Annotated in this window: 58 protein-coding genes, 3 tRNA genes, 1 other RNA gene and 1 pseudogene (1 of these 63 only partly in view); 24 read left to right on the top strand and 39 right to left on the bottom strand. The window is 61.6% G+C overall.

The genetic code is table 11. From position 1 onward, the window contains the following. From KBY83_RS09265 to KBY83_RS09250, 4 genes are all read right to left on the bottom strand, one after another. Positions 1-1126, bottom strand: partial view of a type I restriction endonuclease subunit R gene (locus KBY83_RS09265; RefSeq protein ID WP_255019259.1) — the 5' end (the start) only. It extends 1844 nt beyond the left edge of the window; the window shows 1126 of its 2970 coding nt (coding positions 1-1126); the start codon lies at positions 1124-1126; its stop codon lies beyond the left edge, outside the window. Between the two features lie 2 nt (positions 1127-1128). Continuing rightward, a complete protein-coding gene (locus KBY83_RS09260) occupies positions 1129-2313 on the bottom strand; it encodes a restriction endonuclease subunit S (RefSeq protein ID WP_255019258.1) in 1185 nt (394 codons plus the stop codon). Further along, the gene (locus KBY83_RS09255; RefSeq protein ID WP_255019257.1) at positions 2313-4205 is read right to left on the bottom strand and encodes a type I restriction-modification system subunit M; all 1893 of its coding nucleotides are present in this window, start codon (positions 4203-4205) and stop codon (positions 2313-2315) included. The genes KBY83_RS09260 and KBY83_RS09255 overlap by 1 nt, the downstream gene beginning before the upstream one ends. Positions 4206-5067: 862 nt before the next feature. Beyond that, the gene (locus KBY83_RS09250) at positions 5068-5277 is read right to left on the bottom strand and encodes a hypothetical protein (RefSeq protein WP_255019255.1); all 210 of its coding nucleotides are present in this window, start codon (positions 5275-5277) and stop codon (positions 5068-5070) included. 515 nt (positions 5278-5792) lie between these two features. Between KBY83_RS09250 and KBY83_RS09245 the strand changes: the two genes are divergently transcribed. Next, positions 5793-6269: a hypothetical protein gene (locus KBY83_RS09245; protein ID WP_255019253.1), complete on the top strand. Its 477-nt coding sequence runs from the start codon at positions 5793-5795 to the stop codon at positions 6267-6269. Between the two features lie 896 nt (positions 6270-7165). Here the strand turns inward: KBY83_RS09245 and KBY83_RS09235 are convergent. Together KBY83_RS09235 and KBY83_RS09230 are read right to left on the bottom strand one after the other, a co-directional pair. Beyond that, a complete protein-coding gene (locus KBY83_RS09235) occupies positions 7166-9415 on the bottom strand; it encodes a SwmB domain-containing protein (protein WP_255019251.1) in 2250 nt (749 codons plus the stop codon). Between the two features lie 527 nt (positions 9416-9942). Next, complete coding sequence (locus KBY83_RS09230) at positions 9943-10404, bottom strand: hypothetical protein (RefSeq protein WP_255019249.1); 462 nt, start codon at positions 10402-10404, stop codon at positions 9943-9945. A 561-nt stretch (positions 10405-10965) separates the two neighbouring features. Between KBY83_RS09230 and KBY83_RS09225 the strand changes: the two genes are divergently transcribed. Beyond that, a complete protein-coding gene (locus KBY83_RS09225; protein WP_106501395.1) occupies positions 10966-11187 on the top strand; it encodes a hypothetical protein in 222 nt (73 codons plus the stop codon). A gap of 80 nt (positions 11188-11267) precedes the next feature. On the opposite strand, the gene KBY83_RS09220 is transcribed toward KBY83_RS09225, so the two are convergent. Both KBY83_RS09220 and KBY83_RS09215 read right to left on the bottom strand, forming a co-directional pair. Beyond that, entirely contained in the window at positions 11268-11423 is a 156-nt protein-coding gene (locus KBY83_RS09220) for a hypothetical protein (RefSeq protein WP_255019248.1), read from the bottom strand. A gap of 329 nt (positions 11424-11752) precedes the next feature. Beyond that, on the bottom strand, positions 11753-12052 hold the full coding sequence (locus KBY83_RS09215) for a hypothetical protein (protein ID WP_254935879.1): 300 nt from the start codon (positions 12050-12052) through the stop codon (positions 11753-11755). Positions 12053-12174: 122 nt separating this feature from the next. On the opposite strand from KBY83_RS09215, the gene KBY83_RS09210 reads away from it, so the two are divergent. Then, positions 12175-12321, top strand: coding sequence for a DUF2256 domain-containing protein (locus tag KBY83_RS09210; RefSeq protein WP_255019247.1), 147 nt, complete (start codon positions 12175-12177; stop codon positions 12319-12321). Positions 12322-12324: 3 nt separating this feature from the next. After that, positions 12325-12651, top strand: coding sequence for a YciI family protein (locus tag KBY83_RS09205; RefSeq protein ID WP_255019245.1), 327 nt, complete (start codon positions 12325-12327; stop codon positions 12649-12651). Here KBY83_RS09205 and KBY83_RS09200 read toward each other — a convergent pair. Genes KBY83_RS09200 through ilvC form a run of 3 tightly spaced genes read right to left on the bottom strand, consistent with a single transcriptional unit; the run spans position 12622 to position 15072 of the window. Then, complete coding sequence (locus KBY83_RS09200; protein WP_106501675.1) at positions 12622-12864, bottom strand: hypothetical protein; 243 nt, start codon at positions 12862-12864, stop codon at positions 12622-12624. The genes KBY83_RS09205 and KBY83_RS09200 overlap by 30 nt on opposite strands. Before the next feature lie 49 nt (positions 12865-12913). Continuing rightward, positions 12914-13966: a CobD/CbiB family cobalamin biosynthesis protein gene (locus KBY83_RS09195; protein ID WP_396093761.1), complete on the bottom strand. Its 1053-nt coding sequence runs from the start codon at positions 13964-13966 to the stop codon at positions 12914-12916. Positions 13967-13989: 23 nt separating this feature from the next. Continuing rightward, a complete protein-coding gene (ilvC, locus tag KBY83_RS09190; RefSeq protein ID WP_255019244.1) occupies positions 13990-15072 on the bottom strand; it encodes a ketol-acid reductoisomerase in 1083 nt (360 codons plus the stop codon). A 30-nt stretch (positions 15073-15102) separates the two neighbouring features. Here ilvC and KBY83_RS09185 point away from each other — a divergent pair, with 30 nt between their 5' ends. Beyond that, on the top strand, positions 15103-15618 hold the full coding sequence (locus tag KBY83_RS09185) for an ester cyclase (RefSeq protein WP_255019242.1): 516 nt from the start codon (positions 15103-15105) through the stop codon (positions 15616-15618). 17 nt (positions 15619-15635) lie between these two features. On the opposite strand, the gene KBY83_RS09180 is transcribed toward KBY83_RS09185, so the two are convergent. The 4 genes from KBY83_RS09180 to KBY83_RS09165 all read right to left on the bottom strand — a co-directional run bounded on the left by KBY83_RS09180 (position 15636) and on the right by KBY83_RS09165 (position 18564). Then, on the bottom strand, positions 15636-16022 hold the full coding sequence (locus KBY83_RS09180; RefSeq protein WP_255019240.1) for a nuclear transport factor 2 family protein: 387 nt from the start codon (positions 16020-16022) through the stop codon (positions 15636-15638). A 4-nt stretch (positions 16023-16026) separates the two neighbouring features. Beyond that, entirely contained in the window at positions 16027-16629 is a 603-nt protein-coding gene (locus KBY83_RS09175; RefSeq protein ID WP_255019239.1) for an ATP-dependent Clp protease proteolytic subunit, read from the bottom strand. 63 nt (positions 16630-16692) lie between these two features. Further along, on the bottom strand, positions 16693-17379 hold the full coding sequence (locus KBY83_RS09170; protein ID WP_106501401.1) for an ATP-dependent Clp protease proteolytic subunit: 687 nt from the start codon (positions 17377-17379) through the stop codon (positions 16693-16695). Positions 17380-17409: 30 nt separating this feature from the next. Next, positions 17410-18564 carry a PIN/TRAM domain-containing protein gene (locus KBY83_RS09165; protein WP_254960909.1) on the bottom strand — a complete coding sequence of 385 codons (1155 nt, stop codon included), beginning with the start codon at positions 18562-18564 and terminating at the stop codon, positions 17410-17412. Between the two features lie 153 nt (positions 18565-18717). Here KBY83_RS09165 and hemW point away from each other — a divergent pair. Further along, positions 18718-19962: pseudogene (gene hemW, locus KBY83_RS09160) on the top strand (radical SAM family heme chaperone HemW); the annotation flags it as partial. On the opposite strand, the gene panB reads toward hemW, so the two are convergent. Then, complete coding sequence (gene panB, locus KBY83_RS09155; RefSeq protein ID WP_254960922.1) at positions 19871-20710, bottom strand: 3-methyl-2-oxobutanoate hydroxymethyltransferase; 840 nt, start codon at positions 20708-20710, stop codon at positions 19871-19873. The pseudogene hemW and the gene panB sit on opposite strands and share 92 nt — an antisense overlap. 45 nt (positions 20711-20755) lie before the next feature. Here panB and ffs point away from each other — a divergent pair. After that, positions 20756-20852, top strand: an RNA gene (ffs, locus tag KBY83_RS09150) — signal recognition particle sRNA small type. 18 nt (positions 20853-20870) lie between these two features. On the opposite strand, the gene ftsZ is transcribed toward ffs, so the two are convergent. The 5 genes from ftsZ to miaB form a co-directional block, all read right to left on the bottom strand. Then, positions 20871-22010, bottom strand: coding sequence for a cell division protein FtsZ (gene ftsZ, locus KBY83_RS09145; protein ID WP_255019237.1), 1140 nt, complete (start codon positions 22008-22010; stop codon positions 20871-20873). Positions 22011-22129: 119 nt separating this feature from the next. Continuing rightward, positions 22130-22948, bottom strand: a complete 819-nt coding sequence (locus KBY83_RS09140) for an FtsQ-type POTRA domain-containing protein (protein WP_255019235.1) — start codon at positions 22946-22948, stop codon at positions 22130-22132. A 22-nt stretch (positions 22949-22970) separates the two neighbouring features. Continuing rightward, positions 22971-23381 carry a hypothetical protein gene (locus KBY83_RS09135; RefSeq protein WP_255019234.1) on the bottom strand — a complete coding sequence of 137 codons (411 nt, stop codon included), beginning with the start codon at positions 23379-23381 and terminating at the stop codon, positions 22971-22973. Then, positions 23378-24475: a D-alanine--D-alanine ligase family protein gene (locus KBY83_RS09130; RefSeq protein WP_255019233.1), complete on the bottom strand. Its 1098-nt coding sequence runs from the start codon at positions 24473-24475 to the stop codon at positions 23378-23380. Before KBY83_RS09130 ends, KBY83_RS09135 begins: the two co-directional genes overlap by 4 nt. A gap of 33 nt (positions 24476-24508) precedes the next feature. Continuing rightward, positions 24509-25900: a tRNA (N6-isopentenyl adenosine(37)-C2)-methylthiotransferase MiaB gene (miaB, locus tag KBY83_RS09125; protein WP_315858964.1), complete on the bottom strand. Its 1392-nt coding sequence runs from the start codon at positions 25898-25900 to the stop codon at positions 24509-24511. Positions 25901-26033: 133 nt separating this feature from the next. On the opposite strand from miaB, the gene KBY83_RS09120 reads away from it, so the two are divergent. Together KBY83_RS09120 and KBY83_RS09115 are read left to right on the top strand one after the other, a co-directional pair. Beyond that, positions 26034-27131: a dipeptide epimerase gene (locus KBY83_RS09120; protein WP_255019232.1), complete on the top strand. Its 1098-nt coding sequence runs from the start codon at positions 26034-26036 to the stop codon at positions 27129-27131. Further along, the gene (locus KBY83_RS09115; RefSeq protein WP_255019231.1) at positions 27125-28186 is read left to right on the top strand and encodes a DUF1611 domain-containing protein; all 1062 of its coding nucleotides are present in this window, start codon (positions 27125-27127) and stop codon (positions 28184-28186) included. Before KBY83_RS09120 ends, KBY83_RS09115 begins: the two co-directional genes overlap by 7 nt. A gap of 48 nt (positions 28187-28234) precedes the next feature. Here KBY83_RS09115 and KBY83_RS09110 read toward each other — a convergent pair. Continuing rightward, positions 28235-28307: transfer RNA gene (locus tag KBY83_RS09110), tRNA-His, on the bottom strand. Positions 28308-28650: 343 nt separating this feature from the next. On the opposite strand from KBY83_RS09110, the gene KBY83_RS09105 reads away from it, so the two are divergent. From KBY83_RS09105 to KBY83_RS09095, 3 genes are read left to right on the top strand one after another with little or no spacing between them, the layout of a single operon-like run. Continuing rightward, positions 28651-29022, top strand: coding sequence for a DUF4359 domain-containing protein (locus tag KBY83_RS09105; protein WP_255019230.1), 372 nt, complete (start codon positions 28651-28653; stop codon positions 29020-29022). After that, positions 29022-30302 (top strand): amidohydrolase family protein, encoded by a 1281-nt coding sequence (locus KBY83_RS09100; protein WP_255019229.1) that lies wholly within the window; start codon positions 29022-29024, stop codon positions 30300-30302. The genes KBY83_RS09105 and KBY83_RS09100 overlap by 1 nt, the downstream gene beginning before the upstream one ends. Then, entirely contained in the window at positions 30295-31674 is a 1380-nt protein-coding gene (locus KBY83_RS09095; RefSeq protein ID WP_255019228.1) for an FAD-binding oxidoreductase, read from the top strand. Before KBY83_RS09100 ends, KBY83_RS09095 begins: the two co-directional genes overlap by 8 nt. On the opposite strand, the gene KBY83_RS09090 is transcribed toward KBY83_RS09095, so the two are convergent. The 5 genes from KBY83_RS09090 to murA form a co-directional block, all read right to left on the bottom strand. Beyond that, positions 31658-32116 (bottom strand): pentapeptide repeat-containing protein, encoded by a 459-nt coding sequence (locus KBY83_RS09090; protein ID WP_255019266.1) that lies wholly within the window; start codon positions 32114-32116, stop codon positions 31658-31660. The genes KBY83_RS09095 and KBY83_RS09090 overlap by 17 nt on opposite strands. Positions 32117-32358: 242 nt before the next feature. After that, positions 32359-33645, bottom strand: a complete 1287-nt coding sequence (locus tag KBY83_RS09085) for a folylpolyglutamate synthase/dihydrofolate synthase family protein (protein ID WP_255019227.1) — start codon at positions 33643-33645, stop codon at positions 32359-32361. Then, complete coding sequence (locus KBY83_RS09080) at positions 33635-34849, bottom strand: aspartate aminotransferase family protein (protein ID WP_255019226.1); 1215 nt, start codon at positions 34847-34849, stop codon at positions 33635-33637. Before KBY83_RS09080 ends, KBY83_RS09085 begins: the two co-directional genes overlap by 11 nt. Positions 34850-34872: 23 nt before the next feature. After that, positions 34873-34954 (bottom strand) — tRNA-Leu (locus KBY83_RS09075). A 12-nt stretch (positions 34955-34966) separates the two neighbouring features. After that, positions 34967-36283 (bottom strand): UDP-N-acetylglucosamine 1-carboxyvinyltransferase, encoded by a 1317-nt coding sequence (gene murA / locus KBY83_RS09070; protein WP_106501414.1) that lies wholly within the window; start codon positions 36281-36283, stop codon positions 34967-34969. Between the two features lie 153 nt (positions 36284-36436). On the opposite strand from murA, the gene KBY83_RS09065 reads away from it, so the two are divergent. The 5 genes from KBY83_RS09065 to trpC all read left to right on the top strand — a co-directional run bounded on the left by KBY83_RS09065 (position 36437) and on the right by trpC (position 40040). Next, positions 36437-36520 (top strand) — tRNA-Leu (locus KBY83_RS09065). Positions 36521-36528: 8 nt separating this feature from the next. Beyond that, positions 36529-36777, top strand: coding sequence for a hypothetical protein (locus tag KBY83_RS09060; RefSeq protein ID WP_106501415.1), 249 nt, complete (start codon positions 36529-36531; stop codon positions 36775-36777). 1 nt (position 36778) lies between these two features. Next, positions 36779-37618, top strand: coding sequence for an RNA methyltransferase (locus tag KBY83_RS09055; RefSeq protein ID WP_255019225.1), 840 nt, complete (start codon positions 36779-36781; stop codon positions 37616-37618). A 38-nt stretch (positions 37619-37656) separates the two neighbouring features. After that, the gene (gene lpdA / locus KBY83_RS09050) at positions 37657-39147 is read left to right on the top strand and encodes a dihydrolipoyl dehydrogenase (protein WP_255019224.1); all 1491 of its coding nucleotides are present in this window, start codon (positions 37657-37659) and stop codon (positions 39145-39147) included. 5 nt (positions 39148-39152) lie between these two features. Then, positions 39153-40040 (top strand): indole-3-glycerol phosphate synthase TrpC, encoded by an 888-nt coding sequence (trpC, locus tag KBY83_RS09045; protein ID WP_255019223.1) that lies wholly within the window; start codon positions 39153-39155, stop codon positions 40038-40040. Between the two features lie 217 nt (positions 40041-40257). Here trpC and rpsD read toward each other — a convergent pair whose 3' ends face one another. Next, a complete protein-coding gene (gene rpsD, locus KBY83_RS09040; RefSeq protein WP_106501418.1) occupies positions 40258-40866 on the bottom strand; it encodes a 30S ribosomal protein S4 in 609 nt (202 codons plus the stop codon). Positions 40867-41063: 197 nt separating this feature from the next. On the opposite strand from rpsD, the gene yidD reads away from it, so the two are divergent. From yidD to aqpZ, 4 genes are all read left to right on the top strand, one after another. After that, on the top strand, positions 41064-41327 hold the full coding sequence (yidD, locus tag KBY83_RS09035; protein ID WP_254993471.1) for a membrane protein insertion efficiency factor YidD: 264 nt from the start codon (positions 41064-41066) through the stop codon (positions 41325-41327). Beyond that, positions 41327-41641: a glutaredoxin family protein gene (locus KBY83_RS09030; RefSeq protein WP_255019222.1), complete on the top strand. Its 315-nt coding sequence runs from the start codon at positions 41327-41329 to the stop codon at positions 41639-41641. Before yidD ends, KBY83_RS09030 begins: the two co-directional genes overlap by 1 nt. Positions 41642-41668: 27 nt before the next feature. Beyond that, a complete protein-coding gene (locus KBY83_RS09025) occupies positions 41669-43162 on the top strand; it encodes a UDP-N-acetylmuramoyl-L-alanyl-D-glutamate--2,6-diaminopimelate ligase (RefSeq protein WP_255019221.1) in 1494 nt (497 codons plus the stop codon). Positions 43163-43264: 102 nt separating this feature from the next. Next, positions 43265-44005 (top strand): aquaporin Z, encoded by a 741-nt coding sequence (aqpZ, locus tag KBY83_RS09020; protein WP_193486053.1) that lies wholly within the window; start codon positions 43265-43267, stop codon positions 44003-44005. A 74-nt stretch (positions 44006-44079) separates the two neighbouring features. Here the strand turns inward: aqpZ and KBY83_RS09015 are convergent, their stop codons facing one another. Next, a complete protein-coding gene (locus KBY83_RS09015; RefSeq protein WP_255019220.1) occupies positions 44080-45243 on the bottom strand; it encodes an aminotransferase class V-fold PLP-dependent enzyme in 1164 nt (387 codons plus the stop codon). Between KBY83_RS09015 and KBY83_RS09010 the strand changes: the two genes are divergently transcribed. Further along, entirely contained in the window at positions 45237-46145 is a 909-nt protein-coding gene (locus KBY83_RS09010; RefSeq protein ID WP_255019219.1) for a mechanosensitive ion channel family protein, read from the top strand. The genes KBY83_RS09015 and KBY83_RS09010 overlap by 7 nt on opposite strands. On the opposite strand, the gene KBY83_RS09005 is transcribed toward KBY83_RS09010, so the two are convergent. The 10 genes from KBY83_RS09005 to sppA form a co-directional block, all read right to left on the bottom strand. Beyond that, on the bottom strand, positions 46142-46315 hold the full coding sequence (locus KBY83_RS09005; protein ID WP_193486054.1) for a hypothetical protein: 174 nt from the start codon (positions 46313-46315) through the stop codon (positions 46142-46144). The genes KBY83_RS09010 and KBY83_RS09005 overlap by 4 nt on opposite strands. Positions 46316-46434: 119 nt before the next feature. Continuing rightward, positions 46435-47910, bottom strand: coding sequence for an AAA family ATPase (locus KBY83_RS09000; RefSeq protein WP_106501421.1), 1476 nt, complete (start codon positions 47908-47910; stop codon positions 46435-46437). 10 nt (positions 47911-47920) lie between these two features. Beyond that, positions 47921-48460, bottom strand: a complete 540-nt coding sequence (locus tag KBY83_RS08995; RefSeq protein WP_255019218.1) for a DUF177 domain-containing protein — start codon at positions 48458-48460, stop codon at positions 47921-47923. Between the two features lie 3 nt (positions 48461-48463). Continuing rightward, positions 48464-49591, bottom strand: a complete 1128-nt coding sequence (gene yidC / locus KBY83_RS08990) for a membrane protein insertase YidC (RefSeq protein WP_254960872.1) — start codon at positions 49589-49591, stop codon at positions 48464-48466. Positions 49592-49644: 53 nt separating this feature from the next. Continuing rightward, positions 49645-50052, bottom strand: coding sequence for a PH domain-containing protein (locus KBY83_RS08985; protein ID WP_106501423.1), 408 nt, complete (start codon positions 50050-50052; stop codon positions 49645-49647). After that, complete coding sequence (gene rnpA, locus KBY83_RS08980; protein ID WP_255019217.1) at positions 50049-50432, bottom strand: ribonuclease P protein component; 384 nt, start codon at positions 50430-50432, stop codon at positions 50049-50051. Before rnpA ends, KBY83_RS08985 begins: the two co-directional genes overlap by 4 nt. 5 nt (positions 50433-50437) lie before the next feature. After that, positions 50438-50575, bottom strand: a complete 138-nt coding sequence (gene rpmH, locus KBY83_RS08975; RefSeq protein WP_006170261.1) for a 50S ribosomal protein L34 — start codon at positions 50573-50575, stop codon at positions 50438-50440. A gap of 96 nt (positions 50576-50671) precedes the next feature. After that, complete coding sequence (locus KBY83_RS08970) at positions 50672-51265, bottom strand: DUF2808 domain-containing protein (RefSeq protein ID WP_255019216.1); 594 nt, start codon at positions 51263-51265, stop codon at positions 50672-50674. A gap of 88 nt (positions 51266-51353) precedes the next feature. Next, the gene (aroH, locus tag KBY83_RS08965) at positions 51354-51731 is read right to left on the bottom strand and encodes a chorismate mutase (protein WP_255019215.1); all 378 of its coding nucleotides are present in this window, start codon (positions 51729-51731) and stop codon (positions 51354-51356) included. Then, positions 51728-52540: a signal peptide peptidase SppA gene (gene sppA, locus KBY83_RS08960; RefSeq protein ID WP_106501686.1), complete on the bottom strand. Its 813-nt coding sequence runs from the start codon at positions 52538-52540 to the stop codon at positions 51728-51730. The genes aroH and sppA overlap by 4 nt, the downstream gene beginning before the upstream one ends. A gap of 58 nt (positions 52541-52598) precedes the next feature. Here sppA and KBY83_RS08955 point away from each other — a divergent pair, with 58 nt between their 5' ends. Together KBY83_RS08955 and KBY83_RS08950 are read left to right on the top strand one after the other, a co-directional pair. Next, positions 52599-53534: a DMT family transporter gene (locus tag KBY83_RS08955; RefSeq protein WP_255019214.1), complete on the top strand. Its 936-nt coding sequence runs from the start codon at positions 52599-52601 to the stop codon at positions 53532-53534. Further along, positions 53534-54607, top strand: a complete 1074-nt coding sequence (locus tag KBY83_RS08950; RefSeq protein WP_255019213.1) for a glycosyltransferase — start codon at positions 53534-53536, stop codon at positions 54605-54607. The genes KBY83_RS08955 and KBY83_RS08950 overlap by 1 nt, the downstream gene beginning before the upstream one ends. Positions 54608-54783 lie beyond the last annotated feature (176 nt).

Here is a 54783-nt window from a genome sequence, read left to right as displayed (position 1 = left end):
CAGAGGCATCCCTGGCAAGCAGTTCCTTGAGGTGATTGACCGAAGAGGCATTGAGAACGGACTCCCCTTGAGCGTTTCGGAAGGTGGCAGTCAGTTGCCCGTCCAGTTGGGTTCGGTCCGTGAGGAAGACGAGTTTGTAGTCCCGTAGCAGTGGGTCCCTACGGATCTTCTGGGTGAGGAAGACCATGGTGAGGGACTTGCCTGAACCCTGGGTGTGCCAGATGACCCCGCCTTTGCTCTTGCGATCTCCTGGTGCCCTGAGACGCTCAATGGTCTTCTGAACTGCCCTGAACTGCTGATAGCGGGCAATTTTCTTGATCGTGCGACCGCTGTCGGTTTCGTAGAGCGTGAAGTTCTGGATGATGTCCAGGAAGTTCTGCGGTTTCAGCAGACCCTGGATCAGTAGTTGCTGGGCGTTGGCAGGGGACCCCAGTTCCTTGGCATCGGTTGGGTAGGGGTCCTTCCATTCCAGGTAGTACTCAACAGGTGATGAGATGGTCCCAACCCGTGCTCCATCCCGATGGGTGGAGACCATCACCTGGTTGTAGTGGAAGAGTTTCTCGCACCCTTCTGTGTCGCTTGGATTTCTGAGGTTGGAGTAACGGCGTAGTTGGTTGATGCCCTCCGCCATCGGATCGGTCACGAATGGCGATTTGCACTCAATGACCCCTAACGGCAACCCATTCACGAAGAGCAGGATGTCGGGAATGATGTTCTGAGATGGTCCCTGGATCTTGAACTGATCAACGCAGAGGAATTCGTTGTTCTCTGGTTGGTCAAAGTCAATCAATTTCAGGGTCTGACCACGACGACCACTGCCAAGGTCCTGATCCACGCTGAAGTACTGAGTCAGTCGTTCCCAGAACCACTTGTTTGACTCCATCAGGGTGGAGGTCTGAATCAGGGTGACTTCTCGGACGACCTTGCGGAGGTTGTCTTCGCTGATCCAAGGGTTGATGCGTTGGATTGCCTGCTCAAGGTTGGATGTAAGAACCACATCCTTGAGGGATGAGCGGTGATTTGACTTCTCAGGGACGAGGGTCGTACCATCCATGTGAGACCACCCCAGACCCTTGAGTTGATCAAGGGCAGGTGCCTCTACCAGTTTCCGCTCGTCGCCTTCCATGGTTAGACGCTGACCCTCTTGCGTCCTGAGAGGAGATCCGAAGAAACAGCAGATTTGATATCTTTTAAAATTTTGGACTTTGCGAAAAGTTTTGCGATCAGTTTTCGTTGCGACTCCAGTTTTTCTACTATTGACGACTGCTCTTCCCGTGACGGAATTGCAATTGGAATCTCCAGCAACTTCTCTCTCGTCAAATGTGAGATGCTTGTTTTGCTAATAAAGTCGGACAGCAGATTTCTTGATTTGCAGTATGCCAAGTAATGCATCATGAAAGTGGGTGTGCATTCGCCACTCCTTGGTCTCATGCGGTGAATTGCTTTTTGATAATAGATCTCGGCATCTGTTTCTTCCCAAATACAGCACCTGCCAGCATCGCCACCTTCGCAAACTAATAGATCGCCAGATCTCAATGAAAACTTTCTTTTTTCGTCTTCGGAAAAATGCATTAACTCTAAATGGCGAATGTCTGGATTCCATTGTTGGATATTCTTGTTGCCAAGGTATTGGAACTGATGTCCGTGCTCCTTTGCTTCTTTGTTTAGCATCTTTCCCAGTTGGACCTCAAATAAATTGGCGATAGGTAGTGTCTTCAGTTGTGAATCGTGGCGATGCATGGGGGCGAATGCTGTTGATGCAATGCTTTCAAGTAGTTGATCCTGAAATGATGTGAAAAGTGCATCTTCTTTGGCAATCTGCTTGCTTAGGAGATTGCTTCTTCTGTCAATCCCAGAGAGTATCTCGGCGATCTTCTTCTGCTCGGGGAGGGGGGGGAGATCAATCTCAAGTTCAAGAAAATCCTCTGGGGAAATCCTTCTCGCCTTTCTTCCACCATTTCCTAAACCACCTTGGTAGGCGTAGAAATCTGTTCGGGACACATAATGCAGAAACCAATCTGGGGCAACTTTGTCTCCTATAAAGTCAAAGCATGGGAGATCAACGGTTGTTTCAAAACTGTTAAGGTTGTCGGGGATGATTCCAAATGCTCCATTCAGAAAATCAAGTTTGCTGTATATGAATTGACCCGCTCGCCTTGCGTAGTACATTGTATTCTCGCTCCCTGGTCTATTCTCCTGTTTTGCAAATACACCTTTCCCATAAAGTTTGACAGTTATTTTTCTGGCAATATTTCCAGGGGACCCAGGCACTCTGCTTTCTTTCAGGAATGCCCCTATCTTTATTGATTCCATTATTCGTAACCCAACTCCTTCAAGAACCCGTGCATCACTGCTTCTGCTTCCTTGACCTCGGCATCAATTTGAGCGAGTGAGACCCCGTACTTGTCCCACCAACGCTCAAATTGCTGTATCACCGCATCAGAAGCATCCCCCAGGTGCTGGCGGATCTGGGACTTCTCCTGAATGTCATCCCGAAACTTCAGATACTCCCCATCCTTTGGCACAAGGACCACGCTCACATCAAACCCTTCAAGGATCTCCTGGATGTAATCGCTCTGAGTTTCCTTGATCGGCACTCCACCATGAAGAATGCCCCGCACATCAAAAGGTTCAGGTGGCGGTGAGGTGTCTGCATAACGGCGGATATTTAGGTTGTGGTCGTTCTCCCGTATCTCCTCAATCGGTACAACCCGTGAGAATCGCTTGATTTCGTTGTAGGCGTCAAAGCATCTCACAATCTTTTCAATGTCCTGGTCTCTGAGGATATTTTGATTCTTGCCCTCCTGGTAGTCTAGTTCAGCATTGATGAAGAGCACCTTTCCTCTTCGTTCAGCACTCTTGTCCTTGTTGATAATTATCAGTGAGGCAGGAATTCCAGTGCCGTAGAACAATCCAGATGGAAGACCAATCACCGCTTCCACCAAGTCATCTTCAAGGATGCCCTTACGGATCTCACCTTCTTGACCACCACGGAACAGAACCCCATGAGGAACCACCACTCCCATCACTCCCTCTTGATTCAGTGAGGCGATCATGTGCTGAACGAATGCCAGATCACCAGCATCCTTAGGAGGAATTCCGTAGCGATACCTTCCATATCCATCATGCTCGGCAGTTTCCCTTCCCCAGTTTTTCAAGGAGAATGGAGGATTGGCGATCACCCGATCAAATCGCATCAGTTCGCCATTCTCCACATGCTGTGGTTCGCCCAGGGTGTCTCCCTTGCGAATGTCTGCATTGAAGAAACCATGCAGGAACATATTGAGTTTGCAGATCGCCCAGGTGCTCAGGTTCATCTCCTGACCGAACAACTGAATGTTCTGCTCGTTCTCACCGTGAGTTGCCAGGTAGTTCCTTGATTGGAGCAGCATTCCACCTGAACCACAGGTTGGATCCAGTACCTTCATTCCTGCATGAGGTTTGATCAGTGACACCAGCAGTTTCACCACCTCACCAGGCGTGTAGAACTCACCACCTTTCTTGCCCGCAGAATCAGCGAACATCTTGATCAGATACTCATAGGCACTGCCCAGAAGATCAGGACGATCAAAGTCCGCAGTTCTCAGGCGGAACTTTGAGTAGTGGGAGAGCAGATCCCTGAGTTTGTTGTCGTTGAGTTTGTTCTTGATGTTGAAGTCAATGGAGACCAGCACCCCTTCCAATGTTGGGTTGTGCTCCTCAATCGCTTCGGTTGCCTTGTTCAGTTCGGCACCGATGTCGTGCTTGAGGTCCTTGAGGTTCTCCCACCTTCCTTTCTCGGGCACATAGAAGGTCTTGTCGTACTCGTCCTTGTCATCGGCGAGTTCTTCTGCCTGCTCCTGGGTCTTGCCCTTATCCAGGTAGTACTGGATCACCCCCTCCCTTGCCTCATCAAAGGCATCGGACAGACGCTTGAGGAACAGCATCCCGAAGATGTAGTCCTTGAATTCCGAGGCATCCATGCTTCCTCGCAGGATGTCGGCACTCTTCCAAAGGAATGACTCCAGTTGGGAGAGGGTCAGTTTCTGCCCGATCTGGAAGGCGGGTTCTGGGGCAACGCCATTGCTCTTGGGTTTTCTGCCTCGCTTCGGTTTCGGTTCGTCGTCTGTCCGCAGTGATGCCAGCAGATCATCCAGTCCGCCCAGGTCTTCACCCGTCTCTTCGTCGTCCGCTTCGGGTGTGGCGAAGGTCGCTGAGTCGGTCACTCGGTCTTGTCACTTCCGCCCATTCTCGCCTGCTGGACTGGGTTTTGCCCGTTATGCAGGGGTTGCATAGTTCTGGGTTGGATGCCTGTGGGAACACTGTGCGCTGCCTCTACGACCTCTGGTGGCGCGTCACACAGAAAGCAGCGCCTATCCCCAAAGTGACTGATACCCGCTGCCCGAAACGATGCCTGCCAGTGAGATGGTGAAGACCAGAGACCTGCGCAAGGGTTTGTCAGCGACGAACTCATCCAGATCCACCCGCCGCTTTGGTCCCTCGCCTATGTCTCTGGGTATTGACTTTCTTGGTCACGAACACGCTTGTTTAGATCGTGACAAACTGAATATGCACTTTCTATCGTCGGTACTCTCCTTTCTTTACCTTGAAGACGGTCATCTTTTACGTACCACCCTTAAGTGCTCCGCCTGATATGGCAGTGCTCTGCTTCATTTGCGTGAGATGCAAGTGACACATTGCTTGTGTACCCTTGGTTATCCATGGTTTCTTATTCATATGCGTACACCATAAGATGCCCAGGCGCATGATCCATCACATATGAACCAGGGATGATGCTTAATACCTATTCGATTCCCTTATAGGCATTTCGACTTCTTAATTGATACTCGATTGGTTGACCAGACTGCTCTCTTCTGCAGATTGCCTCAAAAAACATAACAATAGATCACTCTGCTGGTGCAACCACTTTTAAAATTCCACTATTCCTTGGATTTTATTCCAGAACGATTCAAAGTGGAATTTTTTAGAAAGATGCGCGCTCAACTTTTGCTTCCCAGGGAATAGAACCGAGCAGCGAAGTGAGGACTGCTATTGCTATAGCAGTCACAATTCAAAAAGGTAAGTTCCTCATTTAATTATGTTCAAACCGATGACTTGAATATCTTCCGCGTCTGGTTCCAACCATTCTGCAAACTCCTGTGTAATAGCAAGGATGTCTCCCTCATCCAGCAACCCACTAACAATTCGCGAAATACTCCAGTCCACGATTTGAGAAACAATTTCTTCCGTTGTGGGCGGGGTTTGCCTCCAGCGTTTGATTGAGAGAGGAGATTCCATTGTTCAAGCAGCAGTTTTGCAGAATTTTGCGCCCTAAACATGATTCTGATGATTTGCACTGGGTCGAGTGGATCTGCTTAAGAGGTCTTAATGCCTGAATCGTGCGGCATCCAGCAAAACTTCTTAAAGGTTTTGCCTTTATTGAACCGTTCCCGCTACCTACACCGCATTTCCTTCTTCCAGATTTGCTCCAGTGACTTGCGGAACTCTCCACCACTTTGTGGTCGTGTCAGTTTCCGTTTCCAAAAGACACTGCTAATCCACCAGACCTGAAGACCGCCAAAAACAAGGGCGACCAGACCCAGTTGGATGTATCCCCATTTGAGGTGCTCCTGTCACGCCTCCCCCTTTGCCCTCAGACACCGCTTCGTTTGCTGGTGCTGCCTGAATGCCCACTGGTTGCCCTTCACGACCATTCCACAGTGCTCACAGACCGTTGTTGGCACTTCTTTGACCCAGTTGTCAGGTCGCTCCCCCACCAGTTCCCGCCTTGATGGGTCAATTCCTCTGCCGCGTTGGTAGCGACCAAGAGCAGGCGCAGTGGTCACGAACCCTGTTTCAAGGCAGCGGAACAGCAGGGTCTGCCCACGGAGGTTCTGGAGTTTGGTGGCGTTGATGGTCGTGGGGATGTCTGGCACCGTAAAGTTACTTCACTAAAACTTGCCAACATTAGGTTCTTTCGTCTGACGCTTTTTCAATTATTGTCCCCATATGGGGACTGGATATCCTCATCTCAACCAGCGAATTCCGCTTACTTTGGATTTGGTCGCAATTGCAACGGTATGCGGATCACGCACTCGGATGGTGAGCATCTACTCGTGCTGAGTGACGAAGAAGCGGCGGCGCTTGTTGAGGCGTCTGCTCTGCTTGTGCTTGCTTCTCAGTCCATTGCTGGCGCTGTACTACCGCCAAGGATGGCAACGGTGCTGGGGCAACTCTTTGATGGTCTCAATGTCCCTACTGCCGTCTCTGCACCTCAGCAGGACAACTGAGTTCACTGAACGCCAGGACTATGCGGGTTACATCAGTTGGAACCGATCACCTTTTGTGCCTCAGCGAGGAAGAGGTTGGTCTGCTGGTGGATCTGTGCCACGCAGGTGCCTTTTCAGAGCACATCGCATCTTCTGCTGAACGACGGGAGTGTGTGGATGCCTTTATGTGGCAGGTTCAGCAGTCGCTTTTGCCAGCAGTCCAGAAGCGTTACGGCAGAAAGGCGCTGAAGAGGTCTGGGGCGTAGGGGCAAGAGACCTACTTCTTGACGCCTTCCTGGGGTGTTGTGCCTGTTTGCCCATTCATCTGACCGCAGCAGCAGCACTGGGCATAAGCAGCAGTCCCCATCAGCAGGGTTCCAGTGGTCAGAGCAAGGAGCAGCAGGCGCTTCATTTGGGTCTTGAGCGGAGTCGTATAAGCACTCTATGAACGCTTTCTCCTGTTGGCGACTGCTTTGGCGATAAGGGACTCAATGGACTCCTTGACCCCACCACCCGACCGCGACTAGTACAGGTGTATCCGCCCGCCAGTGATGCCTGCTGTCCGCCCTGTGCCACCTGCTGCTCCCTCTGAGGAGTGGGAGTTTCTTGAGTGGAATGTCCTCAAACCATCCCGCTCCTCAAAGGTCTGCATGACCTGCCAGCACTTTCGCTACGAGGTCGGCAGGCACTGCGTCACCCTGCTCACCTGCCCGATTCATCAGGGTCTGATTCCTCAGGGCGACCATCTGACAAAAAGGTGCTCTCAGTGGGTCGCTCGGCAGGAGGTGCGGCAGGGGTGGTGTCCAGAAGGGGCGTGACAGATCGTCGGTGCCTCTGGCGACCTCCTGTGATTCCTTGGGGTTTCTGGCGCGCTCAGGTCGTCTTGGATTATCTTTTATCCAGTAGAAGGGGAGGAATCAAACCAGCACCAGATCTCCAGCACTCAAGGTTGCTTTGTTATCAAGGATGGCAAGAACACCACCAGTACCAGCACCTTTGATGATGCCGTTCTGGTTCCAGTGCAGTTCGCCGTTTGAGGTGTTGTAAACGAACAGAGATGCCGTTGACAGCGCCGTATTCAGTGCGGTTGCATTACTGACTACGCTCAGGGTTGCTGTGGATGCATTGATGCCAAAGGCACTCTTTGTGATCATGATTTTATCCCCCTGTACGCTGGAGAAATCGGTGATGTGATCAGCAGAGGAATTGCGGAAACTGGATGGACGCGATGAGAATTTGAAGGTATCTGCACCTCCAAGACCAGTCAGAAGGTCGGTTCCACCGTTGCCACCATCAAGGATGTTGTTGGCACTATTACCGATGATGGTGTTGTCTAGTTCGTTACCAGTTCCATTGATGGTAGTTGTTCCTGTGAGAGTCAGATTTTCAAGATTGGTTCCAAGTACCCATGAGACGGAGGACTCAACCGAGTCAACATCACTAGAAATTAGTGTTTCTTTGATGATGTCATCGGCGGAATCAACGATGTAGATATCGTCGCCACGCCCGCCGATCAAGGTATCAGTGCCACCATTGCCATTGAGCACATTGGCACTAGCGTTGCCCGTGAGAATGTTGTTAGCGGTGTTGCCAGTGGCATTGATCGCTCCAGATCCAAGCAATGTCAGATTCTCTAGGTTGTTTGTGAGTGTGTAGGCGATTGTGGATTGAACTGTATCCGTGCCTGCGGATGCTAATTCGGTGATCACATCGCCAACATTGTCAACGACATAGGTATCATCACCAAGACCACCGATCATAGTGTCGGCACCAGCAAGACCATCTAGCGTGTTGTTGGCGTCGTTGCCTGTGATGGTGTTGTTCTGGGCATTCCCGTATCCAGTGATGGGTGTGGATCCTGTGAGAATTAGGTTCTTATAGGCGCTGGCGATACCGCTCTTGATGATGCTGGTGCTGGTGGAGAAGGTATCGACAATCTGCGTTGCAATGGATGCCAGAGGATTGTCACTTAGGTCGGTGATAAAACCTGAAGAGGTGGTGTTGCTTGGCGGGTTGTAGGAGACGCTGATTGATTTCGCGCTATCCAGTGCACGCCCAGACAGTGTGAGAACTAACTGGGAGGCAGTATGAATCGTTGGATGATCTGGTCCCGTGATTTGGGATCTTGTGACCTTGCGGGTTTGACCATCAACGATGACGGTCATGTAGGCAGGATTCAGTGAACCACCACCTGCAATCTGAATGTCCTCGGAGAACTTGAGGATCAGTTGGTTGCTGGTGGCGGCGGTGGATTGGAGGGTTGGGGGTGATATGTCGTCACTGACATCGGTATTGTCCATGTTCAATTTCACTACAAATCCATCTTGCCCTCCATTGTTGGTTTGACCATCAAGGTCACCGCCGGTGGATCCAGCAACAAAGATGCCACCATTGCCATCGGCGATTGCTGTGTTAATGTTATCCGAAGATGACGAACCAATTAGTCGGGTCCAACTCTTATTGCCAGTGCTGTCATAGTGAGCAATAAATCCATCGCCATAACCATTGCTGGATTGACCATCAAGGTCACCGCTGGTGGATCCAGTAACAAAGATGCCACCATTGCCATCGGCGATTGCTGTGTAAATGTTATCCCAAGTGGACGAACCAATTAGTCGGGTCCAACTCTTATTGCCAGTGCTGTCATAGTGAGCAATAAATCCATCTTGCTCTCCATTGTTGGTTTGACCATCAAGGTCACCGCCGGTGGATCCAGCAACAAAGATGCCACCATTGCCATCGGCGATTGCTGTGTTAATGTTATCCCAAGATGACGAACCAATTAGTCGGGTCCAACTCTTATTGCCAGTGCTGTCATAGTGAGCAATAAATCCATCGCCATAACCATTGCTGGATTGACCATCAAGGTCACTGCCGGTGGATCCAGCAACAAAGATGCCACCATTGCCATCGGCGATTGCTGTGTTAATGTTATCCCAAGTGGACGAACCAATTAGTCGGGTCCAACTCTTATTGCCAGTGCTGTCATAGTGAGCAATAAATCCATCGCCATAACCATTGCTGGATTGACCATCAAGGTCACCGCTGGTGAATCCAGTAACAAAGATGCCACCATTGCCATCGGCGATTGCACTTTGAACGTGGTCCCAAATATACGAACCAATTAATCTAGTGAACGCAAGACTTGCTGTCACCACAGCTGTCATCTCAAAATCTCTGAAAACCTAGCGCACCTGACCCGAGAACCAACCTGTTTAAGAAATTTGTTACAAATCTTGCCTTTTCGCATTTGGATGTGCGGGATCTGCATAAGGTCACGGCAGGGGATGCATCTGACAAAAAGGTAGTTGGTGCCATGGCAGGAGGTGAGGCAGGGGTGGTGTCCTGAGGGTGGGTGACAGACCACATGCCATACCGACGGATCCGAAATCGTTCTCGACCTAACCTCCGTTGTTCTGGATCTGATGTCCCTGCTTATCCCCTGCGGTTTCATTGAATCTCGATGCGTTGTGTGAGATATCATGTGAGATCTCATTATGAGACTGAACTAAAACTGTCCTAAAACGTTCCGGCAAGTACCTACTTGTTTTCAAATCGAATCCCACCCTCTCCGCTTATGCAGAGACCAGTTTCATTGTTTCCTCACTGACACGGATGCCGAACTGCTTTGGAGCACCGGGATGGTCGTTTTAACAATCGTTGCTTGCCTATAGCCAAGCAGGCTATGGCTCTATCAGGCAAATCGTGACACCTGCCATTTGGCATTGCCTTTGCTTTGCGTAAGATGAATGATGTTTTCTAAATCTTTCTCATCCCGCCATTTGAGTTCAGCATTGACGCCAATATTGTCAGGCGTAATATTGTTATTTAGGCTTAAGTGTTCTGCTGCAAATTCCAGTATTTTTAATGCCTGGGGTAGCTGGGAGATCCATCGGTGGTGCTTGTTTTCGTATTTTATCTCAATTGCAATATGCTCAATCGCAGCATTTAGCGCAGTTGGGTCGTCAATTAATTCCTCTTTGCTTTGAGTGCCATCGCCGCAAATATTGATATAGAAGTATATGCTTCCTTTGATTGCAGGTGCTTTTAGGATGCTATCGCTACCAATTTTGGCAAGAAGTTCCCTATTCTCTTCAACCGTCTCCTCGCCAAGGCGACTGCCGAACTGCTTTGGAGAGCCGGGATGTTCGTTCATAACCGCTGGATCGTGTGGTTGTAGTGTGGCAGGGCATGGAGGGTTGCCAGCGCAAGGGAGGAGAAGCCTGCGGAATGTTCAACTGGTTTCCGCTGTATATATCGCTACGGCGCTCTTATGAATTTGCTTTAGAAAGGATGAATTCAGCGGAGTCGGTATGGATTTCTCTGGTTCGCCCTCCCTTCTTGTCTTTGTCGCCCTAGTGGGGCTTTTAGTTGTCGAAGTGGTTCTTAAGTTTGGCGCTTGACATATTATTTTTTGGCTTAAATCAACCACGGTGGTGTTAAGTCCAAGAGGCGCCGATATTCCATGCAGCGAGTGTAAACGCCTAAAAGCGTAAGTGAGTCGTGATGAGCGACGGGAAGCATGTCCCTGGCGGAGTCGAGAGCGCTAGGGATTTTGTGAGCGAACCCTGCTTCTTTGGCATTTTTGGCAGGTTTTCGAGTGCCAGTTGTGGAATTGAGTTGGTGATCGCAGCAGTAGCTGGTCTGTGGGTTTACAGGGGATTTCCTTTTCCTGCTTCCTGCGTCATCCTTGGGTTGAATTCCACCACTACTTAAGATGAGGGACGACGATTTCTCTTTGGTCGACGACGATGCCAATGATGTGGAGCTGCCTGTCTTTGATATGGGCGCCGAGCACTGGCAGGAGGAAATTGATTTTCTAGAACAACGTCTTCGTGGCGAGCAGGGCGATATTGATAAGGACGATAAGGAGACTTGTAAGGAGGCACTGGCAATCGCCAAGGAGAACCTTGCCAACTGCTTAAGGCGTCAAAAGTAATATCCTTGTAATTTTAGACGTTGCATGTTGCCCACCCACTTGTTCAGGGGCCAATAGCTAATCGGAATTGATTTTGCGAGTCAAGCACCGACGTTCACTTTGCTGTAAAGAGAACAGAACTCTTCTTTGCCTGAATCCATGGCATGGGCCATTGAGTTGAGCACATACTCAAGATCTTCGGTTGCTAGCTCGCCGAGCGAATTCCAGTTTAAGGCAAACAGAATTGAAGAGTCCATGGCAGGGTGTTGAGGCCACCCTGGTGCAAGGACGACTGATTTAATGTCTGCAAACCATAACCCCATAAGCCGTCAAAATGGGATTTCAGCACATCCCATGGTCTTAAGAAATTAAGTAGTGGGCTTGATTCTGCTGCGCTGCAGTGCTTTTGGGAGATTTGAATGCTCAGGATTCTGCGACTAATATCTTTTTCTGCTTTTTCTTAACGTTAATAGGCCGGGATAAGAGGGCTGATTTTTATCTTTTGCAAGATATAACCCGTTGGCGTGATGCCTCGTGCGATGAATTGAAGGGGTTGTGTGGTCTGAAAAAGCTTATATGATTGACTTTAGTAGTTGTCGCCGTACTTGACTTCGGTCGATGCATTCATAAGTTCTACAGTCGTTTGGAAGCCCTGGGCAACGGTTACCTCGTGTTGGATGCCGATGTCCCTTAATGCGGTTACGTCGTATTCAGGAGCGGTGATCCAGCTGAATCCTTTGCCAAATGTGTTGTCAGGGTTGACCACATACCAATGGCAAGCGGTGTCTGGAACTGCCACCGAGCATTTGGTCCAGTCGTTGTCCCATTGGGGGACTTGAACAAATGAAAGGGCCGCAAATAAGAAACCAAAAATACTTAATAACATGGTCGCCTTATGAAATCTTCACAATCCTACTACGGTTTGGTCGCTTTTTGTCGTTTCCCTGATCTGGATTTGGTTTCGGTTGCCTAAATTTCCCATCCCTGATCTGGGTCGAGCCCCTGGAGATGCCCCACCACGAGAACCGTCCCACCAAAATCTGCCCCGTTTGTGAGCGGCCCTTTCAGTGGCGGCGCAAGTGGAGGGAGGTTTGGGATGAGGTGCGCTACTGCTCAGAAAGGTGCCGCCGGCAACGCACCGCCAAAGAGGTTTAAAAGATGCGCCCCACCTTTGTGAAGTTGGAGCTGGGTCTGGTTTCTAAGCCCCAATTCGACGCCGTGATTCCAGCCCATATGGCCTGGCTGGCAGAACTAGAACGCAAGGGCCATGAGCCCCGCAGTGGTTATTGGGCCGATCGGGTCGGCCTCAATGGCGATGGGGCTGGCGGCATGTTGCTCTTTACGGCAGCCAGTTGGGAAGAAGCCGATGCCCTTGTTCGAACAGATCCGCTGATCGTTCAGGAATGCGTCAGTTGGACGCTGCATCAATGGGCGCTGGTGTTTCCGCCAGGAGGTTTAGCTGTGAAACAGCAATACCAGACCTGAATTGAGCTGGTGAAACTCCCGCTCTTCGCGACTTAGATCCAGCCCTACCTGCAGACCTTCCTTGAGGGCATCTTCATAGGGAGGAGCTGTTGGCGCTGCCCCGGCTTGCCACAGGGCTGCAATCCCTACAGGTGTGGCGTGCCAGCTAAAGCAAGGGGTTAGCCCGATGTTCGGCTCCTTGAGGGCATCTTCGAGCAGCTCGCGAATTGCCATGTTCTCCATGATCTGCTTGCAGCTTCGTCAGGGGCAGGGGCAGGGGCAATCAGCTGAGAGTTTTCGTGATGAACGCCACTGCAGCGGCAGCAGTGAGCCAAATCAGCTCAAGCCGCCGATTTAGTTGCAGCATTTGCAGTACCGCCGCCTGATCCGGCGCTGGCAGCCCAGCGGCAAGCAGGGGCTTGCGATGCATTTGGCCGCCATAGCTATTGCTGCCTCCCAGCTGCACCCCGGCGACGTGGGCATAGGCGGCTTGGGATAATCCCGCATTGGGTGAGGGGTCGGCGGCGCCATCGCGCCGGGCCGCTGCCAGTACCTCAAGGCTGCGGCCTGGCTGGCCCGCCGCCAGCGGCAGGCTCACCGCCACCAGCCGGCAGGGCAGCCAAACCAGTAGGTCATCGAGGCGGGCTCCCGCCGTGCCCAGCCAGCGCAGGCGCCCGCGGCGGTAGCCCAGCATTGAATCCAGGGTGCTCGCTGCTTTGAAGCCCCAGGCCAGGGCCAGGGGGCCGGGCCATGCGGGGTTGAGGCTCCACAGCCCAGCCCCCAGCAGCATCCAAAACAGTGGCGCAAACAGACCGTCCACGCCGTTCTCGCTGGCCGTTTCGGCCAGGGCCCGCAGAATTTCCGGGGCGTCGAGATCGGCCGTGTCGCGGCCCACTATCCAGGCAAGGGCCCGGCGGGCTGGCTGAAGGGCTGGCTGGGTTGGGTTGTCGCCAACGTGGTCTGTCTGGTTTTGTACGGTCTGTTTCTGTACGGCTTGTACGGAATTAGGGAGAGCTTTCAGCACCCCACCCACCGCCTGCTCGAGGCTGCGGCCGGCAAGGGCGCTGGCCAGGGCCACCACCAGCAGTGGCGTAGGAGCCAGCCGCTCCATTCCCCAGCCCGCCAGGACGCTGCAGCCCACTAGCACCAGCGTGATCAAGCCCCCCGCCAGCCGCAGCTTCCAGGCTCTGGTGCCCGCCCAGGCTTCAGCGCCGCGGCGCAGCACGGTGATCCACCAGCCCATGACCACCACCGGATGGGGACACCAGCGCGGGTCCCCCACTAGGCGATCGAGGCCGCAGGCGAGGACAACCAGCAGCAGCGGGTTGCTGAACAGTTGATTGCTGAGCAGGGGCTGGATCAGGCCGTTTTCAGCCAGCTGAACATTGAGCGCAGGCCCTTGCCCACCTGCTCAATCGGATGGGCCGCATCGCGCTCGCGGATTTTGGTCATCTCCGGCTTGCCGGCGTCACACTCGGCCACGAAGTTGCGGGCGAAGGTGCCGTCTTGGATGTCGGTGAGGATGCGCTTCATCTCGGCCTTTGTGTCTGCCGTGATCAGGCGCGGGCCGCTGACGTAGTCGCCGTATTCGGCGGTATTGGAGATCGAATCGCGCATGGCCGTCAGGCCGCCCTTAACCATCAGATCGACGATCAGCTTCACCTCGTGCAGGCACTCGAAGTAGGCCAGCTCGGGCTGATAGCCAGCCTCCACCAGGGTTTCGAAGCCAGCCTTGACCAGCTCGGAGAGGCCGCCGCACAGCACGGCCTGCTCACCGAAGAGATCGGTTTCAGTCTCTTCTTTGAAGTTGGTTTCGAGGATGCCGGCCCTGGTGCCGCCGATGCCCTTGGCGTAGGCCATGGCCAGCTCACGGGCGTGGCCGCTGGCGTCCTGCTCGATGGCGAATAGGGCCGGTACGCCCATGCCGTTCTGGTATTCCCAGCGCACGGTGTGGCCGGGGCCCTTGGGGGCGATCATCACCACGTCCACATCGGCGGGCGGCTTGATCAGCTCGAAGCGGATGTTGAAGCCGTGGGCGAAGCTCAGCACCTTGCCGGCGCTGAGGTGCGGTGCAATTTCCTTGTCGTAGACGGCCTTCTGGAATTCATCGGGCAGCAGCACCATGATCCAGTCGGCCTTGGCGCAGGCGTCGGCGACGCTCAGTACTTCCAAGCCATCGGCCTTGGCTTTTTCTGCCGAGCGGCTGCCTTCGTAGAGCCCAACGACCACGTTGACGCCGCTGTCCTTGAGGTTCAGCGCGTGGGCATGACCCTGGCTGCCGTAGCCAATGATGGCCACCGTCTTGCCAGCAAGCAGGGAGAGGTCGGCGTCGGTGTCGTAATAGAGCTTGGCCATCGAGGCGTCGGTTCTGGACAGGTCAGAGGCTGAGCTTACGCAGGCGCCTGCGGCGCGCCCCTTCCAACTGACAGGGCCCAAGGCCATCCCTAACATCTGGCCTTTGCCCCAAGCGCCATGGTTGTCGACCAAGCCACCACTTCGACAACGGCCGCCGCTCTCTTCGAGGCCCACATGCAGGCCGAGCTAAACGGCGATCTCGACGCCACCATGGCCACGATGGTGGAAAACCCCCATCTGATCAATCTGGCCTCTGGCACCGGGGGGCAGGGCGCCGAAGGGGTGCGTGAGTTCTACGCCACCCAGCTGATCGGCCAGTTCTTTCCACCCGATGTTGAGTTCATCCAGATTTCACGCACCGTGGATGGTGAGCGCCTGGTGGATGAGCTGGTGATTCGCTTCACCCACACAAAAGCCATCGGCCATCTGCTGCCCGGGGTGGCTCCCACCGGCCGTCGCGTGGAGATGGCCCTTGTTGTGATCGTGGGCGTGCGCGAAGGCAAGGTGGCCTACGAGCACATCTACTGGGATCAGGCCGGACTATTGGTCCAGCTGGGCTTGCTGGATCCATCCGGGCTGCCGATCGGGCTCGACACCGCCGCCCGGCTGCTGGCTGCGACCGGCAAGGGCTGAATTTACGAATTTGGGCCTTAGAAGGTATCGGTGTGGTGGTGCACCACACGCCAGTGGCCAGCCTCCTTGCGGAAGACCGTGGTGGCGCGGATGTCAGTCCGAATCTCCGCACCGGCTTGGGTCATGCCGCTGGTGCGCTCCATGCACACCATGTAGCCCATTTCAGGGCTTTCAACAAAGCGACGGTCGTCAGCCACCAAGGTGCCTTCGAAGCCCATGGCGGACTCCTTGGTGAACTGTTCAAACACCGCCTTGTGTCCTATGCAGAGATTGCCGGTGGGGCCGAGGTGGCTGATGTCATCGCCCTCAGACCAGATCTCCGCAAATGGGGCGCAATCCCCTGCAAGCAACTGGTTGCCAGCTGTGTAGAACAGATCGGCAGCTTCGGGGAGGGTGGTGGCCATCGGCTCAGGCCTCGCTTGGGTGGGCGATCACCCGATCGATCAGGCCGTACTCCTTCGCTTCGGCGGCGCTGAGGAAGTAATCGCGGTCGGTGTCCTTCTCGATCTTCTCGAAGGGTTGGCCAGTCATGTCGGCCATCGAGTGGTTGAGCATGTCCTTGATGCGCAGGATCTCCTTCGCCTCAATCTCGATGTCACTGGCTTGGCGCTGGCTGGTGCCGCCCAGGGGCTGGTGAATCATGATCCGGCTATGGGGCAGGGCCAGCCGCTTGCCCTTGGTGCCAGCGCCCAGCAGGAAGGCGCCCATCGAGGCGGCCAGACCCACGCAGATGGTCACCACTTCGCTCTTGACGTACTGCATGGTGTCGTAGATCGCCAGGCCCGCGGTCACCGAGCCGCCGGGCGAGTTGATGTACAGGTAAATCGGCTTGGAATTGTCTTCCGAATCCAGATAGAGCATCTGGGCCACTAGGGCATTGGCCACTGCGTCGGTGACCTCCGAGCCCAAGAAGAGAATTCGCTCCACGCCCAGCCGCGTGTAGATGTCAACCCAGCGCTCGTACTGGCTGCCGGGGAGGCGGTAGGGAACGCTGGGGGTGCCGATGGGCATGGGTTTGGTTGGGGTGGTCGGTGGAACGCGGGGTGCCTGGGGGGCTGGCAGCCAGATGGTGGCTCAGCCCAGGCCGGCTGCCGTGGCCGGCGGAGCGGTTGGAAGGTCTTTCAGGCTCGTGAGTACCCGATCGATCAGTCCGTACTCCTTGGCTTCCTCAGCGGTGAAGTAAGTCATCCGATCGGAATCGCGGGACAGCTGCTCCACCGACTTGCCGGTGTTGAGAGAAAGCATCTCCAGCAGGGTGCGCTTGTTGTGCAGCACTTCCTGGGCCCGGATCTGGATGTCGGTGGCCTGGCCGCGGGCGCCGCTGCGGGGTTGGTGCAGCACGATCGAGGCGTGGGGCAGGGCGGCCCGATGGCCCTTGGTGCCGGCGCTGAGGATCATGGCTGCGGTGCCCATCGCTTGGCCGATGCAGATGGTGTGCACCGGCGGCTTCACGTAGCGGAGCGTGTCGGCGATGGCGAAGGCTTCGGTTTCAAAGCCAACGGCGTCGCCGGTGTACCAGCTGGTGCCTGTGGAGTTGATGTAGAAGAAAATTGGTTTCTCCGGATTGTCAAACTCCAGGTAGAGCAGCTGGGCAATGATCAACTCGGTGACGTCAATGCCCATCTGGCGCTTGGCGTCGTCGTCGCTGAACAGGGGCAAGCCCAGATAAACGATTCGCTCCTTCAGCAGCAGGCTGGGCAGATCGGGCGGCGGCGTGCGCATGGCCGCGGAATCGCCGTAGTAGGGGGCTGAAACCGACATCCGCGGTTGATGGAAGCAGGTCTGCGGAGCCTAGCGGGGGCCGTCCGCCTGCGGATTGGCCTTGCTGCGCTCTTGCCGTGGTTTGCGCTTGGCGGTGGCCTCCCCATTGGCCTCGGCTGGGGCTCCGTCGCCCCGGGCGAAAACGATCCGGCCAGTGGGGTTTTGCAGGGCTCCGGTGACCACCACCGGTAGCCGCTCGCCAATGCGGCCCCGGGCGCCTTCCACCACCACCATGGTCCCGTCGTCGAGGTAGCCCACGCCCTGATCGGCCTCCTTGCCATCGCGGGCGATCTTGAGCTGCAGCTCGTCGCCAGGCTGCACCTCGGGCCGCAGGGCGATCACCAGCTCGCTGAGGTTGAGCACCTTGAGATCCTTCACCTCAGCCACCTTGGCCAGGTTGTAGTCGGCGGTGAGCAAGGTGCCGCCGGTGTCGGCGGTGAGCAGCAGCAGCTTGTCGTCGACCCCGTTGCCTTCGTAGCGGGTGCTGTTGACCACCAGCCGCCGGCCGTACTGCTCGCGCAGCTCGCTAAGCAGCTTGAGGCCGCGGCGGCCCCGGCCGCGCTTCTCGGCGTTGCCCGAGTCGGCCAGGGCCTGCAGCTCATCGATAACGCTCTGGGCCACGATCACCTGGCCCTCCAGCAGCCCTGAGGCGAGCAGGCCGCGGATGCGGCCATCAATGATCACGCTGGTGTCGAGGATTTTGGCGCTGGCCGGTTGCAGCACCCCATCGGCCACCAACATCGCCTCCGTGCTGCTGGGGTTGAACAGGCGCAGCAGGGTGCGGCCATGCACCTCGGCCAGGTTGTAGCCCGATACGCCGAAAAAGACGTTGCTGAGCACCGCCGCCAGCGGTTTGATGAAGATCACCTCCCAGGGCAGGGGCAGCAGAAGGATCGGCGCCAGCAGCAAGTTGGCCACCAGCAGGCCGAGGATCAGTCCCACGGCGCGACTTATCAGCAGGTCGGTGGGCATGGTGCGGACCTGCTGCATCAGCTTGCGCCGCAGCTGCTGGAAGAAAACTCCAGCGATCACCCCAAAGAAGGCACCGAAGCCGCCCAGCACGGTGCGCAGCTCTTCTGGTTTGTCCACCTGCAGCAGCAGCTGCTCGGGCAGCAGGTCTACCCCCAGCCAGCCGGCGGCGGCGCCAGAGATCACAAACAGGATCAGGATGAGGGAGTCCACCATTCCCGTCGTGCGTGGCTACCCAACTGATCTGGGGTGCAGCATGCCTGATTTCGGTGCATTTGGCCTGAAGGGGTTTCCGCACCTGTTGTTGTGACTGCTCAATTTCCCCATCCAGTTCCAGTCCCAGCCCCAGCTCCAGGCCAGGTAGCCGCCCTGCTCTGGCCGCCGCGCAGTGCCTATTTGCACATCCCCTTTTGTCACCGGCGTTGCTTTTATTGCGACTTTCCGGTGGTGCCGCTAGGCGACCTTGCCGGCGGCGAAGCGCCGGCGCCGGGGTCGGCCTCGATTGCGGCCTACCTCAGCTTGTTGCTGCAGGAGATTGCCGCCTCGCCCCCCGGCCCCCAGCTTGCCACGGTGTATTTCGGTGGCGGTACGCCCTCACTGCTGACGCCCCCACAGCTGGAGTCCCTGCTGGCGGCACTGAGCTGCCGGTTTGGCCTGGCTCCTGGAGCTGAGATCAGCCTGGAGCTTGATCCAGCCAGTTTTGACCAGGATCGCCTGGCTGGCTATCTGCAGGCCGGGGTAAACCGGGTGAGCTTGGGCGGCCAGAGCTTTGACGATGCCGTGCTCGCCGGGCTGGGTCGCCGCCACCGCGGCGCGGACCTGCTGGAGGCCGCCGGCTGGCTGGCCCAAGCCCTGGGCGGCGGGGCCCTCAGCAGCTGGAGCCTGGATCTGATCCAGGGTCTGCCGGGTCAGGACCTAGGCCACTGGCGCCGCCAACTGCGGCAAGCCATTGCCCTGGCACCGCCCCACCTTTCCGTCTACGACCTCACCCTGGAGCCCGGCACCGTGTTTGCCCAGCGCCACGATCGCGGCCAGCTGCAGCTCCCCGATGCCGACCTAGGCGCCGACTTGATGGAGCTCACCTGGGCCGAGCTCAGCGCCGCTGGCTACGGCCACTACGAGATCTCCAACTACGCCCTCCCCGGCCACGCCTCCCGCCACAACCGCGTCTACTGGAGCGGCGCCGGCTGGTGGGGCTTTGGGATGGGAGCCACCGCGGCGCCCTGGGGTGAGCGCCTGGCCCGGCCGCGCACCCGCGAGGCCTACGCCGACTGGTTGGCCCAGCCGGGCTCGCCGCCCGCTAGCGCTGGTGAGGCTTGCCCAGGAATGCCGCTAGATGAGCGCTTGCTGGTGGGGTTGCGCCGCCGCGAGGGGGTGTCCATGCCCGCGCTGCTGGCCCAGGCGGGGCTGGGGCCAGCGGCGCTTGTGGCCTTGCGCAGCCACTTGGAGTCTTGGATAGGTGAGGGGCTGCTGCGGATTGAGGGGCCCCGCTGGCGACTCAGCGATCCAGCTGGCCTGGCCCTCAGCAATGGGGTGCTGCGGGAGCTACTGGCTTGGTGGCAGGAGCAGGAGCAGTTGCCTGGGCAGGGTGACGCTGGCTGGCGATCCAACCCTGCAGCGCTGCCACCCCCAGGGCACGACCCTGCAACAGCGGCGGGCTGAAGGGGGGCTGGCGGCTGGTGAGCCCCAGCAGGTCTGCCGTGACCCGAACCTGGCCATCACAGCCCTCGCCGGCGCCGATGCCTATCACCGGTAGTTCCAATTCCTTTTGCAGCAAGGCGCCCAAATCGGCGGGCACGTGTTCAAGCACTAGGGCGAAGCAGCCCGCTGCCTGCAGGGCCAGGCCTTGGCGCCGCAGCCGCTCGCGGCTGACCTCATCGTTGCCCTGGCGGCGGTAGCCCAGCCGATGCACCGACTGGGGGATCAGGCCGATGTGGCCCATCACCGGTATGCCGCTGCGCACCAACCGGTCGATCAAGGTCAGGGTCTCAGGCTCGGCGCCTTCAAGTTTCACAGCTGCGGCGGGGGTCTCCTTGAGCACCCGGCCGGCGGCAGCTACTGCGTCATCTGGGTTGCACTGATAGCTGAGGAAGGGCAGATCGCAAATAAGCAGGGGCATCTGCCCAGGGCCGCAGCTGCTGGCTAGGCCGCGGGCCGTGGCCCGGGTGTGGTGCAGCATCTCCTCGAGGGTCACCGGCAGCGTGGTGGCGTGGCCCAGCACGGTCATTGCCAGGGAATCCCCCACCAGCACCGCATCAGCGCCCGCCTCGGCCACCAGAGCGCCAGAGAGGGCATCCCAGGCCGTAAGCATCGTGATCGGCAGGCCCGCCTGCTTGCGGCTCGCCAGATCAGCGGGGCGCAGGGGCACGGGCTTCGGTGCGAGTGATGCCATTGCTAACATCTAATCGACTCGGACCCATGCGGCTCTGACGCCCAAATCTGGTCAGGACCGGAAGGGAGCAGCCACACGGGATGCTCAGGGCAGGCGTGGAATCCGGGTCACCCCAATCACAAACCGCTGACTAGCTTTCCTGGCTCTGGCGGTTGAGGAGGAATGGCGGGATTTTCGCGCCCCGTTCCTCCTGGGCGCTGTTGAACAGGGGAGTTCCGGCAAAGCTGACCACGGTGCGCTCGGTGCGGTAAGGGGCGCCGCTCTCGAAGCCGGTAGCGATCACGGTCACGTGGATTTCGCCCTCGAGGCGTTCATCCACCACGGCACCCACAATGATGTTGGCGTCAGGATCGACAACCTCGTAGATCACTTCAGAGGCGGTAGTCATGTCCTCGAGGGTCATGTCTTTGCCGCCGCTGATATTGATTACACAACCCTTGGCACCGTCGATGCGGGCCGATTCCAGCAGGGGGCTGCTCATCGCCGCCTGAGCAGCCTCAAGAGCGCGGGAGCGGCCGGAGCCCACCCCGATGCCAAGCAGGGCTGTGCCGGCGCCAGCCATCACCGAGCGCACATCGGCGAAGTCGACGTTCACCAAGCCAGGCCGGGTGATGATGTCGCTGATGCCCTTAACGCCCATCCGCAACACGTCATCGGCGGCGCGGAAGGCCTCTTGCAGGGGGGCGCCGGCAATGGCATCGCGCAGGCGATCGTTGGGGATCACGATCAAGGTGTCCACGCTCTCGGCAAGCCGGGCAATGCCCTCTTCGGCCTGACGCAGCCGCTTGCGACCTTCAAAACCGAAGGGCTTGGTGACGATGCCTACGGTGAGGGCGCCAACTTCCTTGGCGACCTCGGCAAGGATTGGTGCTGCGCCGGTGCCGGTGCCGCCACCCATGCCAGCTGCGATGAAAACAAGGTCGGCACCCTGCAGTGATTCCTGCAGTTCGGCCCGGGACTCTTCCGCAGCCTTTTGGCCGATTACCGGATTACCGCCGGCACCTAGGCCGCGAGTCAGTTTTTGTCCGAGCTGGATGCGCTTCTCCGATGCCGACTGCAGCAGCGCCTGGGCGTCGGTGTTCAGCACCCGGTAGCCCACACCCTGGAGGTCGGAGGCAATCATGCGGTTCACCGCATTGCTGCCGCCACCGCCGACCCCGATCACTTCGATGCGTGCCGACTGGCTCGGCACAATCTCGCCTGAAACGCCGCCAAAGGACGGATCGTTTGAGGCTTGGACACCGTTTGACTGGGAAGAGCTTTGGGTCATAGCGGCATCGGGGGTGGCGGTGCGAACAATCGGCGACTGCATTATGTCGGCCTTTCCTTGCCTGGATTAGGAGAGTGTCTCACCTTTGCGGGTTTCCTGGCATGTCTCTGCTGGATTCCTTACGGCTCCCTGCTGGCGGCAGCCTGGCCAGGGGTGGCGGGTAAGCCCAGCTCGGGTTGTTCTGGATCGCTGAGATCGATGGATTGCAGCTGGCGGCCCTTCACCTTTGCCGGCAGTTCCTGTTGCAGGTGACGGAGCACTTCAAGGCGCCGCCCCAATTGGGCATCAGCCGGCCCGAGGCGCACCTTGCCGAGCCGCTTGCTCTGCAGCCACAGGCTGCTGTCTGGTTCAAAGCGGATCTGGCTGATATCGCCACCAAGCCGCCCCCGTTGTTCGAGCACTAGGGCGAGGGCCGGGCGGTAGCGGGCCTGCCAACCCAGCACCAGTAAGCCGGCACTGGCTTTGGCTGCGGCCCCCTGGCCCTGGCCAATGCTCATCCAGTGGCCGAATCGATCGACATAGCCCTGCTCGCTTCCCTTGGCGGTGCGTCGCTGGGCCCTGGCTACCGCCTGGCGGTCGACCAGTTCAACCCGCAGCCGCGGCGGTGCCATCAGCCGACTCACCCGCACCTGTTCCACCGGCAGGGCACCGGCCAGCACATCGGCGATGCGTTTGGGGTGCAAGCCCAGCAGGGGTTGGGGAAAAGTCAGGCGGACGGCTTGCACCACCTGGTCGGTTCCCACCTGCTGGCTGCCCACCACCTCCACCTGGTCGGGGCCGGTTAGTACCCAGCCCTGACGCAGCAGGCCGTAGCCCAGGCCGCCGGCGAGGGCTAGCAGCACAAGGAAACGCCAAAGATTGCGCAGGCGCTCTTGGCGTCGCTGCTGGCGCAGTTGGCGCCGCCGCTCCGATCCAGGTGGGAGAGGGGTGGCACTCACCGCAACAGGCTCCACTCCTGGCTCACAACTCGCAGCGCGAGCGCGACATCAGCTCATCGATCCAGCGCCGGGCCCGCTCTGAATCGGCGAAGGGCAGGTCTTTTTGTTCGCCACCACCCACTAAGCGCAGTCGGCAAGCCCCATGGCTCTCTTCGGTGAGGGGCGCCTCGCCCGAACCCAGCGAAAGCAGCTCAACCAATTCGAGCTGCTTAATCACAAAAAAGTCATCTTGTTTGAGTTGACCGGCTTCGAAGGTGCACCAACTCAGCAGGCCATCCACCAGCCGGGCGCCGCCGCAGCTGTCGAGTTTGGCCAGCTCGGAGCCCTCGGCCCATTGGCGAAACAAGCGCTGCCGCCGCCGCTCGAGCCAGCCCAGGGCGGTGAGCAGTACGAACACTAAAAGCAGTGGCAGCCAAAGCAGGCCGTGACTCATGTCGAAGGGCCTCCACTAGATACCTGCAGATGCCATTGTCGGGCCCCTTCGATCAATTCGCGCACCAAGGTGGGCAGGGCCACACCCGTGGCGGCCCAGAGCATCGGGTACATGCTCTGGCTGGTAAAGCCCGGCAGGGTGTTGATCTCGTTGAGCCACAGTTCGCCACTGGCTTCGCAGAAGAAGAAGTCAACCCGCGAAAGCCCCATGGCACCAACGGCCTCACAGGCCTCGATCGCCATGGCCCGGCAGCGTTCAGCCACCGCCTCTGGCACCAGCGCCGGGATCACGGTGTGGCTTTTGCCCTCGCTGTATTTAGTTTCGTAGTCGTACCAATCGGCTTCAAAGCAGATTTCGCCCAGCACCGAGGCCTGCAGGGGCTGGTGGCCGCCGCCCCGCACCGCGCATTCCAGCTCGCGGGCCGTCACCCCCTGCTCCACCACCAGCCGCGGATCAAGCGCGGCGGCAAGCTTCAGACCGGCCTGCAGGCTGGCCCGATCAGTGGCCTTGCTGATGCCCACCGAAGAGCCGAGGTTGGCTGGTTTCACGAAGCAGGGGTAGCCGAGCTGGCTCTCCAGCTGGTCGAGCAGGGCGTCGTCGTTTTGGGTTGCTGCGCTCGCTGACACGCAGGCATAGGGCACCTGGGGCAGGCCGGCGGCGGCGAAGGCGGCCTTCATCGCCTGCTTATCCATGCCCACCGCCGAGCCCAGCACACCCGAACCCACATAGGGAACCTGCATCAGGGTGAACAGGCCCTGGATCGTGCCGTCTTCGCCGTTGGGGCCGTGCAGCACCGGCAGCCACACATCGATCTCCAGGGCGCCGGCAGGTAAGCCCCGGAATCCAGGCGGCGGCAGCGGTTGGGGCAGTTGCTCGAGCCGGGCCTGGCTGCCCTGGCGCAACACAGCATCGGCCAATTCAGCTCCCCACCAGCGCCCTTCGGGGTCGATGTAGAAGCAATGCAGCGCGTAGCTCGACGCGTTTTCGGCATCCTGCAAGGCCGCCGCCACCGTGGCGGCGGAACGGATTGAGACGGCGTGTTCGCCGGAGGCTCCCCCAAAGATCAGACCAACGGCGATGGGGGTGGGTGTCATGCCAGCCGGTATGGGACCCAGGGGGACCAAAACTCAGGCCAGTTTGCCGCTCAAGGAGAAGGCGCGCACCTCTTTGATTTGCACCGTTACTAGGTCGCCCGGTTTGATCGGGCTGCCATGGGCGTTTTGGCCGGGGAAAAAGGTGAGCCGGTTGGTGCGGGTGCGGCCCATCACCTGATTGGAGTTTTTGGGATTGCTGCTTTCCACCAGGATCTCCTCACAGCGGCCGGCGTAGCGGTTGCTGCGCTGCTGGGCAGTGCGCTCCACCAGGGCGTTGAGCTCCTGCAGGCGTTCCACCTTCACCGCCTCGCTGAGCTGGTTTGGCCAGTCGGCTGCTGGGGTGTTAGGCCGCGGCGAGTAGGCGGCGGTATTCACCAGGTCGAAGCCGATCTCCTCAATCAGGGCCAGGGTGCGGCGGTATTGGGCGTCGCTTTCGCCGGGGAAAGCCACGATCGCATCGGCACTGATCGAGGCATCGGGCATGCGCTCACGGATGCGCTCAACGATGCGGCGGTAGCGATCCACCGTGTAGCCGCGGGCCATGGCTTTGAGCACGTCATCGTCGCCGCTCTGGAAGGGCACATGGAAGTGCTCGCACACCTTGGGTAGGTCGGCGCAGGCATCGATCAGCCGCTCGGTGAAGTAGCGCGGGTGGCTGGTGGCAAAGCGGATCCGCTCAATTCCGGCCACGTCGTGGACGTGATGGAGCAGGTCGGTGAGGGTGTGGGCGCGGCGGCCTTCGGGGGTGATGCCGGGCAGGTCGCGGCCGTAGGCATCGATGTTTTGGCCCAGCAGGGTGATCTCCTTGAAGCCGCGTGCCGCCAGGCCCTGCATTTCCAGTTTGATCGCTTCGGGCAGCCGCGACTGCTCCTGGCCGCGCACCGAGGGCACCACGCAGTAGGTGCAGCGCTCATTGCAGCCGTAGATCACATTCACCCAGCCGCATATCTGGCTGTCGCGGCGAGCGGTGGTTATGTCTTCAAGGATGTGCTGCTCACCGGTGGCCAGCACCTGCTGACCCTGCTCCACCTGGGCCAGCAAGGTGTCCAGCCGGTTGGCGTGCTGGGGGCCCATCACCAGATCCAGCTCGGGCACTCGCCGCAGCAAAGATTCGCCCTCCTGCTGGGCTACGCAGCCCGCTACCACCAGGGTGAGGTTGGGGTTGATTCGCTTGCGTTGGGCCTGGCGGCCTAAGTAGCTGTAAACCTTCTGCTCGGCGCTATCGCGGATTGTGCAGGTGTTGTAAAGCACCAAATCGGCGCTGTGCTCGTCCGTGCCGGCCCGGTAGCCCATGGCTTCCAGGATCCCGGCCATGCGCTCGGAATCCGCCTTGTTCATCTGGCAGCCAAAGGTGGTGATCCAGTAGCTGCCGCGGGGGACGTTGGTGCTGAGGTTGGTGGCCGTCATGCAACTAGTTTCGGCCATCGGGTTCGGCTATCAGAGTTGGCGGCTGGCGGGAAAAGGGACCTGGTCTGGTGTCCTGGAATCTGTACACGCTGTACGGATTCCAGGACGTGTGCCAGACCCGTGTCAGCTTGAGAGCAGCGCCTCAGCCCTAATGCAGCTTCGCCTGCAACGCTTTCAGCTCACCAAGGCCGTGCCCCTGGCCATCAGCCGCGGCACGACGGCTACGGCGGAGCACCTGCTGGTGAGCCTTGAGCACGACGGGCTCACGGGCATAGGCGAGACCGGCGGCTTCGATACCGGCCACCGCCATTACGACACCGATGCCGTTGCTGCGGAGCTGGAGGCGGTTGCCCCCCAGCTGGCCGCCCTGGCGCCGGAGCCCCTGCAGGCCCTGGAGCCCCTGCTGGCCGCCCTGAGCCCCCCGGCCCGTTGCGGCTTGGATCTGGCCCTGCACGACTGGTGGGGCAAAAGGTTGAACCAGCCCCTGCACCGGCTCTGGGGCCTGGATCCAGGCGCCTGTGTCGCCACCAGCGTCACCCTTGGCTTAGGTACGCCCGAGGCTGTCCTGGCGCGGCTTGAGCGCTGGTGGCTGCAGTTGCCTGCCACCCGCATCAAGCTCAAGCTCGGCAGCCCTGCTGGCATCGCCTACGACTTGCCCCTGCTGGAGGGGGTGGCTACCGCCCTTGAGCAGCGGCGCCAGCAGACCGGCAGCGCCTGCGAGCTGCAGGTGGATGCCAACGGCGGCTGGGATCTGGCCACAGCCCGGGCCATGCTCGAGCCCCTGGAGCGGGCCGGCGTGGTGCTGCTCGAGCAGCCCCTGGCGCCCCTGCTGGATCCGGAGGCTGACAGCGCTGGTTTTGCGGCCTTGCATGGCGAATCTCCCCTGCCCCTGGTGGCCGATGAGAGCTGCTGGCAGCTGGCCGATCTGCTGCGGCTGGCCCCCCACGTGGATGGCATCAACATCAAGTTGCTCAAGAGCGGTGGCCTCAGCGAAGCCCTGCTGCTGGCCCAGACGGCTCGCCGCCTGGGTTTAGGGGTGATGGTGGGCTGCTACTCGGATGGCGCCCTGCTCAATGGCGCGGCAGCCCAGCTGCTGCCCCTAGTGACCTGGCCCGATCTCGATAGCCATCTCAACCTGGTGGACGACCCCTTCACCGGATTGACCCTGGAGGGAGACGTGCTGATTCCGCCAGCGGGCCCCGGCCTTGGCATCAATCTGGGTATCTCCATGGGGCAGGCGTCATGTTGAGCCCAATCGCTCCGGTCGTGCTGCTGCTCCACGGCGGCCTCGACGACCTCAGCGGCAAGACCGGTTTGGCGATGTTGCGCTATCGCAGTGGACCGATCGTGGCGGTGATCGATCCAGCTTTCGCTGGCTCCGACCTGCAGCAGGTGAGCGGCATTGAGCGGGCTGTGCCGGTGGTGGCTGATATGGCGGCGGCCCTGGCCTACGGGCCCGAGGTGGCGGTGGTGGGGCTGGCCCCCTCCGGTGGCCGCCTGCCACAAGCGATGCGGGCCGATCTGCTGGCGGCGCTGGAGGCGGGGCTGAACCTGGCCAGTGGCCTGCACAGCCGCCTTGGCGATGATCCCGAGCTGGCTGCCGCCTGCAGCCGAGCCGGCCAGTGGATCTGGGATCTGCGCCAGGAGCCGGCTGGCTTGGAGGTGGCCGCCGCGCGAGCCGCTGCACTGCCCTGCCGCCGGGTGCTGGCCGTGGGTTCGGATATGGCCGTGGGCAAGATGAGCGCCTGCTTGGAGTTGCAGGCTGAGGCCAGGCGCTGCGGCCTTGACGCCCGCTTTGTGGGCACGGGCCAGGCGGGCATCTTGATCAGCGGCCAGGGCGTGGCCCTCGATGCCGTGCGGATTGATTACGCCGCCGGTGCCGTGGAGGCGGCCGTGCTGGCCGCCGCCGTTGGGGCCGGGCCGGAGGCGTTGCTGCTGGTGGAGGGCCAGGGGTCGCTTTGCCATCCGGGCTCCAGCGCCACCTTGCCCCTGCTGCGCGGCAGCCAGCCCACCGAACTGCTGCTTGTGCACCGCGCTGGCCAGAGCCATGTGCGCACCCGGCCAGGGGAGGTGCCGGTGGCGATCCCGCCCCTGGCCGAGTTGATCGCGGCGCTGGAGGCCCTGGCGGCCTTGGGGCGTCCCGATGGCCTGCGGCCGCGGGTGCGGGCCGTGGCGCTCAACACCGCCCGATTGGACGCCGCCGCAGCTCAGCTTGCTGTTGCCGCCACCGCGGCCGAGCTCGGCTTGCCTTGCGCCGATCCGGTGCGGCATGGGGCTGGGGTTTTGCTGCAGGCGCTGCAGTAGTCACAAAAAAGCCGCCCCAAAAGTGGTGGGGACGGCTAGGGAATCAAGGGCGAGCGAGGGGATTCGAACCCCCGGATGGCGGCACCACAAGCCGCTGCCTTAACCGCTTGGCGACGCCCGCCGCGCTCTTGGAATGTAGCAAGTCGTGGCCTGTCAAGGCTTCTCACCCGTTGCGGCGACCTGCTTCAGCCCAGCTACCGCGGCCTCAGCCACAGGATCGGAATTCCTACCAGGCAGAGAATCCCGGCGCCTGTTTGCAGTTCGGGCAGCCAGAAAGGCCATGCCAATGAGCTTCTGGTCCATGCCCTTGCCCCTGGGCTCGCATTAGACAGGACGTTGAGGGTTGGGGCAAGGCGCCTGCCGTGGCGAGCAAAGGGTGCCAACCTTGATTGCCTGCAACTTTGCACCGTTTGGTCTGCCGTTCGGACACCCCGGCCCGCTTTGCATGGGCGCCTGGCTTGATCATGCTCGGCCTAGCCGCTGGCGGGCTTGCCCTCACCAATCCATCGCCTGCAGACTTTCGTGCCTTCGCCAGTGATCGCCTAGTGGAAGAGATCAGCCAGGAGCTCTGCGGCGATGGCGGCGTGCCGGTGCTGTTGCGGATGGCGATCAACAACTGTGTTGGGCTTGTTCAGGCCCAGCGAGCGGCCTTGGCGGCCGTGGTGCTCAGCCACACCCGCCGCCGCAACTACGGCCTGTTGAGTGTTTTCGAAAGTGAGCTGGGCGGCCAATCGCTGCTGCGCTGGCAGGTGCCGCGCTTTCGCTCCACCGTGATGGGTGTAGCCGGTCAATTTGTGTTGATCAGCGCTGCCAGCGACCGTTCCGAGAGCCCCTAGTGAAGCTGCGCCTGCCCCGGGGGCTGCTGGATCCGCGCCTGGGCGGAGCCGGGTTTCGCGCCGATGCGGATGGGCTGGTGTCCCTGAGCATCGCTTTCGAGGCGGGACGGATCACGGCCATTTCGCCCCTGCCCGCCCAGGCGGCGGCGGCCAGCCTGCCCCTGGCCCTAACTCCCCTGATTGAGCCCCATACTCACTTGGATAAGGCTTTCAGCGCCGCCGCCTTTCCCAACCGGGAGGGCACGATGGCGGCGGCCTTAGCTGCTAACCAACGCGAATACGCTCAGCGCAGCGTTGAGCAGGTGGCTGAGCGGGCTGAGCGGGCCTTGGAGCGGGCCTGGCGCAACGGCGTGCGGGCGATCCGCAGCCATGTCGATAGCGTGGGAGCTGGGGCCGAGCCCAGCTGGGAAGCCCTGTTGGCGGCCCGTGAGCGCTGGCGCGAGCGGCTGGAGCTGCAGCTGGTGGCCCTGGCACCGATGGCCCATTGGCTCACGGCGGAGGGGCAGTCCCTGGCCCGGCGGGTGGCCGCTGGCCAGGGGCTGCTGGGTGGGGTGATCGGGCCGCCCTATGGCCAGGGTGCCGCTCGCCGCCGCGCCGACCGCGAGGCCCTGCTGGCCCTGCTTGACCTGGCCGAGCGCCATGGTTGCGGCGTGGATCTGCACGTTGATGAGGCCGATTCCTGCCCTGGCGAGGGGGTGGCGATGGTGGCCCAGTTGGTGTTGGAGCAGCGCCGCGCCGTGGCGATCACCTGCAGCCACGCCAGCAGCATGGCCCTGTTGCCGCAACGCAAATGCGACCGGCTGGCGGATCGGCTGGCCGCCGCCAACATCGCCGTGGTAGCCCTGCCTGCCACCAATTTTTGGCTGCTGGGGCGCCGGCCCGGGCGCACCCCCTGGCGGCGGCCCCTGGCGCCGATCCGCAGCCTGCAGCAGGCGGGCGTGAGGCTGGCTATCGGCGGCGACAACGTGCAAGACCCCTGGTATCCAGGTGGTGATTTCGATCCCATTGAGCTGCTGCGCTGGTCGGCGCCGCTCTGCCAATTGATGCCCTGGCAGCGGCTGGGCCTGGCCCCCTTCAGCACCGCCGCCGCAGCGGTGCTGGAGCTGGCCTGGGATGGGGTGGTTCGGCTTGGGGCCCCAGCCGATTTAGTGCTGCTTGGGGCTGGTAGCTGGGGGGAGCTGCTGGCCCGGCCGCCCCAGCGGCGGGTATTGCGTCAAGGCGTCTGGCTGCCGCCGCCCGAAGCTGAGAAGCCTTCACCCCTTTTGCCACCCCATGGCTGAGCGTTGCCCTGAGGCCCAGATCACTGCCCTGGCAGCTGAGCTGCGCCGGTTGGATTCGGCCCTGCTGCTGCTCGGGGCCGAGTCGCCGCTGGAGCTGGAGCGGCTCTCCCGCGACTACTACGACTACTCGCCGGTGCTGGTGCCCCTGCTGCAGGGCTGCTGCGCCCAGCTGGTGGCCAGAGCCACCACGGTGGAGCAGGTGCTGCTGGTGGCAGGAGCCTGTGCTCGCCAGGGCGTGCCCTTGACGGTGCGGGGTGCCGGCACGGGCAACTATGGCCAGTGCGTGCCGCTGCAAGGCGGGCTGGTGCTGGATCTCAGCGGCCTCAATCAGCTGCGCCAGCTGGATGAAGCCACCGGGGTGCTCGAGGTGGAGGCAGGCGCCTTGATGGGGGCGATCGAGAAGCAGTTGGCCCCCCGGGGCCGGGCCCTGCGGCTGGTGCCCAGCACGGTGCGCAGCGCCAGCATCGGTGGTTTTATCGCCGGGGGCTCCGGCGGCATCGGCTCCCTGCGCTGGGGTTTTCTGCGCGATCCCGGCAACCTGCTGGGCCTGGAGGTGGTAACCCTCGAGCCCGAGCCCCGACTGCTGCAGCTCGATGCTGCGGCCAGCGCCCCGCTCAACCACGCCTACGGCACCAATGGCATCATCACGGCCCTGCGGCTGCCCACCAGCGAGGCTGTGCATTGGCAGCAGCTGGTGGTGGGTTTCGAGCAGTGGGGGCAGGCCCTGGCGGCGGCCCAGGCCATTACAAGCACGGCCTTTGAGCTCAATGCCATCACCGTGCTGGAGGCGCCGCTGGTTAGCCAGCTCCCCTGGCCGGCGGGCTGTCCGGCGCCCGAGCCTGGTGAGCAGCGCCTGTTGTTGCTGGCCGCCCCCGCAGCCCTGGAGGTGTTGCCGAGCTGGCTGGCGGCCCGGGGCGGAGCGCTGCGCTGGCAGGCCCCCCAGGGCCAGAGCCGTGGGCTGCCGCTGCGGGAGCTCAGCTGGAACCACACCACCCTGCATTGGCGCGCCCAGCATTCGGATTGGACCTACCTGCAGATGCTGCTGCCCCAGCCGGAGGCCCCCTGTCTGGAGCGCCTGCGGGAGCAATGGGGCGACGACCTGCTTTGGCACCTGGAGGCCGTGAGGCAGCAGGGTGCGGCCCGGCTGGCGGCCCTGCCGCTGCTGCGCTGGCGCGGCGAGGAGTCCCTGCAGCAGCTGCTAGACGATTGCCGACGCTGCGGTGCCGTGTTGTTTAACCCCCACGTGATCAGCGTCGAAGATGGCGGCTTGGGTGTGATCGATGCCGACCAGGTGGCAGCAAAGGCCGCCTACGACCCGGCCGGCCTGCTCAACCCAGGCAAATTGCGCGGCTGGCTTAACAGCCCAGGCTGAGGCGGGTGTCGGCGCCTGTGATCGGGTTGGTGCCTTCGGCATCGCGGCAGAGGGAGCGCTGGTCTACCCGGTCGATCAGGGCGTCGCTGAAGTCGGCATCGGTGACGTTGGCGCCGCGGAAGCTGCTGCCTGAAGCGATGGCCCCGGTGAGAATGGCTCCGCTGAGATCGGCTCCGGAGAGGTCCACCTTGTCCATCAGGGTGCCGCTGAGATCGGCGCCGGCGAAATTGGCATTGGGGAAGGCCGCCTGGGTGAGGATCGCCCCGTGGAGATCGGCGCCGCTGAAGTTGGCGTGCCGTCCGGTGGCCCCAGCGAAGGAGGTATTGGCTAGGTTCTGTGCGCTGAAATCCTGCTCGTTCTGGTTGGTGAGCGTGTAGTCCACGCCGGAGAAGTCGGCCGCTGCCGGCAGTGGAGAAAGCAGTGGAGACAGCACCAGCAGCAGCCCCAGAGCTAGGGAAAGGACTACTGATTTCCCTATTGATCTCGCGCTTGATTTTGCTCCTGATTTCGCTACTGATTTCGCTACTGACTGGGCCACTGAGAGGAGTTCGAAGAAGGGAGCCATGGGGATGGGCCGCGGGACCTCACTTTGGCCTGGATGGTGTGGAGTGGCAGAAGGGGAGGAGGAGGCGCGTGTTTTATGACTTGACTTAGCCTTAGCTAAGCTAACAAGCAAAAACCTGATTAAGCAAAGTCAGAAGTCCCTTCAGAAGTCCCTGGGCTTGCAACTGGGGTCTGCTCTGATGTGGCTGCCTGGCCGAGTAGGTAGAGAGAGCCAGCAGCTACCACGCGCTGCAAACCACTTCCCGCTTGGGCCAGGCCGGCCTCGAGGCTGGGGGCGCTGTGCAGCTGGCTAGCGAGTCTGGGACAGGCGGCTGTAAGGGCTTCAAGGCTCCAGCAGGCGTGCCCCGGCACCGGCACGATCCAGGCCCGGTCGCCCGGGCCCAGCAGGGCCGCGGCTATCTCCGGCCCCTGCTTGTTGGCCAGCATGCCAAGCAGCCAGTGGCGCGGGCCGGAGACCAGGCCGTGGCGCTCGGGATGGGCGTCGAGTTCGGCGCGTAGGGCGAGGGCGGCGGGCAGGTTGTGGGCGCCATCGAGCAGTAGGGGTAGGCCGTGCCAGCTCAGTTGTTGCAGTCGGCCTGGCCAGCGGGCTGCTGCGAAACCGCGGCGTATGGCTGGGTCGTTGACCGGCCAGCCCCGCTCCTTTAATGCCCGCAGCAGGCCCAGGGCGACGGCGCCATTGGCGGCCTGCACTGCTCCTGAAAGCCCCAGGGTCCACTGGTTGAGATCCAGTGGCTCCACCCAGCGCAGTTCGGCTCCCACTGCGGCGGCGCTATCGCTCAGCACCGCCGCCACCTCCGGGCTCTGGGGAGCGCTAATTGCCACGGCCCCCGGCTGGAGCACGCCGGCTTTTTCGGCGGCAATCGTGGCTGGATCCGGCCCGAGGAACTCAGCGTGGTCGAGCCCCACCGAGGCAAAGCCGATCACGGGCCGGTGGGGATGGCAGGTGGTGGCGTCGAGCCGGCCCCCCAGTCCCACCTCCAGCACCACCAGCTCCAGTTCAGCTTCCGCGAAGGCCAGGAAGGCCGCGGCGGTGACCAGCTCAAACGGTGTTAGCTGGTGGCGTTGGGCGATCGGCGTGGCGGTTTCCAGGTGGCGGCGCAGGCATGGCGCGGCGATCGGGTCATGGCAAAGCCGGATGCGCTCGGTCCAGCTCACCAGGTGCGGCGAGGTGTAGAGGCCGGCGCGGATGCCGGCGGCCAGCAGGGCCTGGTGCACCAGGGTGCAGATCGAGCCCTTGCCGTTGGTGCCCGCCACCTGCACGGCGGCAAAGCGGCGCTCGGGGTTGCCAAGCTCGGCGAGGGCGGCCTGGAGGCGATCGAGTCCCAGGTCGACGCCGCGGCGGCTGAAGGGCTCGATCAGGTCGGCGAAATTGTCGAGCTCAGTGCCCACGGCTGTTTCATCGGCCACGGCTGAGTAGGGCGCGCTCGAGGCGGTCGACGGCCAGGCGCAGGTGGCGGGGCTGGATCACCAGCGGGGGCACGAAGCGCACCACCCGTGGGCCGGCGGGCACCAGCAGCAGCCCCTGCTCCATGGCCGCCTTGACGATGTCCGGAGCGCTTGGGGCCTCTTCGCGCAGCACCAGGCCTTGCAGCAGACCCCAGCCCCGCACCCCCTCCAGCAGGGTGGGATGACGGCTCACCAGCTGGGCCAGTAGCTCTTGCAGCAGTGCGCCCATCCGCTGCACGTGGCTGAGCAGGTCGCGCCGCTCCAGTTCGGCTAGCACGGTGAGGCCGGCGCGGCAGGCGAAGGGGTTGCCGCCGAAGGTGCTGGCGTGTTCGCCGGGGCGGAAGTGATCCACTGAGGCTTTCACCGCCAGGGCACCGATGGGGATGCCGCCGCCGAGGCCCTTGGCCAGGGTGATCGCATCGGGCTCGACGCCCAGCTGCTCGTAGCCCCAGAGCTGGCCGCTGCGGCCAACGCCGATCTGCACTTCATCGAAGATCAGCAGAATGTTGTGGGCGTCGCAGAGCTCCCGCACCCGCCTAAAAAAGGCCCTGTTGCCGGGATGCACGCCGCCTTCGCCCTGAATTGGTTCGAGCAGCACGGCGGCCACCCGCGGACCCTCCACTTCGCAGGTGGCGAGCAGAGCTTCAAAGGCGGCAGTGTCGTTGTAAGGGAAGTAGCGGAAGCCCTGCACCATCGGCTCAAAGCCCTGGTGGTACTTGGGCTGACCCGTGGCCGTAACCGCAGCCAGGGTGCGGCCGTGGAAGCTGGCTTGGGCGGTGAGGATTAGGGGCGCCTTGCCGTCGCCAGTGGCGATTCCCCTCACCGTGTGGCCGTGCTTACGGGCCAGCTTGATGGCGGCCTCATTGGCCTCAGCGCCGGAGTTGCAGAAGAAAACCCGATCCAGGCAGCTGCTGGCGGTGATCGCAGCGGCGAGTTCCTCCTGCTCGGGGATTCGATACAGATTGGATACGTGCTGCAGCTTGCCCAGCTGGCGGCTTAGGGCCCGCTTCAGCCGCCCGTCACTATGACCGAGGGTGCAGACGGCAATGCCGGCTACACAGTCGAGATAGCGCTTGCCATTGCTATCCCAAACCCAGACTCCCCGGCCTCGGGTGAGGCTGATCGGGAAGCGGGCGTAGGTGTCCATCACGGCTGAGGCAGACATGCCTGAGTGGGTGATGGGCGAGATGGGAGCGGTGGGACTCGAACCCACAAACCCGAAGGCGCTCGATTTTGAGTCGAGTCCGTCTACCAATTCCGGCACGCTCCCGCAGTTGAGAGCTTAAGCCGCCGAGCTGACACGCTCAATGCTGGCACCGGCGGCATTGAGCTTGCCCTCAAGATTGGCGTAGCCACGGTCTAGGTATTCGAGGCCGCGCACGCTGGTGATGCCGTCGGCGGCTAGGCCAGCCAGCACCATGGCCGCGGAGGCGCGCAGGTCGCTGCCTTGCACTGGAGCACCGCTGAGGCGTGCCACCCCTTCCACAAAGGCGGTGTTGGCCTGCATGCGGATGTCGGCACCCATGCGTTGCAGTTCGCCCACGTGCTGCAAGCGATTTTCAAAGATGTTTTCGGTGATCACGCTGGTGCCCCGGGCCGTGGCCAGCAGGCTCATGAAGGGGGCTTGCAGGTCGGTGGGGAAGCCGGGGAATGGCTGGGTGCGCAGGTCAACTGCATTGATTTGATCGGCCTTGATGGTGAGCCCGACGCCGTCGTGCTCCAAGGTGCAACCCGCCTCCTCGAGCTTGGTTAGTACGGCGCCAAGGTGATCTGGGATCACTGGGGTTACCCGCAAATGGGAGCGGGTGATGGCGGCTGCCAGTAGAAACGTGCCCGCTTCGATGCGATCTGGGATCACGGCGTAGTCGGCGCCATGCAGGCGATCCACACCCACGATCGTGATCGTGGAGGTGCCGGCGCCGCGCACCTTGGCGCCCATGGCGATCAGCAGGCCTGCCAGATCAACCACCTCTGGCTCAAGGGCGGCGTTGTCGATCACCGTATCGCCATCGGCGAGCGCGGCCGCCATCATTAGTGTCTCGGTGGCGCCAACGCTGGGGCAGTCCATGTGGATGCGGCCGCCCGTGAGGCGATGGCCGCTGCCTGGCACCACGGCGGTGACGACCCCATGCTCAATGGTGACCTGGGCACCCAGGGCCTTGAGACCTTTGACATGCTCGACAACTGGCCGGGTACCGATCTGGCAGCCGCCTGGAAGGGGCACCTTGGCCATGCCAGTGCGGGCAAGCAGGGGGCCAATGCAGAAGAAGCTGGCCCTCAGGCTATTCACCAGCTCGTAGGGCGCTGTAGAGCTATTGATTGAATCTCCTTTTAATTCCAGCGCGTCACCATCACGGTGGACCTGGCCGCCAAGGCTGCTGAGCATTTCGCCCATGGCGGCGATGTCGGTGAGAGGAGGGACGTTTCTCAGTCGGATGGTGTCCCTGGTCAACAGACAGGCAGCCATCAGCACCAAGGCTGAGTTCTTGGCACCACTCACGTGCAGCTCACCGGAGAGGCACCGGCCGCCTCGGATTTCAAGCCGAGGATTTTGAAGAGAACGGGTCTTGCTAGGTGATTGGACAGCGATCAGACCCATGGAACGACTGCCCAGCTCATGTCGCAGCATATTGACAATAAAAGGTGAGACCGTCTAGACCACCGCCGCCGGAACTGGCTCCGACTCCTGGTGCGGGTTGCCGATGGCTTATGTTTTGCTCGTTGCACCGAGCTCAGCTCTAGCGACAGCCACGCGGATGTGGCGGAATTGGTAGACGCGCTAGTTTCAGGTACTAGTGGCAGCAATGTCGTGGGAGTTCAAGTCTCCCCATCCGCACTTTTCCCATGATCGTTCTCAAGATCTCAAACGCTTCCGAGGTGATGGCTTCGAAGCTAGGCAAATTCCTTGAGAGCCTTACCCCCGACAGCCTTGATCAATCCACGATCGAGGACATTGTCATCAAGAAATTGGTCGAAAACCTCCATGCTGAAGGCTTGAAGGGTGAGGTCGCCTCGGTGCGTGGTCTCGATTTAGACGGCAAGGAGCTCGTAGTGCACGACGGTTTGAGTGTGCGCCGTCACCAGGCTTTCTGAAGTGATCCCAAGCGATGGCTTGGGTGCTGCCGAGCCGCTCACTAGCCGCCGCAACCCGCTGGTTAAGCAGCTGCGTCTTCTGCAGGAGTCTCGCGGTCGCCGCGAGCAGGGGTTGCTGCTTCTGGAAGGCACCCACCTACTGCAGGAGGCGGTGCGCCTAGGGCTTCAGCCCAGGGACGTTTTGGCTACCGCCGCTTGGCTGGCGGACCATGGCGAGCTGGTGGCAGCCCTGCCTCCAGGCTGCAGTTGGCGACTGGTGGGTGGTGAGGTGCTGGAGGCCATAGCCACTACCCAGCATCCCGATGGTGTGGTGGCCAGCCTGCTGCCTCCGACGGCAGCGGCTCCAGGCACAGCCAGCTTTGTGCTGGCCCTTGATGGGATCCAGGATCCCGGCAACCTCGGCACCTTGATGCGCACTGCCTTGGCGGCGGGGGTTGGGGCCCTGTGGCTGGCCGATGGGGCTGACCCATTTCAACCAAAGGTGTTGCGCGCCTCGGCGGGGGCTGCCTTGGCCCTGCCCCTGGTGCGAGAGAGCAGGCAGGAGTTGGCGGAGCGGTTGCAGGCGGCAACGGCCGCCGCCCTGCAGCTGGTGGTTGCGGTGCGCCCCGAGACCGGATCTGTGCCTGTTATTTCGGCACCTCTTCCCTATTGGCAGCTCGATTGGACCCGGCCCACGGTGTTGCTGCTTGGCAATGAGGGAGCTGGGGTGTCAGCGGAGCTCCAGGCCCTTGCCAGCCAGCGCGTCACCATTCCCCACAGCCCAGCGGTGGAATCCCTCAATGTGGCCGTGGCGGCAGCTCCGCTACTGCTCGAGCGTCTGCGCCAGCAGGCTGGAGCTTGACGGGGGAGAATGCCCGTCAACAACCGCAGTTCTGCCCGGTGAGCGAAGCCCCCCTCCACGGATCGCGTTTTGACGGATCGCGTTTTGACGGATCGAGCTTCGATTACGACGTGATCGTGGTCGGTGCCGGCTATGGCGGCTTCGATGCGGCGAAGCACGCTGCCGACCATGGCCTGCGGGTCGCCATCGTCGAGTCGCGCGATATGGGCGGCACCTGTGTGAACAGGGGATGTGTGCCCTCCAAGGCCCTGCTGGCGGCCAGCGGCCGGGTGCGGGAGCTGGCCGACGCCGAGCATCTGGCGGGCTTTGGCATCCACGCCGCCCCAGTGCGCTTTGAGCGCCAAAAGATCGCCGACCATGCCAACCAGCTGGTGGCAACTATCCGCAACAATCTCACCAAGTCCCTGGAGCGCGCCGGTGCCACGATCCTGCGGGGTCAGGGCCGTCTGGCCGGCCATCAGCAGGTCACGGTGCGCGAGAGCGGCAGTGGCATCGAGCGCACCATTAGCGCCCGCGATGTGATTCTGGCTACAGGTTCTGAGCCTTTCGTGCCCCGCGGCATCGAGACAGATGGGCACACCGTGTTCACCAGCGATGAGGCGGTGAACCTCGAGTGGCTGCCCCGCTGGCTGGCGATCATCGGCAGCGGCTACATCGGCCTGGAATTTGCCGATGTGTACACGGCCCTGGGCTGCGAGGTCACGATGATCGAGGCCCTCGATCGGGTGATGCCCACCTTCGATCCCGACATCGCCAAGCTTGCTGCCCGCACCTTGATCAATGGCCGCGATATCGATGCCCGCGCCGGTGTGCTGGCCCGCAAGGTGACCCCCGGCTGCCCGGTGAAGATCGAGCTGGCAGACATGGCCACCAAGGAGCTTGTGGAAACCCTGGAGGTGGATGCGGTGCTGGTGGCCACTGGGCGCGTGCCCACTAGCGCCGAGCTCAACCTGGCTGCCGTTGGTGTGGAAACCGAGCGGGGCTTCGTGCCAGTCGACGAGCACATGCGGGTGCTGGTGGGAGGTGAGCCGGTGCCGCACCTTTGGGCCGTAGGCGATGTGACCGGCAAGATGATGCTGGCCCACACCGCTGCCGCCCAAGGCACCGTGGCCGTAGACAACATTCTTGGCCACAGTCGCCAGATCGACTACCGCTCAATCCCAGCGGCCACCTTCACCCACCCGGAGATCAGCTCGGTGGGCCTGAGCGAGGCCGATGCCAAAGCCCTGGCTGAGCAAGAGGGCTTTGAGCTGGGCCTGGTGCGCAGCTACTTCAAGGCCAATTCCAAGGCCCTGGCTGAACTCGAGGGCGAAGGTCTGATGAAATTGCTGTTCAACAAAGCCAGCGGTGAGGTGCTGGGCGCCCACATCTTTGGTTTGCATGCGGCCGACCTAATCCAGGAGATCGCTAACGCCGTGGCTCGCCGCCAGAGCGTGTTGCAACTGGCCACCGAGGTGCACACCCATCCAACCTTGAGCGAGGTGGTGGAAGTGGCCTACAAGCAAGCAGCCATGGCGGTGGCAGGCTGAGCACCATGGAGATCCGTCGCCGGCCGCCCAACCCCAAGGTGAAGGTGGCCTTTCTCGAATACGCCATCCGCCACGAGGACAGCGAGCCACGCCACATTCTTGAGCAGATCCTCTGGGAGAAGGATCGGGAAATAGCGGCCGCCCGGGAGAGGGTGCCCTTGGAGAAGCTCAAACAGCAGGTGGCTGAGCTGCCGGCGACCAGGGATTTTTTGGCGGCCCTGCGGGCCTCCTGCCGCAAGCCGGCGGTGATCGCCGAGGTGAAAAAGGCCAGCCCCAGCAAGGGCGTGATCCGCGAGGACTTCGATCCCGAAGCGATTGCCAAGGGCTACGCCGCCGGTGGCGCTAGCTGCCTCTCGGTGCTTACCGATAAGCAGTTTTTCCAGGGTGGCTTTGAGGTGCTGGTGCAGGTGCGCCAAGCGGTGGATCTGCCCCTGCTCTGCAAGGACTTCATCCTGAGCCCATATCAGCTATTTCAAGCCCGCGCCGCCGGGGCCGATGCGGCCCTGCTGATCGCCGCGATTCTCAGCGATCAGGATATGGCTTACCTGCTCAAGGTGGCCAGGGCTCTGGGCCTGGCCGTGCTGGTGGAGGTGCACGACGGCGAGGAACTAGAGCGGGTGCTGGGCCTTGATGGCGTGCAACTTATCGGTATCAACAACCGCGATTTGGCCAGCTTCCATACCGATCTGGCCACCACCGAGCAGCTCACTGCCGTTTATGGCGAACGCATCCGCGCCAAGGGCTGCCTGCTGGTGAGCGAGTCGGGCCTGTTCACCCGCGACGACCTCGACCGGGTACAGGGTGCTGGCGCCGATGCGGTGCTGGTGGGCGAAGCGCTGATGCGTGAGGCCGATGTGACCGCCGCACTGGAGACCTTGATCGGCAGCGTCTGATGATCGGCAGCAGCTGATCTTTGTGTTTGCAATGCTTAGCTAAACCAAGGCTTAGCCAAGCATTGGTTTAGCTAAGAAGCGCGCAGGTTGGGTGCTGCCGCTACGCCAGCCGCCACCCCAGCCGCTACGCCGGTCGCTACAAAAATGAATGCAACAAAAAGCCCCCGCCACTGGGCGAGGGCTTGGGGAGTTCGGGGCCGCAGCAGCAGCCAGTCGCTCACACCTTGCGGGAGTAAAACTCAACAACCAGCAGTTCGTTGATCTCAAGGGCGACCCATTCGCGCTCGCACTTGCTGATCACCTTGGCGACGAGCTTGTTCTTATCGAGCTCCAGGTGGGGCGGGATGTTGGCCAGACCCGGGAAGGCCAAGTTGCCTTCAGCCAATTGCTTGCTCTGCTTGCGCTCGCGCACGGCGACCACATCGCCGGCCTTGCACTGGTAACTGGGGATGTCCACGACGCGGCCGTTCACGGTCAGGTGGCCATGGTTCACCAGCTGACGGGCGCCGGGGACGGTGGGGCCAAAACCCAGACGGAAGCAAACATTGTCGAGTCGGTTCTCGAGCAGTTTCAGCAGGTTGGTACCCGTGGAACCCTCTTGGGCCCGGGCTTTCTTGACGTAGCGAACCAGCTGACGTTCGGAGATGCCGTAATTGAAGCGAAGCTTTTGCTTCTCTTCGAGGCGGATGGCGTATTCGGAGCGCTTGCGACGGGCTTGGCCGTGCTGACCGGGGGGATAAGACCGCTTAGCGGACTTACGGGTGAGACCGGGAAGGTCTCCCAAGCGCCGCGTGATCCTCAAGCGAGGGCCGCGGTAGCGAGACATGAAAACAAATTCAAAGGACGAAGTACCTCCCTTGGGAGGCAAGGCGCTGCGGTATCGAGCATGCTGGGATGATCCCGCTAACTCGAGCTGTGCCGCGCCAACGATCGATCCTATCGGTTAGGCCGCGCAGCCTCGATCTCCAGCCAGAGCCGGGCCTCGCCTCCCTGCAAGAGGCCGAGCTTGGGGCTTCACCCCAACTGCCGAGCAAACAGTCAACCCAGCTGCTGACCCAATTGCTTACTACTGGCCTGGCGGCCCTATTGCTCGCCTTGATCAGCTTTTATCGCCAGTGGATTTCGCCCTTGCTGGGGCCCCGCTGCCGTTTCATTCCCAGTTGCAGCGCCTACGGCCTCGAGGCGATCAGCCGCCATGGGCCCTGGCGGGGCAGCTGGCTCACCCTGCGCCGGCTGCTGCGTTGTCATCCCTTCAGCGCCTGCGGTTGCGATCCGGTGCCCGATTGATGCTCTCCTCCGCTCCCTCTTGGCCCTCTTCCTCCCCCGGGCTCCCGGTTTTACTGCTGCTAACCCGCAAGGGGTGCTGTCTCTGCGAGGGACTGGAGCAGAAGTTGCGCGCCCTCGATCCTCCGCTGGCGCTGGAGTTGATCGATGTGGATGGTGATCCCGCCCTGCAGGCCCGCTTTGGGCTGGAGGTGCCGGTGCTGCAGGTGCGCTCCGGCCAGGGAGATCGGCCGCTGCCCAGGGTGCCGCCCCGGCTGGCTGGCGCCAGCTTGCAGGTTTGGTTGCAGAAGCACGGTTTTTCCAGCCAGGACGCTTAGAAAGGCGCCAACTGTCCCGCCAGTGCCATGACCCAGCTGCTCCACCCAGTCCTGCGGCAGGTGGGTTTGGAGGTGCCGTTGGGCGTGCCCAACGGGGAGTTGAGCGGCATCAGCTGTGACTCGCGCCGCATCGGGCGGGGCACTTTGTTTGTGGGGCTGCCTGGCACCCAGGTGGATGGGGGCTGCTTCTGGCCCCAGGCCTTGCAGGCCGGTGCGGTAGCTGCGGTGATCAGCGAGGCCGCGGCGGCCCTTCAGCAGCCTGGGCCAGGCGATGCTGTGCTGGTAGCGCCTGAACCGCTGACCCGCTGGGCCGGAGAACTGGCGGCTGCCTTCTGGTCCCAGCCCAGTCGCCGGCTGGCCCTGATTGGGGTCACCGGCACTAATGGCAAAACCACCACCACCTATTTGATTGAGCATCTGGCGGTTTCGTCAGGCAGGCCTTCGGCTCTGTTTGGCACCTTGGTGAACCGCTGGCCGGGCCACAGCGTGACGGCCCAGCACACCACGGCCTTCGCCGATCTGCTCCAGGCCCAGCTGGCCCAGGCCGTTGAGGCCGGTGCCCAGATCGGTGCCATGGAGGTGAGCTCCCATGCCCTTGATCAGCAGCGGGTAGCTGGCTGCCACTTCTCTGGCGCCGTGTTTACCAACCTCACCCAAGACCACCTCGACTATCACCCTTCGATGCAGGCCTATTTCGAGGCCAAAGCGCGGTTGTTTGCGGAGCCGCTGCTGGCTGGGGGGGCGGTGGTGAATGGCGACGACCCCTGGGGCGCCCAGCTGGTGAGCCGTCTGGGTAAAGCCTGTTGGCGCAGCTCCCTGGAAGACCCCAGCGCCGAGCTGTTCATCCGCGATTTGCAGCTGGGGGCAGGCGGCGTGCGCGGGGTGCTGCAGACACCGGCGGGGGAGGGGGCATTCCACTCGCCCCTGGTGGGTCGCTTCAACCTGATGAACCTGCTGCAGGCGGTTGGTGCCCTGGTACAGCAGGGCGTCCCCCTGGCCCAGTTGCTCGAGGGGCTGGCCAATTTCCGCGGCGTACCTGGTCGCATGGAGCGGGTGGTGGTGGGTGACGGCTGCGGCGACCCGGCCGTGCTGGTGGATTACGCCCACACTCCCGATGGCCTGGCCAACGCCCTGGCTGCCTGCCGCCCTTTCACAAAGGGGCGTCTTATCTGCGTGTTTGGCTGCGGCGGCGACCGCGACCGCAGCAAGCGGCCCCAGATGGGAGCTATTGCAGCCCAGCTGGCTGACCAGCTCTATGTGACTTCCGACAATCCCCGCACGGAAGATGCCCAGCAAATCCTGGCCGATGTGACTGCTGACATTCCTCCTGGAGGATCCATGCAGGTGCAGGCCGACCGGGCGGTAGCTATCGCCGCCGCCATCGCCGAGGCCGAACCTGGGGATTTGGTGCTGATCGCCGGTAAGGGACATGAGGACTACCAGATCCTCGGCACCACCAAGGTTCATTTCGACGACCGGGAAGAGGCTGACAAAGCCCTGCGCCGCCGCCGGGGCACTTAGAGGCTGAATGCTTCTCAATGCTCCCAGTATCTTGTTTCCGTAAGGTGCTCCCGATAAATTTAGATAGTCCTATCAATCATTTTTGTGACAGCCTCTATTCCAATGGGCAAGAAGCTTCTTGCCGAAGGCTTCGGAACTTTTTGGCTGGTATTGGGAGGTTGCGGTAGTGCCGCAATCGCCGCTAATTTCCCGTATCTCACTGGAGCCGACATTGCCCCGGGCAATCCCTTTGGGCTTGGTTTTCTAGGCGTGTCGCTGGCCTTCGGTCTCACGGTGGTAACAATGGCCTATGCAATTGGGCACATCTCTGGTTGTCATCTCAACCCGGCGGTGAGCTTCGGCCTTTGGGCCAGCGGACGCATGAAAGGTTCGGAGCTGCTGCCCTACATCGTGGCTCAGGTGATTGGCGGCGTGCTGGCCGGAGGCTTTATCAAGCTGGTCGTGGCAGGTGGCCCGGCTTTTGATTTAGTGATGGCTGGTAGTAATCCGCTGGCTACAAATGGTTGGGGCACCCATTCACCGGGTGGTTATGGCTTCTGGGCAGCCTTGATCGTGGAGCTAGTGCTCACCTTCTTCTTCCTGTTGGTGATTATTGGTGCCACTGATCGGCTGGCGCCATCTGGCTTCGCTGGCCTTGCTATCGGACTCACCCTGGCGCTGATTCACATGATTAGCATCCCGGTGACTAATACATCGGTTAACCCTGCCCGTAGCACCGCAGTGGCTGTTTGGGCCGGAGTGGAAGCGATGGGTCAGCTGTGGTTGTTCTGGGTGGCGCCAATCGTGGGGGCCTTGCTGGCTGGCTGGGTGTATCGCAATGTGTTCAGCGACCAGGCTTCCTGATCGCAATTAGATTTAGGAAAGCTTGATCTAGAGAAGGGGCGTAAGCCCCTTCTCTTTTTGGCGTTGGGATCAACTCAGAACGCTTGCAAAGCTCCAAGTAGCTGATCAATCTCAGCTTCGGTGCTGGTGATGTGGGTGCAGGCCCGCAGGCAGTGGGGGGCGTCGAGGCTGCGCAGCCAGATGCCTTGCTCACCCAGGCGCTTCACCACCATTTCCGGATCTTCCCCGCTGATCTCAAAGCTGACCAGCCCCGCCGGTGGCGGCACCTCCAACAGCGTGCGGGCGCGCGGGTTTGCCTGCAGCCCTTGCCAGAGATAGCCGCTGCGCTGCTGAATCAGGGCCAGGCGCTCTTCGGCTGTGCCTTCCGCCTCCAACAGGTGCAGGGATTGCTCAAGCCCAGCGCAAAGGGGTACGCAGGAGGTGGCCACTTCAAAGCGCCGGCTGTCGGTGTGAAATTCGCTCTGGCCGCTGGCTTCGTGGCTGAGACTGCGCCAGCCGATCAGGGTTGGTCTGGCCTCGCGCACCACCCGCTCCGATAGGGCTACTGCTCCCAGTCCCTCCGGGCCACAACACCATTTGTGGCCGGTGCAGCCGTAGATGTCAGCGGCGGCTGCACCGGCTTCGATGGGAATGGCCCCAAGGGATTGGGCCCCGTCCACCAGCAGCCAGGGCTGCTTGGGGTGTGAGCTGAGCTGGCTAGCTACCGCTGCAATCGGCATCACCTGGCCCGTATTCCAGAGCAGGTGTGAAAGCACAACCAAGCGGGTGGCGGGGCTGAGCTGGCGATCCAATCGCTGCAGCACCTGCTTGTTTGTGTCATCGGCAGTGCCGCGTAGATCCGCCACCGCCAAGGTGGTGAGCACAAGCCCTTGGCGGTGGGCTAGTTCGCGGCAGGCGGCTACCACCCCCGGGTGCTCGCAGTCGCTGATCAGGAGTTCGTCGCCTGCCTGCCAGGGCAGGCCCCAGAGCGGCAGTACGCAGCCACTGGTTACGTTTTCGCTGAAGGCCAGCCGGTGCGCCGGCACGCCAGCTGCGCCAGCCAGATGCTGGCGCAGCTGGCTGGTGGTCTGTTCCACAAAAGGCCATACCGCGCCGGTAAACGGGCCTAGCTCCTGGATGGTGCGCCAGGCGGCCGTGATGGCCTCGAGGGATGAGCTCGGCAGGGGCCCCTGGCCGCCGTAGTTGAAGTAGGTCTTGTTGGCTAGGGCGGGTAGCTGGGCGCGGAAATCAGTTGGCATCAGGAGCATTTATTTGCTCGGATCCTGGCATTGCATTGACGACCGGTCGATTGATCCGTGAAGGTATGGATAGTTCAACCTATGAATTGTTGGCAATGCCAATTCCAGATCTGTCAGCGCTCGTGGTCTCCACGATTGTTCCCTTTGTTTTGAAGCTGGTGGGCGCAGTAGCCCTCTGGATCGCGGGTGGCTGGCTGATTCAGCTGGCTATGCGCATTATGCGCAAAAGTTTGCGTCATAGCAGCCTGGATGTGACAGTTGTTGGCTATCTGATCAATATCCTCGCTGCGGTTTTGCGAGTGATCCTGGTGGTAGCGATACTCGGCTTCTTTGGTATTCAGACAGCCAGCTTTGCTGCCCTGCTTGCTGGTGCTGGCGTAGCAATCGGGGCGGCCTGGAGTGGCATGCTCGGCAACTTCGCGGCTGGTGTTTTTCTGCAGATTTTCCGCCCTTTCAGTGTTGGTGACTTCATTACAGCTGCAGGCATCACCGGCACAGTGGAGGAAATTGGTATGTTTGTTACTTCGCTTCTAGCGCCAGACAATGTGCGCAATATCGTGCCGAATGGCAAGTTGTTTGGCGACACCATCCAAAATTATTCGGTCCATGGTTACCGTCGCGTTGAGCTAGTGGCCCAGCTCGACAATTCCGCTGATGTAGGCCGTGCCATTGCCCTGCTTAAAGAAGCCATCAAGCAGGTGCCTAATCAGTTTGCTGGGATGGAGGCAGACGTCGAGGTGCTCGAGTTCAGTGAGCGTGGTCCCCGTTTGGCGGTGCGTCCCTACACCCACACCAGCAACTATTGGCAGGTGTATTTCGACACCAATCGCATGATCATCGACGTGCTCGGTGCCAATGGTTTCCCCGTGCCCAGGATTCCCCTGGCGATGGGCGCTAACTAGAGCACCTGGCCAACCATTACGGCGGCGATTGCAGAAAAAAGCGTGATGCCCAAGGCGGTGAGTGGGTTCTGTCCCTGAGCCACCGCCACGGAGGTTACGATCCCTGCCCCAAGACAGGCCACCGCCAGTTGGTTAAAAACTTCAGGGCGGCTGTTTGGAGTGGGGCTCACGGATGCTCGGGCGGCTTGGGCCAGAACGTAGAGGTGATTTCCTTTTGATTCCCGGCCTAAAGCCAAGCTTGTTACCTGACGTCGGAGTTCGTTACGCCTCGACATCAACGCCAGCTGCCCTAACCGCGGGAAGCGGGCCTGGCCCGGCCCCCGCTGGCCCAGGCCTGCAGCGCCTCCAGCTGCTCCCGGGCGGTGCGCGAAAGGGGCACCACCTGGCTAGCGGCAGCAATCAGGTCGGCTTCGCCGAATTCCCGCTGCTCGGCGAAGGCCAGGTGCATGGCCTCGATCACGGTCTGCTCCAGTTCGGCGCCGGAGAACCCCGCGGTGCGATCCACCAGCACTTCCAGGGTGATGCTGTGCTTTGGCCGGCGGCGACGCAGCTGCAGATCAAGAATGGAGCGGCGCTCGTCAGCGCTGGGCAGATCCAGCAGGAAAATCTCGTCGAAGCGCCCCTTGCGCAGTAGTTCACCTGGCAGCTTGTCGACGCCATTGGCGGTGGCCACCACAAACACGGCGCTGGTTTTCTCTGCCATCCAGGTGAGCACCGTGCCCAGCACGCGCTGGCTGGTGCCCCCATCACTGCGGGAATCGCCCCCAAAGCCTTTGTCGATCTCATCTATCCAGAGCACGCAGGGCGCCATCGCCTCCGCTCGCTGGATCATGTCCCGGGTGCGGGCCTCTGAAGCCCCCACCAAGCCGGCGAACAGCCGGCCCACATCCAGGCGCAGCAAGGGCATGCTCCAGCTGTGGGCTATTGCCTTGGCGGTGAGCGATTTGCCGGTGCCCTGGGGGCCCACCAGCAGCACGCCCCGGGGCAGGGGCAGGCCATAGCGCATGGCTTCTTCGCTGAAGGCCATGTGGCGCTGTTCTAGCCAGTGCTTGAGGGCTTCGAGTCCACCGATATCGGCGGGGCTGGCCTCGCTCGGGCAGTACTCCAGCAGCTCGCTCTTGGCGATCGCCTGACGTTTCTCCTCCAGCACCTCGGCTAAATCCGCCTCCCCGAGTTGGCCGCGCCGCGCCAGGGCCCGGGCTGCTAGCTGGCGCACCCGCTGCTCGCTAAGGCCGTGGCAGGCGGCGGTGAGCTGTTCGCACACGGCCGGTGCCATCGGGTAGCCACTGGCGCCAGCAATCGTGCTGAGCAGTTGACGGATCTCTTCGGCACCAGGCAGGGGTAGATCCAGCAGGGTGATGCTGTCTTCCAGTTCCCGGGGAATGGCCCAGTCGGGGGCGGTGATCACCAGGGTGCGGGGGGCCTGGCGCAGGCTCGAGGCCAGGTTGCGCAGCCGGCGGCAGACACCGGCGTCTTCGCAATAGCGGTGAAAATCGCGCAGCACCAGCAGGGCCCCCTGCTCGGGCGGCAGCGTATCGAGGCAGGCCAGGGCCGCCATCGGGTTGCGGGTGGCCTCGCCACTGCGGTTTGGGGCACCGCTCAACCCATCAATGAAGTCCCAGCGCAGCAAGGTACGGCCGCCCAGTCGTTGGGCGGCTTGTTCAAGCAGGCCATCAACCCGTTCCTCCTCAAGGCTGCGGATCCACAGAATCGGCGTGCGGGCCCGGATCAGTAGATCGAGTTGGTCGGCCCAGCTGTCGGTCACGGAGGGAGGCTCAGGGGTTCAGGCCCTGCAGGGCGCTCCAGCGGGAATCGATGCCATCGCCGTCGCTGCTCCAGGTGGCCGGACCGGGGCAGTCCTTGCCGCAGTGGTTAACGATGGGTAGCAGCAGGTTTAGTTGCTCAAATACCCAGTGTTCTGGATCGAAATTGCCCCTGGGATCGAGCTGCTCCATCAGACCGCTGTCGTCAGCCTCGCCCTCCATTGCCATCGAGTCGGATGGGATTGGGGCGGGTTCGCCGATCCAAAGCAATTCTTGGTTGCTGGCGCGCAGGGGATGGTTGAAGTGCTGGAGGCAGCGGTCGCAGCAGAGGGTGACGATCGTTTCTGCTTTGCCTACCACCTCCAGCACGTTGCCTCGATGGTTGGCGTGCAGTTGGCCTCGCACCGGTGTGAGGCTTGCTAGACCCTCGATGGTTTGGTCTATTTGCCAATGGCGCCCAGCTTCCAGGTGCCGCAGATCCGAAAGGGGAACCGGCCGAAGCCTCTCCCCGACAATCTGATCAGAGTGCTCTGGCTGGGGTGAATTGGACACGGGTCACTTCTTGCCCTTGGGTTCGAAGGGCAGGCGACCGCCACTGGCTGACACAGTCACGGGTTGCTGCGCCATTTGCTGGTCAAGGATCGCCTGCAGGTTGTCGGGCAAGGCTTCGCGGCTGAGCAGGAAGGTCTGCAGGGCCTGGAAGATGTTGGCCACCACCATGTAGAGCAGCACCCCAGCCGGCAGGGGGAAGAACAGGAACATGCCGGTGATCATCACCGGGGTGATCTTGTTGGCGGTGGATTGCTGAGGATTGGCGGGCATGCCCATGCCAGAAAGGATCTGGGAGGCAAACAGGCTGGCGCCGAAACCTGCCACCAAGATGGCGATGTCCCAGTTCACGGCGCCATCGGTCATAAAGCCCACCTGGCCGAGAGCCTTGATGAACAGGAAGCCGCTGCGGGCCGCCAGGCCGGGGATCTTGGCCTCGACTGTGGCGTCGCCGGTGCCTAGGGCAGTGATCGTGCCATCAGCCGCCACGCTTACGACGCCTTCTCCCTTGGTCACGCTCCAGGCGGGCGTGTAGGCGTCGCCATGGTCGATGCCCTGCAGCACCGAAGCAAAGCTCGAGCCGTCTTTGGTGTGCAGCTTCACCTGGGCTGAATCACCCACTCCCAGCTTGGTGCCGCCTTCGAGGCTGGCGATCACCGGCACGTGGGTGGTTTCGGTAACGAAGATCGAGTGGCTTGGGCTGTTGAAGGGTTTGGGTTCGACTGCGGCGATTTGCTCAGCAGGCAGCACCTTCAGGTTGAGGGTGTAAGGCACATCGGCGAAAGGTGAGCCCCGCAGGGTGGCGAACAGGGCAAACAGGATCGGCATCTGCACCAGCAGGGGCAGGCAGCCAGCTAGGGGGCTGCCGAACTCCTTCATCAGACCGCCCAGCTCCTCCTGCTGCTTCTGGGGGTTGTTGGCGTATTTGGCCTTGATCTCGGCCTGCCGCTTCTGCATGGCGGGCTGGGCGATCCGCATGCGGCGGGCGTTGCGGATCGAGCCGGCGCTGAGCGGGAACAGGGCCAGCCGGATCACCACGGTGAGGGCGATGATTGCCAGGCCATAGCTGGGCACCAATCCGTAGAAGAAATCGAGGATTGGGAGCAGCAGGTTGTCGGAGATGTAGCCGATCACGGCAGAGGGGCTCTCGGGGTAGGGGGGAGCGTGGGCTCAGTGTGACTGATGGTCTAGGCGGCCATGCCCTTGGGTGTGGACCTTTTGGCTTGGCGGCGCTCCTCGATGTAGGCCTCGAGGTCCCGGAACCCAGGCACTGCGCGCATCTCGAGCTTGGAGCCGTCGTTGAGCACCAGCACCATGTCGCCCCAGAGGCCGAAGCCGCGGGGCACACTGCGCACCTCCCTGATTTGGCTGTACACAACCTGGGTGCGGTCGCGACCCAGCCAGCCACCATTTACCTCGATGCGGCGACTGGTGATCCGGAAACGCAGCCAAAAAGCCCGCACGATCGCTCCAATGGCGAAAGGAATGCCGATGAGGGTGAGCCCGAGCACCAAATTGAAGATCAGGTCTCCCTTGGCGGGTCCGCCTTCGTAGAAGACGCTTTCCTCAATGGAGGTGGCGGGGGCAGTGCTCATCGCGTCAGGCCTGCTTGGTGAAGAAGTTGACTGCATTCTCCCAGTAAGGCCTGGGGGCATTGCTCAGCGCTACCAGGTTTGAGGCTGAGTAGGAGCCAGAGGCAGCGCTGGCCATCGCCGATTTGCTGGGCAAGTAGGTGCTCGTGCAGGAGGCGGCGCAGGCGATTGCGGCGCACGGATCGTTTGTGCACCTTGCTGCTGATCACAATCCCGCAGCGCCAGGTGCTGGCCGGACTTGCCTGCTGCTTGGCAGGTAGGAGTTGGGGCAGGGCGTCCAAAACGCGGAGCAACAAAAAAGGGCCGTGCGTTTTGCGGCCCTTCTGATACACACGGTTAAACACCCGTTGCCCCTTAAGCCGGTGGCACTGGGGCAGGGCCAAGGCTCTTAAACGGCGAGGCGGGCCCGGCCGCGGCGGCGGCGGGTGCGGATCACGCGGCGGCCTGTGTGGCTGCGCATGCGCACACGAAAACCAGATACGCGCTTGCGCTTACGACTCGTTCCTTCCAGGGTGCGCTTGGTCATGGCTGGCTCTTCGCTGCGCTTATTGCGTCGGTAATGGGCGTAAGGGCCAACCTATCAGGCGGGGTTGGCGCCGCTGGGGCTCAGTGCCTATGCCGCTCAGTTGTTAGGCGGATCGATCTGAATCAGCCAGCTGCCCAGGTAGCCGGCCATCGGCACGTCGCCGGGGGCTTGGGCCAGCGCATTGAACTGATACATGCCGATGTTGAAGGGATTGAAGATGTTCATGTACACCCCGATGGTGCCGGTGTCTGGCACGGGGGTGTCTGGGAAAATCTCTATGGCCTCGCCATTGGCAGATACTTCGATCGTGGCTGGGATGGTCTCCTGGCACTTTGTGCGAGACATCATGCCGCCTTCACTCATCTTGCAGAGCTTGACACGCTTGGGATCAATCTTGGTGTCAAAATAGCTTGGGACGCTTATACTTAGTTTTAGAATTGCCGTCTTGCGATCTTTTGGTCTGAGTATCAAGTAGTACTCCGAGCGCTTGAGGCGCTGGGTTTCGGTCATAAAGAAGTAAAGCTTGCGGTAGTCCTTGGTGTTGTCCCAGCGGAACTCCATCAGGCTGGGCGTGCCCTGGGCCAGGCTCGGCTGGAGACTGGTGCTAAGCGCAACTGCTCCAGTGACGAGTGCGGCGCTGGCGGCCAGTGCCGGGAGGGCGAGTTGGTGGCGAAGGCGAGGGAAACCCATCAGGGCTGCACCAATAAGTGATTTGATTCTCAGCAGGGAGCTGCTGCCCCGGTGCCCGGGGTGGCCGGCCCCAAAGGTGGCGGCGGGCCTACGGCTGAGCCCGATCTGGTCGCAGGCCAGCTGCCTCGCGCAGGTAGGGGTGCACCGGGGTCTGCTGCGGTTGTAGCCAGGCATGGGCCAGCAGTCGGATGCAGCGAGGCAGATCGCCCGCTACTTCCATTTGCTGGCAATCGAGCAAAGCCACCTGGTCCCAGCCCGGCTGGCGCCTGGCGATGGCCGCCGGAAAACAGGCATCCAGATCCCGGGTTACGGAAAAGGTCACCGACACCAGTTGCTCTCCCTGGAGTCCATTGCGCTCCATAAGGGCATCCACAAGCTCCTTGACACAGGCCTGAATCGCCTCGGTGCTGTTCGCCTCGGCGGTGGTTGCCCCGCGTAGGGCCCGCAGCACAAAACCAGCATTCATGGCCTGTAGAGCCACAGGGGTTGACCGCTCCAGGCCAGTTCCAGGCTGAAGCTCTCGATCAGCTGGCGCAGTTGGCTGCGGCCTGGCAGTACACCGCCAAAGCGTTTAGGCGGGCTGCCAAAGGTGGTTGGGCGGGTTTTCTCAGGGTCGAGGCCAGCCAGCTCAGCGGCCAGTCGCCTGGCCGTCTCCTCATCACCAAGCACATCTACTAAACCCAGCTCCAGGGCTTGGGCGCCGCTGAACACCCGGCCATCGGCGAAGCCGCGCACCGTCTCTTGGTTAAGCCCCCTTCCCGTTGCTACAGCCTCCACAAACTGGTGGTAGCTCGAATCAATCAGGCTCTGCAGCAGCTTGCGTTCCCCTTCGCTGAGAGCGCGATCCGGCGAAAGAATGTCTTTGTAGAGGCCGCTCTTGACGGTTTCAAAGCTCACGCCCACCCGCTCCAGCAGTTTGGAGAGGTTGTTGCCCCGCAGAATCACGCCGATCGAGCCTGTGATCGTGCCTGGGTTGGACACAATTTTTTCGGCGGCAACTCCGATGTAGACCCCGCCTGAGGCGGAAATGTTGCCGAAGCTGGCCACCACCTTGCAGCCCTTTTCTCGCAGGCGCATTAGGGCGCTGTAGATCTCCTGGCTGTCGCCCACGGTGCCGCCGGGGCTATCAATGCGCAGCAGAAGAGCAGGGCACTCCCGTTGCTCCACCTGGCGCAGGGCCTTGAGCACCCGGCTGCGGGTGGGGCCGGCGATTGGTCCTTCGATGGCAATGCGCGCCAGGGTGCGACGGGTCTTGCGGCGCCAGGGCCAGGGCATTTGGGATAGGTGAAGTGGTTGGATCTTAAAAACAAAGCCTTCGCCGGCCAGGAAGCCCATGCCCCAGGCCCTGCGATGGCCCTTGATGTTGCTCCCTTTTGCGCTGTGGGGCACGGCGATGGCGGCGATGCGGCCCCTGCTGGAATCCGGCAGTCCCCTGCAGGTGGCAAGCCTGCGGCTGCTGCCAGCGGGGGTTCTGGTGCTGCTGGCCGCCCTGTTGCTGGGCCGCTCCCTGCGGGTGGCTGCCGTTGATTGGCCCTGGTTGCTGGCCTTTGCCCTGGTGGACGGCAGCCTCTTCCAGGGGCTACTGGCCCGGGGCCTGGGCCAGACCGGAGCGGGCCTGGGTTCGGTACTTATTGATTCCCAGCCCCTGCTGGTGGCCCTGCTGGCCCGCAGTCTGTTTGGGGAAGCGATCAATCCGGTGGGCTGGGTGGGCCTGCTGCTGGGGTTGCTCGGCATCCTTTGCCTGGGTTTGCCGGCACCGGTGCTGCGCCACTGGTGGCTCGATGGTCCCGTCGCCCTTGGCGAACAGGCCTGGAGCCATGGCGAGCTGTGGATGCTGGCGGCGGCGGCGGCGATGGCCATCGGCACGGTGCTGAGTCGCTACGCCAGCCGCCAGAGCGATCCGGTGGCAATTACCGGCTGGCACCTTCTGCTTGGTGGCCTGCCGCTACTGGGCGGGGTCGCCTGGGAGGGGGCCCTACTGCCCAGCTGGAGCCTGGGAGAATGGGGATTGATGGCTTACGCCACCGTGCTCGGCAGCGCCCTGGCCTACGGCCTCTTCTTCTGGTTTGCCAACAGTGGTGACCTCACGGGTTTCACCGCTCTCACCTTCTTAACTCCCGTCTTCGCCCTGTTCTGCGGGGTTTTGCTGCTTGATGAGCAGTTGCAGCCGCTGCAGTGGCTCGGGGCCCTGCTGGCCTTGGTGTCGGTGCTGTTGATCAACCGGCGCAAGCAGCTCTGGCGCGGTACCTCCCTGCTGGAGCAGCCGTGATGCGGATCCTGGTGGTGAGTACTCCGGTGGGAGCCCTGGGCAGTGGCCGCGGCGGTGGGGTGGAGCTCACGGCCTGTGCCCTGGTAGCGGGGTTGTTGGCGCGGGGCCACCGGGTGACGGTGCTGGCTGCCGAGGAGTCGGTGTTGCCCACCTCCTGCCTCGCCGCCGAACTTTGGACCTGTAGCGGCAGCTCCCAGACCAGCGCCCAGCACCAGCAGCGCAGTGCTGCGATCACGATGCCGGCCGACGGCCTGCTGCAGGCCTTCTGGCGGCGGGCGCTGTTGGAGGGGCCTGGGGCCGGCTTTGAGGCGGTGATCAACCTGGCCTACGACTGGCTGCCTCTCTGGTTGACCCCCCTAGCGCCCCTGCCCCTGTTTCACCTGGTGAGCATGGGTTCGGTGAGTGAGGCCATGGATTTGGCGATTGCCGAGCTGGCGGCTTGGGATCAGCGGCGCCTCGCTTTTCATACCCGCGTGCAGGCGGAGGATTTTCGTTTGCCCCAGGCGCCGGTTGTGCTGGGCAATGGCTTTGACCTAGACGCCTACGGCTTCTGCGCCGAGCCTGAGCCTCTGCTCGGCTGGGCCGGCAGGGTGGCGCCGGAGAAGGGGCTGGAGGACGCGGCGGCGGCGGCGGCCCAGCTGGGGTTACCCCTAGCGGTGTGGGGTTTGGTGGAAGACCAGGCCTATGCGGCAGCGGTGGAGGCGTCGGTGCCGGCTGGCACCCTGCAGTGGCGGGGTTTCTTGCCCACCAATCAGCTGCAGCAGCAGCTCGGCCATTGCCAGGCCCTGCTGAATACCCCCAAGTGGAATGAGGCCTACGGCAACGTGGTGGTGGAGGCGCTGGCCTGCGGTGTGCCGGTGGTGGCCTATCGCCGCGGCGGCCCCGGCGAGTTGGTGCAGCACGGTTTCACTGGACTGCTGGTGGAGCCGGACGACGTGACTGCCCTAGCGGCGGCGGTGGCACAGGTGGGCGCTATCGAGCGACGCGCCTGCCGGGCCTGGGTGCAGGCCAACGCCACGCGGGCGGTGCTGGCGGAGCGGGTGGAGGCCTGGTTGCTGGCGGGGCTGAGCTGACTGAGATGGGGCATTCACGGCCATGCAGCAGGTGAACCGTTTGTGATCAGCTAGGAGCGTGTTGCACATAGATCAGGGCAAGGCCTCTCCACAGACGCCCTGAAATCTGCCCAGATCCCAGTGTCAGCAATGAATCAGGACGAGAGAATGGGTCATGGTCAAGCCCAAGTCCTTCC

The organism is Cyanobium sp. WKJ7-Wakatipu, assembly GCF_024345355.1.
Taxonomy (GTDB): domain Bacteria; phylum Cyanobacteriota; class Cyanobacteriia; order PCC-6307; family Cyanobiaceae; genus Cyanobium_A; species Cyanobium_A usitatum.
This window is presented reverse-complemented; position numbering and strand designations above follow the sequence as displayed.

Excerpts from the sequence above, each read along its gene's own strand:
- KBY83_RS09260 (WP_255019258.1), bottom strand. The coding sequence starts at position 2,313 with ATGGAATCAATAAAGATAGGGGCATTCCTGAAAGAAAGCAGAGTGCCT.
- KBY83_RS09250 (WP_255019255.1), bottom strand. The coding sequence starts at position 5,277 with ATGGAATCTCCTCTCTCAATCAAACGCTGGAGGCAAACCCCGCCCACA.
- KBY83_RS09235 (WP_255019251.1), bottom strand. The coding sequence starts at position 9,415 with ATGACAGCTGTGGTGACAGCAAGTCTTGCGTTCACTAGATTAATTGGT.
- KBY83_RS09230 (WP_255019249.1), bottom strand. The coding sequence starts at position 10,404 with ATGAACGAACATCCCGGCTCTCCAAAGCAGTTCGGCAGTCGCCTTGGC.
- KBY83_RS09225 (WP_106501395.1), top strand. The coding sequence starts at position 10,966 with ATGAGGGACGACGATTTCTCTTTGGTCGACGACGATGCCAATGATGTG.
- KBY83_RS09220 (WP_255019248.1), bottom strand. The coding sequence starts at position 11,423 with ATGGACTCTTCAATTCTGTTTGCCTTAAACTGGAATTCGCTCGGCGAG.
- KBY83_RS09215 (WP_254935879.1), bottom strand. The coding sequence starts at position 12,052 with ATGTTATTAAGTATTTTTGGTTTCTTATTTGCGGCCCTTTCATTTGTT.
- KBY83_RS09210 (WP_255019247.1), top strand. The coding sequence starts at position 12,175 with ATGCCCCACCACGAGAACCGTCCCACCAAAATCTGCCCCGTTTGTGAG.
- KBY83_RS09205 (WP_255019245.1), top strand. The coding sequence starts at position 12,325 with ATGCGCCCCACCTTTGTGAAGTTGGAGCTGGGTCTGGTTTCTAAGCCC.
- KBY83_RS09200 (WP_106501675.1), bottom strand. The coding sequence starts at position 12,864 with ATGGCAATTCGCGAGCTGCTCGAAGATGCCCTCAAGGAGCCGAACATC.
- ilvC (WP_255019244.1), bottom strand. The coding sequence starts at position 15,072 with ATGGCCTTGGGCCCTGTCAGTTGGAAGGGGCGCGCCGCAGGCGCCTGC.
- KBY83_RS09185 (WP_255019242.1), top strand. The coding sequence starts at position 15,103 with ATGGTTGTCGACCAAGCCACCACTTCGACAACGGCCGCCGCTCTCTTC.
- KBY83_RS09180 (WP_255019240.1), bottom strand. The coding sequence starts at position 16,022 with ATGGCCACCACCCTCCCCGAAGCTGCCGATCTGTTCTACACAGCTGGC.
- KBY83_RS09175 (WP_255019239.1), bottom strand. The coding sequence starts at position 16,629 with ATGCCCATCGGCACCCCCAGCGTTCCCTACCGCCTCCCCGGCAGCCAG.
- KBY83_RS09170 (WP_106501401.1), bottom strand. The coding sequence starts at position 17,379 with ATGTCGGTTTCAGCCCCCTACTACGGCGATTCCGCGGCCATGCGCACG.
- KBY83_RS09165 (WP_254960909.1), bottom strand. The coding sequence starts at position 18,564 with ATGGTGGACTCCCTCATCCTGATCCTGTTTGTGATCTCTGGCGCCGCC.
- ftsZ (WP_255019237.1), bottom strand. The coding sequence starts at position 22,010 with ATGACCCAAAGCTCTTCCCAGTCAAACGGTGTCCAAGCCTCAAACGAT.
- KBY83_RS09135 (WP_255019234.1), bottom strand. The coding sequence starts at position 23,381 with ATGAGTCACGGCCTGCTTTGGCTGCCACTGCTTTTAGTGTTCGTACTG.
- KBY83_RS09130 (WP_255019233.1), bottom strand. The coding sequence starts at position 24,475 with ATGACACCCACCCCCATCGCCGTTGGTCTGATCTTTGGGGGAGCCTCC.
- miaB (WP_315858964.1), bottom strand. The coding sequence starts at position 25,900 with ATGGCCGAAACTAGTTGCATGACGGCCACCAACCTCAGCACCAACGTC.
- KBY83_RS09120 (WP_255019232.1), top strand. The coding sequence starts at position 26,034 with ATGCAGCTTCGCCTGCAACGCTTTCAGCTCACCAAGGCCGTGCCCCTG.
- KBY83_RS09115 (WP_255019231.1), top strand. The coding sequence starts at position 27,125 with ATGTTGAGCCCAATCGCTCCGGTCGTGCTGCTGCTCCACGGCGGCCTC.
- KBY83_RS09105 (WP_255019230.1), top strand. The coding sequence starts at position 28,651 with ATGCTCGGCCTAGCCGCTGGCGGGCTTGCCCTCACCAATCCATCGCCT.
- KBY83_RS09095 (WP_255019228.1), top strand. The coding sequence starts at position 30,295 with ATGGCTGAGCGTTGCCCTGAGGCCCAGATCACTGCCCTGGCAGCTGAG.
- KBY83_RS09080 (WP_255019226.1), bottom strand. The coding sequence starts at position 34,849 with ATGTCTGCCTCAGCCGTGATGGACACCTACGCCCGCTTCCCGATCAGC.
- murA (WP_106501414.1), bottom strand. The coding sequence starts at position 36,283 with ATGGGTCTGATCGCTGTCCAATCACCTAGCAAGACCCGTTCTCTTCAA.
- KBY83_RS09060 (WP_106501415.1), top strand. The coding sequence starts at position 36,529 with ATGATCGTTCTCAAGATCTCAAACGCTTCCGAGGTGATGGCTTCGAAG.
- trpC (WP_255019223.1), top strand. The coding sequence starts at position 39,153 with ATGGAGATCCGTCGCCGGCCGCCCAACCCCAAGGTGAAGGTGGCCTTT.
- rpsD (WP_106501418.1), bottom strand. The coding sequence starts at position 40,866 with ATGTCTCGCTACCGCGGCCCTCGCTTGAGGATCACGCGGCGCTTGGGA.
- KBY83_RS09030 (WP_255019222.1), top strand. The coding sequence starts at position 41,327 with ATGCTCTCCTCCGCTCCCTCTTGGCCCTCTTCCTCCCCCGGGCTCCCG.
- KBY83_RS09025 (WP_255019221.1), top strand. The coding sequence starts at position 41,669 with ATGACCCAGCTGCTCCACCCAGTCCTGCGGCAGGTGGGTTTGGAGGTG.
- aqpZ (WP_193486053.1), top strand. The coding sequence starts at position 43,265 with ATGGGCAAGAAGCTTCTTGCCGAAGGCTTCGGAACTTTTTGGCTGGTA.
- KBY83_RS09015 (WP_255019220.1), bottom strand. The coding sequence starts at position 45,243 with ATGCCAACTGATTTCCGCGCCCAGCTACCCGCCCTAGCCAACAAGACC.
- KBY83_RS08985 (WP_106501423.1), bottom strand. The coding sequence starts at position 50,052 with ATGAGCACTGCCCCCGCCACCTCCATTGAGGAAAGCGTCTTCTACGAA.
- rpmH (WP_006170261.1), bottom strand. The coding sequence starts at position 50,575 with ATGACCAAGCGCACCCTGGAAGGAACGAGTCGTAAGCGCAAGCGCGTA.
- KBY83_RS08970 (WP_255019216.1), bottom strand. The coding sequence starts at position 51,265 with ATGGGTTTCCCTCGCCTTCGCCACCAACTCGCCCTCCCGGCACTGGCC.
- aroH (WP_255019215.1), bottom strand. The coding sequence starts at position 51,731 with ATGAATGCTGGTTTTGTGCTGCGGGCCCTACGCGGGGCAACCACCGCC.
- sppA (WP_106501686.1), bottom strand. The coding sequence starts at position 52,540 with ATGCCCTGGCCCTGGCGCCGCAAGACCCGTCGCACCCTGGCGCGCATT.
- KBY83_RS08955 (WP_255019214.1), top strand. The coding sequence starts at position 52,599 with ATGCCCCAGGCCCTGCGATGGCCCTTGATGTTGCTCCCTTTTGCGCTG.
- KBY83_RS08950 (WP_255019213.1), top strand. The coding sequence starts at position 53,534 with ATGCGGATCCTGGTGGTGAGTACTCCGGTGGGAGCCCTGGGCAGTGGC.